Annotated in this window: 58 protein-coding genes and 1 other annotated feature (1 of these 59 running past the window's edge); of the genes, 50 read left to right on the top strand and 8 right to left on the bottom strand. The window is 40.4% G+C overall.

From position 1 onward, the window contains the following. A protein-coding gene (locus MKX73_RS00290) for an FtsW/RodA/SpoVE family cell cycle protein (RefSeq protein WP_340715808.1) crosses the window boundary here: on the top strand, nt 1-1240 show its 3' portion. Its footprint begins 53 nt before the window's first position; the window shows 1240 of its 1293 coding nt (coding positions 54-1293); its start codon lies beyond the left edge, outside the window; its stop codon occupies nt 1238-1240. Nucleotides 1241-1292: 52 nt separating this feature from the next. On the opposite strand, the gene MKX73_RS00285 is transcribed toward MKX73_RS00290, so the two are convergent. Beyond that, nucleotides 1293-1820, bottom strand: coding sequence for a transcription repressor NadR (locus MKX73_RS00285; RefSeq protein WP_445783298.1), 528 nt, complete (start codon nt 1818-1820; stop codon nt 1293-1295). 124 nt (nt 1821-1944) lie between these two features. Here MKX73_RS00285 and MKX73_RS00280 point away from each other — a divergent pair, with 124 nt between their 5' ends. The 8 genes from MKX73_RS00280 (at nt 1945) to MKX73_RS00245 (ending at nt 9102) form a co-directional block, all read left to right on the top strand. Further along, nucleotides 1945-3024 carry a LysM peptidoglycan-binding domain-containing protein gene (locus tag MKX73_RS00280; protein ID WP_340715806.1) on the top strand — a complete coding sequence of 360 codons (1080 nt, stop codon included), beginning with the start codon at nt 1945-1947 and terminating at the stop codon, nt 3022-3024. Beyond that, nucleotides 3015-3857 (top strand): phosphotransferase, encoded by an 843-nt coding sequence (locus MKX73_RS00275; protein WP_340715805.1) that lies wholly within the window; start codon nt 3015-3017, stop codon nt 3855-3857. The genes MKX73_RS00280 and MKX73_RS00275 overlap by 10 nt, the downstream gene beginning before the upstream one ends. A 154-nt stretch (nt 3858-4011) precedes the next feature. Continuing rightward, nucleotides 4012-4632, top strand: a complete 621-nt coding sequence (gene ruvA, locus MKX73_RS00270; RefSeq protein WP_340715804.1) for a Holliday junction branch migration protein RuvA — start codon at nt 4012-4014, stop codon at nt 4630-4632. Nucleotides 4633-4647: 15 nt separating this feature from the next. Then, nucleotides 4648-5652 (top strand): Holliday junction branch migration DNA helicase RuvB, encoded by a 1005-nt coding sequence (ruvB, locus tag MKX73_RS00265; protein ID WP_340715803.1) that lies wholly within the window; start codon nt 4648-4650, stop codon nt 5650-5652. 15 nt (nt 5653-5667) lie between these two features. Then, nucleotides 5668-6705: a tRNA preQ1(34) S-adenosylmethionine ribosyltransferase-isomerase QueA gene (gene queA, locus MKX73_RS00260; protein ID WP_340715802.1), complete on the top strand. Its 1038-nt coding sequence runs from the start codon at nt 5668-5670 to the stop codon at nt 6703-6705. A 117-nt stretch (nt 6706-6822) separates the two neighbouring features. After that, the gene (tgt, locus tag MKX73_RS00255) at nt 6823-7977 is read left to right on the top strand and encodes a tRNA guanosine(34) transglycosylase Tgt (RefSeq protein ID WP_340715801.1); all 1155 of its coding nucleotides are present in this window, start codon (nt 6823-6825) and stop codon (nt 7975-7977) included. A 128-nt stretch (nt 7978-8105) separates the two neighbouring features. Further along, a complete protein-coding gene (gene yajC / locus MKX73_RS00250; protein WP_340715800.1) occupies nt 8106-8366 on the top strand; it encodes a preprotein translocase subunit YajC in 261 nt (86 codons plus the stop codon). 94 nt (nt 8367-8460) lie between these two features. Continuing rightward, the gene (locus MKX73_RS00245) at nt 8461-9102 is read left to right on the top strand and encodes a DUF421 domain-containing protein (protein WP_340715799.1); all 642 of its coding nucleotides are present in this window, start codon (nt 8461-8463) and stop codon (nt 9100-9102) included. Here MKX73_RS00245 and MKX73_RS00240 read toward each other — a convergent pair. Continuing rightward, nucleotides 9082-10551 (bottom strand): putative polysaccharide biosynthesis protein, encoded by a 1470-nt coding sequence (locus MKX73_RS00240; RefSeq protein ID WP_340715798.1) that lies wholly within the window; start codon nt 10549-10551, stop codon nt 9082-9084. The genes MKX73_RS00245 and MKX73_RS00240 overlap by 21 nt on opposite strands. A 132-nt stretch (nt 10552-10683) precedes the next feature. Between MKX73_RS00240 and MKX73_RS00235 the strand changes: the two genes are divergently transcribed. The 9 genes from MKX73_RS00235 to MKX73_RS00195 all read left to right on the top strand — a co-directional run bounded on the left by MKX73_RS00235 (nt 10684) and on the right by MKX73_RS00195 (nt 21137). After that, nucleotides 10684-10992 (top strand): post-transcriptional regulator, encoded by a 309-nt coding sequence (locus tag MKX73_RS00235; protein ID WP_340715797.1) that lies wholly within the window; start codon nt 10684-10686, stop codon nt 10990-10992. Nucleotides 10993-11209: 217 nt separating this feature from the next. After that, nucleotides 11210-13483, top strand: coding sequence for a protein translocase subunit SecDF (gene secDF / locus MKX73_RS00230; protein WP_340715796.1), 2274 nt, complete (start codon nt 11210-11212; stop codon nt 13481-13483). Between the two features lie 106 nt (nt 13484-13589). Further along, nucleotides 13590-13976, top strand: coding sequence for a LapA family protein (locus MKX73_RS00225; protein WP_340715795.1), 387 nt, complete (start codon nt 13590-13592; stop codon nt 13974-13976). A gap of 219 nt (nt 13977-14195) precedes the next feature. Continuing rightward, on the top strand, nt 14196-16517 hold the full coding sequence (recJ, locus tag MKX73_RS00220; RefSeq protein ID WP_340715794.1) for a single-stranded-DNA-specific exonuclease RecJ: 2322 nt from the start codon (nt 14196-14198) through the stop codon (nt 16515-16517). Nucleotides 16518-16533: 16 nt separating this feature from the next. Then, complete coding sequence (locus MKX73_RS00215) at nt 16534-17046, top strand: adenine phosphoribosyltransferase (protein WP_008407673.1); 513 nt, start codon at nt 16534-16536, stop codon at nt 17044-17046. Nucleotides 17047-17240: 194 nt separating this feature from the next. Further along, entirely contained in the window at nt 17241-19436 is a 2196-nt protein-coding gene (locus MKX73_RS00210; protein WP_340715793.1) for a RelA/SpoT family protein, read from the top strand. A gap of 18 nt (nt 19437-19454) precedes the next feature. Next, nucleotides 19455-19901 (top strand): D-aminoacyl-tRNA deacylase, encoded by a 447-nt coding sequence (dtd, locus tag MKX73_RS00205; RefSeq protein ID WP_340715792.1) that lies wholly within the window; start codon nt 19455-19457, stop codon nt 19899-19901. A 70-nt stretch (nt 19902-19971) separates the two neighbouring features. Then, nucleotides 19972-20178, top strand: coding sequence for a YuzF family protein (locus tag MKX73_RS00200; protein WP_340718815.1), 207 nt, complete (start codon nt 19972-19974; stop codon nt 20176-20178). 65 nt (nt 20179-20243) lie between these two features. Continuing rightward, nucleotides 20244-21137: a manganese catalase family protein gene (locus MKX73_RS00195; RefSeq protein WP_340715791.1), complete on the top strand. Its 894-nt coding sequence runs from the start codon at nt 20244-20246 to the stop codon at nt 21135-21137. Nucleotides 21138-21244: 107 nt separating this feature from the next. Here MKX73_RS00195 and hisA read toward each other — a convergent pair whose 3' ends face one another. Beyond that, nucleotides 21245-22006 (bottom strand): phosphoribosylformimino-5-aminoimidazole carboxamide ribotide isomerase, encoded by a 762-nt coding sequence (gene hisA / locus MKX73_RS00190; protein WP_340715790.1) that lies wholly within the window; start codon nt 22004-22006, stop codon nt 21245-21247. A gap of 159 nt (nt 22007-22165) precedes the next feature. Here hisA and recD2 point away from each other — a divergent pair, with 159 nt between their 5' ends. Next, nucleotides 22166-24661 (top strand): SF1B family DNA helicase RecD2, encoded by a 2496-nt coding sequence (gene recD2, locus MKX73_RS00185; protein WP_340715789.1) that lies wholly within the window; start codon nt 22166-22168, stop codon nt 24659-24661. A 334-nt stretch (nt 24662-24995) separates the two neighbouring features. Beyond that, nucleotides 24996-26207: a NupC/NupG family nucleoside CNT transporter gene (locus MKX73_RS00180; protein WP_340715788.1), complete on the top strand. Its 1212-nt coding sequence runs from the start codon at nt 24996-24998 to the stop codon at nt 26205-26207. A gap of 46 nt (nt 26208-26253) precedes the next feature. On the opposite strand, the gene yeiL is transcribed toward MKX73_RS00180, so the two are convergent. Next, complete coding sequence (yeiL, locus tag MKX73_RS00175) at nt 26254-26922, bottom strand: transcriptional regulator YeiL (RefSeq protein ID WP_340715787.1); 669 nt, start codon at nt 26920-26922, stop codon at nt 26254-26256. 103 nt (nt 26923-27025) lie between these two features. Between yeiL and MKX73_RS00170 the strand changes: the two genes are divergently transcribed. The 14 genes from MKX73_RS00170 to mtnN all read left to right on the top strand — a co-directional run bounded on the left by MKX73_RS00170 (nt 27026) and on the right by mtnN (nt 40363). After that, nucleotides 27026-28174: an MFS transporter gene (locus MKX73_RS00170; protein WP_340715786.1), complete on the top strand. Its 1149-nt coding sequence runs from the start codon at nt 27026-27028 to the stop codon at nt 28172-28174. Nucleotides 28175-28228: 54 nt separating this feature from the next. After that, nucleotides 28229-28436: a binding site (T-box leader), on the top strand. Nucleotides 28437-28572: 136 nt separating this feature from the next. After that, nucleotides 28573-31245, top strand: coding sequence for an alanine--tRNA ligase (gene alaS / locus MKX73_RS00165; RefSeq protein ID WP_340715785.1), 2673 nt, complete (start codon nt 28573-28575; stop codon nt 31243-31245). Nucleotides 31246-31362: 117 nt separating this feature from the next. Beyond that, the gene (locus tag MKX73_RS00160; protein WP_014823361.1) at nt 31363-31635 is read left to right on the top strand and encodes an IreB family regulatory phosphoprotein; all 273 of its coding nucleotides are present in this window, start codon (nt 31363-31365) and stop codon (nt 31633-31635) included. Further along, nucleotides 31632-32048, top strand: coding sequence for a Holliday junction resolvase RuvX (gene ruvX, locus MKX73_RS00155; protein WP_340715784.1), 417 nt, complete (start codon nt 31632-31634; stop codon nt 32046-32048). The genes MKX73_RS00160 and ruvX overlap by 4 nt, the downstream gene beginning before the upstream one ends. A gap of 107 nt (nt 32049-32155) precedes the next feature. Continuing rightward, nucleotides 32156-32446, top strand: coding sequence for a DUF1292 domain-containing protein (locus tag MKX73_RS00150; RefSeq protein ID WP_340715783.1), 291 nt, complete (start codon nt 32156-32158; stop codon nt 32444-32446). A gap of 72 nt (nt 32447-32518) precedes the next feature. Continuing rightward, nucleotides 32519-33031, top strand: a complete 513-nt coding sequence (locus MKX73_RS00145; protein ID WP_340715782.1) for a DUF1292 domain-containing protein — start codon at nt 32519-32521, stop codon at nt 33029-33031. A gap of 186 nt (nt 33032-33217) precedes the next feature. Continuing rightward, a complete protein-coding gene (mltG, locus tag MKX73_RS00140) occupies nt 33218-34336 on the top strand; it encodes an endolytic transglycosylase MltG (protein WP_340715781.1) in 1119 nt (372 codons plus the stop codon). A gap of 216 nt (nt 34337-34552) precedes the next feature. Further along, nucleotides 34553-35185, top strand: coding sequence for an O-methyltransferase (locus tag MKX73_RS00135; protein ID WP_340715780.1), 633 nt, complete (start codon nt 34553-34555; stop codon nt 35183-35185). A gap of 5 nt (nt 35186-35190) precedes the next feature. After that, nucleotides 35191-36123, top strand: a complete 933-nt coding sequence (locus MKX73_RS00130) for a peptidase U32 family protein (RefSeq protein WP_340715779.1) — start codon at nt 35191-35193, stop codon at nt 36121-36123. A gap of 19 nt (nt 36124-36142) precedes the next feature. After that, the gene (locus MKX73_RS00125) at nt 36143-37420 is read left to right on the top strand and encodes a peptidase U32 family protein (protein ID WP_340715778.1); all 1278 of its coding nucleotides are present in this window, start codon (nt 36143-36145) and stop codon (nt 37418-37420) included. Continuing rightward, nucleotides 37421-38056: a uridine kinase gene (udk, locus tag MKX73_RS00120; RefSeq protein WP_340715777.1), complete on the top strand. Its 636-nt coding sequence runs from the start codon at nt 37421-37423 to the stop codon at nt 38054-38056. 272 nt (nt 38057-38328) lie between these two features. After that, nucleotides 38329-38814, top strand: a complete 486-nt coding sequence (gene greA, locus MKX73_RS00115) for a transcription elongation factor GreA (protein WP_340715776.1) — start codon at nt 38329-38331, stop codon at nt 38812-38814. 133 nt (nt 38815-38947) lie between these two features. Continuing rightward, nucleotides 38948-39631 (top strand): YrrS family protein, encoded by a 684-nt coding sequence (locus MKX73_RS00110; RefSeq protein WP_340715775.1) that lies wholly within the window; start codon nt 38948-38950, stop codon nt 39629-39631. 39 nt (nt 39632-39670) lie between these two features. Beyond that, complete coding sequence (gene mtnN / locus MKX73_RS00105; RefSeq protein ID WP_340715774.1) at nt 39671-40363, top strand: 5'-methylthioadenosine/S-adenosylhomocysteine nucleosidase; 693 nt, start codon at nt 39671-39673, stop codon at nt 40361-40363. A gap of 84 nt (nt 40364-40447) precedes the next feature. On the opposite strand, the gene sigK is transcribed toward mtnN, so the two are convergent. Beyond that, entirely contained in the window at nt 40448-41149 is a 702-nt protein-coding gene (gene sigK / locus MKX73_RS00100) for an RNA polymerase sporulation sigma factor SigK (protein ID WP_079527948.1), read from the bottom strand. Nucleotides 41150-41234: 85 nt separating this feature from the next. After that, nucleotides 41235-41774 carry a CDP-diacylglycerol--serine O-phosphatidyltransferase gene (gene pssA / locus MKX73_RS00095; RefSeq protein WP_079527946.1) on the bottom strand — a complete coding sequence of 180 codons (540 nt, stop codon included), beginning with the start codon at nt 41772-41774 and terminating at the stop codon, nt 41235-41237. A 205-nt stretch (nt 41775-41979) separates the two neighbouring features. On the opposite strand from pssA, the gene MKX73_RS00090 reads away from it, so the two are divergent. The 12 genes from MKX73_RS00090 to MKX73_RS00035 all read left to right on the top strand — a co-directional run bounded on the left by MKX73_RS00090 (nt 41980) and on the right by MKX73_RS00035 (nt 51609). Further along, the gene (locus MKX73_RS00090; protein WP_340715773.1) at nt 41980-42762 is read left to right on the top strand and encodes a phosphatidylserine decarboxylase; all 783 of its coding nucleotides are present in this window, start codon (nt 41980-41982) and stop codon (nt 42760-42762) included. A gap of 34 nt (nt 42763-42796) precedes the next feature. Next, the gene (locus tag MKX73_RS00085; protein WP_340715772.1) at nt 42797-43312 is read left to right on the top strand and encodes a YqeG family HAD IIIA-type phosphatase; all 516 of its coding nucleotides are present in this window, start codon (nt 42797-42799) and stop codon (nt 43310-43312) included. A gap of 57 nt (nt 43313-43369) precedes the next feature. After that, nucleotides 43370-44473, top strand: a complete 1104-nt coding sequence (yqeH, locus tag MKX73_RS00080) for a ribosome biogenesis GTPase YqeH (RefSeq protein WP_340715771.1) — start codon at nt 43370-43372, stop codon at nt 44471-44473. Nucleotides 44474-44531: 58 nt separating this feature from the next. Next, nucleotides 44532-45374 (top strand): shikimate dehydrogenase, encoded by an 843-nt coding sequence (gene aroE, locus MKX73_RS00075; RefSeq protein ID WP_340715770.1) that lies wholly within the window; start codon nt 44532-44534, stop codon nt 45372-45374. Further along, complete coding sequence (gene yhbY, locus MKX73_RS00070) at nt 45361-45666, top strand: ribosome assembly RNA-binding protein YhbY (protein WP_008407625.1); 306 nt, start codon at nt 45361-45363, stop codon at nt 45664-45666. Before aroE ends, yhbY begins: the two co-directional genes overlap by 14 nt. Before the next feature lie 11 nt (nt 45667-45677). Continuing rightward, the gene (locus tag MKX73_RS00065; protein WP_340715769.1) at nt 45678-46271 is read left to right on the top strand and encodes a nicotinate-nucleotide adenylyltransferase; all 594 of its coding nucleotides are present in this window, start codon (nt 45678-45680) and stop codon (nt 46269-46271) included. Then, nucleotides 46240-46800, top strand: coding sequence for a bis(5'-nucleosyl)-tetraphosphatase (symmetrical) YqeK (yqeK, locus tag MKX73_RS00060; RefSeq protein WP_340715768.1), 561 nt, complete (start codon nt 46240-46242; stop codon nt 46798-46800). Before MKX73_RS00065 ends, yqeK begins: the two co-directional genes overlap by 32 nt. 6 nt (nt 46801-46806) lie before the next feature. Continuing rightward, on the top strand, nt 46807-47160 hold the full coding sequence (rsfS, locus tag MKX73_RS00055; RefSeq protein WP_008407622.1) for a ribosome silencing factor: 354 nt from the start codon (nt 46807-46809) through the stop codon (nt 47158-47160). Continuing rightward, nucleotides 47153-47890 carry a class I SAM-dependent DNA methyltransferase gene (locus MKX73_RS00050; RefSeq protein ID WP_340715767.1) on the top strand — a complete coding sequence of 246 codons (738 nt, stop codon included), beginning with the start codon at nt 47153-47155 and terminating at the stop codon, nt 47888-47890. Before rsfS ends, MKX73_RS00050 begins: the two co-directional genes overlap by 8 nt. A gap of 123 nt (nt 47891-48013) precedes the next feature. Next, entirely contained in the window at nt 48014-48661 is a 648-nt protein-coding gene (locus MKX73_RS00045; RefSeq protein WP_340715766.1) for a helix-hairpin-helix domain-containing protein, read from the top strand. An 85-nt stretch (nt 48662-48746) separates the two neighbouring features. After that, nucleotides 48747-49322 (top strand): ComE operon protein 2, encoded by a 576-nt coding sequence (locus tag MKX73_RS00040; protein ID WP_340715765.1) that lies wholly within the window; start codon nt 48747-48749, stop codon nt 49320-49322. Then, nucleotides 49291-51609, top strand: a complete 2319-nt coding sequence (locus tag MKX73_RS00035) for a DNA internalization-related competence protein ComEC/Rec2 (protein WP_340715764.1) — start codon at nt 49291-49293, stop codon at nt 51607-51609. Before MKX73_RS00040 ends, MKX73_RS00035 begins: the two co-directional genes overlap by 32 nt. A gap of 52 nt (nt 51610-51661) precedes the next feature. Here the strand turns inward: MKX73_RS00035 and MKX73_RS00030 are convergent, their stop codons facing one another. Then, on the bottom strand, nt 51662-51835 hold the full coding sequence (locus MKX73_RS00030; protein WP_079527924.1) for a YqzM family protein: 174 nt from the start codon (nt 51833-51835) through the stop codon (nt 51662-51664). Nucleotides 51836-52070: 235 nt separating this feature from the next. On the opposite strand from MKX73_RS00030, the gene holA reads away from it, so the two are divergent. Then, nucleotides 52071-53081: a DNA polymerase III subunit delta gene (gene holA / locus MKX73_RS00025; protein WP_340715763.1), complete on the top strand. Its 1011-nt coding sequence runs from the start codon at nt 52071-52073 to the stop codon at nt 53079-53081. Nucleotides 53082-53152: 71 nt separating this feature from the next. Here the strand turns inward: holA and rpsT are convergent, their stop codons facing one another. Next, nucleotides 53153-53401 carry a 30S ribosomal protein S20 gene (rpsT, locus tag MKX73_RS00020; protein ID WP_251686766.1) on the bottom strand — a complete coding sequence of 83 codons (249 nt, stop codon included), beginning with the start codon at nt 53399-53401 and terminating at the stop codon, nt 53153-53155. Between the two features lie 164 nt (nt 53402-53565). Here rpsT and gpr point away from each other — a divergent pair, with 164 nt between their 5' ends. From gpr to lepA, 3 genes are all read left to right on the top strand, one after another. Continuing rightward, complete coding sequence (gene gpr, locus MKX73_RS00015) at nt 53566-54600, top strand: GPR endopeptidase (RefSeq protein WP_340715762.1); 1035 nt, start codon at nt 53566-53568, stop codon at nt 54598-54600. 84 nt (nt 54601-54684) lie between these two features. Further along, nucleotides 54685-55506 carry a stage II sporulation protein P gene (gene spoIIP / locus MKX73_RS00010; RefSeq protein ID WP_340715761.1) on the top strand — a complete coding sequence of 274 codons (822 nt, stop codon included), beginning with the start codon at nt 54685-54687 and terminating at the stop codon, nt 55504-55506. 334 nt (nt 55507-55840) lie between these two features. After that, nucleotides 55841-57670 carry a translation elongation factor 4 gene (lepA, locus tag MKX73_RS00005; protein WP_340715760.1) on the top strand — a complete coding sequence of 610 codons (1830 nt, stop codon included), beginning with the start codon at nt 55841-55843 and terminating at the stop codon, nt 57668-57670. The last annotated feature ends 1 nt before the right edge of the window (nt 57671 follow it).

Below are 57671 nucleotides of genomic sequence, written 5' to 3'. Positions count from 1 at the left end.
AGCTCAGGTTCATGTATATGACGAATTAAAGCACCATATAGATCATTCGAAAATTGCATGGATAAAAAAAGGGTATACACCGGAGGAAGCAGAACGTAAAGCAATCGAAGAAATGGGTTCACCGTCAGAAATCGGAAAATCCATGGATAAAATTCACCGGCCGAAAGTTGACTGGCTGCTGATTAGTTTAGTTGCCATTCTTTTAGGTGCAAGTTTTATCCCGATTTTATCATTCGACAGTACAATCATTTTTGGAACCGATATGACCGATTATTTTATACGAAATAAATGGCTGCACTTTCTATGTGCCGTAATATTGATCGCAGTCCTAATGTATACCGATTATCGGAAGATGGAACGATTCAGTCTCGCACTATATTTTAGTGCACTTATTCTGTTAATAATATTAAATTATTTCCCGACAGTTAGAGTGCAGGGCCAAAGTTATTTAATGGCTGGACCGATACAGATTCAGGCTTTGACCGTTTTACCGATGCTGTTCATTGCCTGGGCAGGTTTTTTTACGCAGGGGAAATTTAAAAGCTGGCAGTTAATCATCTTATTTGTTTTGCCATTATGGTTTATTTTAAGTGCGCCAAGCTTGTTAGCAGCCTTCCTGTATGCTGGGGTATTGACGGTTTTATTTTTTGTCAGTGATTATTCCGCCAAGACAAAAATTGTGACTAGTTTAGCGGTAAGCGGGTTCATAGCAAGCAGCATGTTCCTGATCATTCCTCAGTTGCACGATTACCAGCTTGTACGGCTTTACGCATTTTTGGATCCGGCCAGCTATGCGACAACAGAAGGCTATGTTTATCTGGCGGTTAAAAATGCATTGAATGAAGCAGGATGGTTTGGCGCGGAGACGATTCGTTATATTCCGGAAGGGCATACTGACTTCGCTTTAGTACTGCTTATTCAGAAATTCGGATATATTGCAGGAATTGTCGTCGTTTCGGTATTATTTGCCGTTGCCGTTCGTATACTTTGGAAAGTGAACCGATTACCCCGTACCTATGCGAAATTACTTGTAATTGGAGCGGTATCTTTTTACTGCATGCAGTTTGGATATTCTGTTGCCATGATACTTGGCTGGGTGCCGATTATCGGATTATCGCTTCCTTTTATCAGTTATGGTTTTACGTCACTATTATTAAATTCGTTTGTCATCGGGATTGCACTAAGTGTATATCGCAGGAAAAGCTTTACCGGATATGGAGTACAACGGAATTATTCATAAGTTAAAACAGCTTATTCATCGGACGACTGTCTTTTGAATAAGCTGTTTTAACTTAGTTTTCAATTAAGAAGCCGCGCTGGCGTAATTTTTCTTCAGCCAGATTCAAGCTCTCTTCAGAAGTCGAGCTAATGACGTGCAAGTGTGTACCGTCCGTTAATGCGGATAGATACAGGGCGTTCGTTTCCTGGACGCGTTTTACAAAATGCTCAACTTCCAGGCGGTTCGATACCATAATCGAAGCGGTAATTTCTCCATATACCGGATGTTCGACAATAACGCTTTCGACCGTAACGCCACAATCGACCAATATGAAAAGTTCTTCTTTTGCTTCGTTTGGATTGTGCATACAGACAATTTTTCGCTGAAGGCGTGTTTGCCGGACGTTGTGCATATAAATATACCCTTGGCTTGTTGCTACGATCGGTTCATTTCGTGCTTTCAATAAATTCATATCATTGACGATGACTTGTCTGGAAACATTTGTATGCTTTGCCAAATCTGTACCTGTCATCGGCTGATCAGCAGTTTTTAACAATGCAAGCAGTTCCAGACGCCGTTCTTCACCTAATAATTTTTTCAATATATTCACCTCAATTAGCATACCGGTTCCTTTTCATCTTATCATATTTACCGCTTGCTAAGCGTGAACATTGTGGCAATAGCACAATTTGTGCATATGCTATTACGAGAAAAGGAGGAAAGAAGTGCGCGTTCATATTGTTCAAAAGGGAGACACTTTGTGGAAAATCGCGAAACAATACGCGGTTGGCTTTGATGAGTTAAAGCGATTAAATGCCCATTTAGCAAACCCTGACTATATTGTTCCGGGAATGGAAATCTATTTACCGGATACGACAGCTAAAAAAGAAGTGCCGCAGCCTGTGAAGGAACAGCCGAAGTCTGTTAAAGAGCAGCCGATACCAACACCTGCCCCAGCCCCGGCGCCAGCGCCGAAAAAAGAGCAAATGGTTAAGCCGGCACCAGCGCCTGCTCCAGCACCAGCTCCGATGCCAATGCCACAGCCAATGCCACAGCCGCAAAAGCCAATTTGGCAAGGGGATATTATTTATTTCCAGCAACCACAGCCGATGCCAATGCCGAACTGGCAAACACATGTACATGTTCAGCCGACATTTGAAAATACGGTGACAGTACCGCAGCCAATGCCGATGCCACAGCAACCGGTTGATCAACAACCACCGCAGCAACCGCAGCAACCGATTTTTATCGAACAACCACAATATATCCAGCCAATGCCAATGCCGATGCCAATGCCGATGCCGCAGATGCCCGTGTGTCCAACGTGTCACCATATGCCAATGCCGATGCCAATGCCGATGTCAATGCCACAAATGCCTGTATGTTCGAAATGTCATCAAATGGCAATGGAATCTCCAATGCAGATGCAACCAATGCCAATGCAACCAATGCCGATGCCACAAATGCCTGTATGTTCGAAATGTAACCAAATGGCAATGGAATCACCGATGCAAATGCAACCAAATATGTGTATGGAGCCAATGCCGATGTCGGTGCCGATGCAAATGCAGATGCAGCCGATTTTCCATGAAGAGTCATCTTTAAAGAAAGATCATTGCCAGGATAGGGATCACCTAGTACACCAGTATTATGAAGAGATTGACCACATGATGCGTCAACCAAACCCTTGTCACCCACATATGATGCCGTATCCGGAAAATACAATGCAGCAAATGATGCCATATCCAGCAAATAACATGCCTCAAATGCCACCAATGCCACATCCGCCGAAATCATGTCAATAGTAATTAAAGAAAATTGCTGGAAGTGGGATACACATAAAGGGTCCTTTTTTATGAAGTACTATGAAAATGGTTATGTTGCGCAGAAAGTTAAAGCGATTCATCGAGAGCTTCAAAATATACAATTTCCATATCATATTCCACTTGTTGAAAATGAAGAGCCACATATAATAAAGCAGTTTTGGTTTGAAGGGAAAAGTGCGGAGTATAAACGTTTTGAACATCAGCAGCTTTCCCTCCATGCAATCGAAAAACTGCATGAAACAAAAGAAGTCATTCCTTGGGCGGAAACGGGCATCTTGTCCACGTATCAATTACAGGAGAAGTGGGCAAGGAGATTCGAGCGTTTTATCAATCATGAAAGAGAACTGAGACATTTATTAAAAAGCAATTATGATATTTTAGTCAACCATGCTTCCTATGCCTTAGGTTTAATGGCTCAAATTACAGTTCCGAGTGAAAAGCAAACAATTTTACATGGGGATGTTGTTCATCATAATGTGTTGTTACAAGGCGAGGACGTGAAACTAATTGATTTTGATTTAGCCTCTTTAGGAGAGGCGTCAGATGAAATTATTTTATGGCTTCATCGCGTATTGCCACATGTTCAGTATGAAATACAGCCACTTGTAGATGACCATCATTATTTGCATAAAGCGCAGGAAAAGCTTCATTATTTATTTTTCCCGAACGAAATATTAAGGGAATGTCTATTCTATTTGAAACTCAGCGACCGGCAAAAGCTTTCCTGCTATCCGTTTATTCAATCGATTGTATATGACTGGATGAAACATTATGATTCTTTTGCAAGACAAATTGATACATTGCAAAACTAATTGGCAGTTTATAATCGATGTTAGATGGAGAAGAATATGATAAACTATTAAAGGCTGTCTTTAAGGACGGTCTTTTCTTTTTTTGAAGCAACATACGTTCGGTAATTCACAGTTCTTATGCTATAATAGAGCGTGAAATGTGAGGGATATAACGATGTATGATTATTTAAAAGGACAGGTTACTAGGGTTACCCCAGAATATATTGTATTAGAGCAACAAGGGATTGGATGGATGCTTTACACGCCAAACCCCTTTGCATTCCGTACATCTGCAAGCGAACAGCAAATCTATGTGTCATTGCAAGTGCGTGAAGACGCCCAAAATTTATATGGATTCAATAGTTTGGAGCAACGTGAATTATTTAAAAAGCTGATTCAAGTATCTGGCATCGGCCCAAAAGGTGCGCTTGCTATTTTAGCGAGCGGAAATCCAACGTCAGTCATCCAGGCAATTGAAATGGAAGATGAAGCATTTTTGATCCGTTTTCCAGGCGTCGGGAAGAAAACGGCGCGTCAAATGATTCTCGATTTAAAAGGGAAGCTGGACATGCTGCTTGATCACATGGAGTTACCGAGTGCGGAAAATGAACTGCCATTATTCGGAGTGAATCCGAATGAGCATGAATTGCAGGAAGCGATGCTGGCACTTGTGGCATTAGGCTATTCAGAAAAAGAATTAGACAAAATCAGACCGCAATTAAGTGAAGACGAAAAGTTAACGACGACAGACGCCTATATTAAACAGGCATTGAAGCTGTTGTTGAAATTGAAATAAAAAGGAGTGAGAATCATGTCAGACCGTGTACTTTCTGGTGAAGCAACAGATGCCGAGCAGCAGTTTGAGCTTTCTTTAAGACCGCAACGTCTAGCGCAATACATAGGCCAGGATAAAGTGAAAGAAAATCTGAAAATCTTTATCGAGGCCGCTAAGCTACGTCAGGAAAGTCTTGACCATGTTCTCCTTTATGGACCACCCGGTTTAGGGAAGACGACGTTAGCAATCGTTATTGCCAATGAAATGGATGTAAATGTAAAGATGACGAGTGGTCCTGCGATTGAGCGGCCAGGCGACTTAGCGGCGATTTTAAGCTCCCTGGAAGCAGGAGATGTACTTTTTATCGACGAGATTCATCGCCTGCCCAGAGCGATTGAAGAGGTCCTATATTCGGCGATGGAAGATTACTGTCTTGATATCGTTGTCGGAAAAGGTCCTGAAGCCCGTTCGATACGACTGGAATTGCCTCCATTTACACTTGTCGGTGCAACTACGAGAGCAGGTGCTTTATCGGCACCGCTTCGTGACCGTTTTGGGGTATTATCCCGCCTGGAATATTATGATGAACAGTCACTCGCGGAAATTGTTGTCCGCTCCGGCGAATTATTCGGTGTTGCGCTCGATAAACATGCGGCATTTGAAATTGCCCGCAGATCCCGTGGGACACCGCGTATTGCCAATCGATTGTTAAAACGCGTCCGTGACTATGCACAAGTCCTGGCGGATGGCATTGTATCAACAAGTCTTGCTGAACAGGCATTAGAACTGCTGCAAGTCGATCCACGTGGACTTGATCATATCGATCATAAACTGATGCAGTCAATGATTGAACGATTCGGAGGAGGTCCTGTCGGATTGGATGCATTAGCGGCATCAATCGGGGAAGAGCGCATTACGATTGAAGATGTATATGAACCATATTTACTGCAAATCGGATTTATCCAACGAACACCGCGCGGCCGAATTGCGACAAATCTCTGTTACGACCATTTCGGTTATCCGCCGACACAAAATGAATAGAAGGAAGTTTTGAACGTGAAAGTAGAAGATTTTGATTTTTATTTACCAGAAGAATTAATTGCCCAAACACCATTATTGGACCGTACAGCGAGTCGTCTGATGGTAGTAAATCCGAATTCGCTGGAATTGGAGCATCACACATTCGGTCATATTTTGGATGAGCTAAATGCAGGGGATTGCCTTGTATTGAATGATACACGTGTATTGCCGGCACGCTTAATGGGTGTTAAAGCTGATACAGGTGCGAACATTGAATTATTGCTGTTAAAACAGACAAATGACGATGAGTGGGAGACGTTGGTAAAGCCGGCTAAGCGTGTAAAAACAGGTACTGTCGTTACTTTTGGCGATGGATTATTGACAGCAACTTGTACGGGTGAGCTGGATCACGGCGGCCGTACTTTTAAATTCACTTATGACGGGATTTTTTATGAAATTTTAGATCAACTTGGTGAAATGCCGTTACCGCCATATATCCGTGAAAAGTTGGATGACCAAGATCGTTATCAAACGGTTTATGCGAAAGAGCGCGGTTCTGCAGCAGCACCAACAGCGGGTCTGCATTTCACACAGCCTTTGCTTGAAGCGATTAAAGCAAAAGGTGTTGAAGTCGTATTTATTACACTGCACGTAGGACTTGGTACATTCCGCCCTGTAAGTGTGGATTCGATTGAGGACCACGATATGCATTCTGAATTTTACAGTGTGACAGAAGAGGCTGCAGCTGTAATTGAACGGGTTAAACAAGCAGGTGGCAAGGTTATATCGGTAGGGACAACTTCAACTCGTACACTGGAAACGGTCGCTTCGAAAAATGACGGTAAAATTGTCGCTTCACAAGGATGGACAAATATCTTCATTTATCCGGGATATGAATATAAAGCAATCGACGGACTCATCACAAACTTCCATTTACCGAAGTCGACATTAGTAATGCTTGTCAGCGCACTTGCTTCGAAGGAAACAATTATGAATGCATATGAACAAGCGGTTAAGGAAAAATACCGTTTCTTCAGCTTTGGCGATGCCATGTTTATCCGCCCGACTAAGTAATTTGCAATTAAACAAAAACCTATATACAATAATGATTTGTGCAACACCTACTAAACTTAGTAGGTGTTTTCATTCGAAGTACTGTATTTACTTTAGAAACGAGAGGATTTTTATATTATGACTGAAACAAAACAACCACCAATTCGTTATGAATTGATTAAAACATGTGCACAGACAGGTGCGCGACTAGGTATTGTCCATACACCGCACGGTTCATTTGAAACACCAACATTTATGCCAGTCGGTACACAGGCTACAGTAAAAGCGATGAGTCCTGAAGAACTAAAAGAAATGAATGCAGGGATTATTCTGTCGAACACATATCACCTATGGCTGCGTCCAGGGAATGATATCGTGAAAGAAGCAGGCGGACTGCATAAATTCATGAACTGGGATCGTCCAATTTTGACGGATTCAGGCGGTTTCCAAGTATTTTCATTATCAAAATTCCGTAAAATTGAAGAAGAAGGCGTTCATTTCCGTAACCATTTAAATGGAGACAAGCTGTTTTTATCACCGGAAAAGGCGATGGAAATCCAAAACGACTTAGGTTCTGATATTATGATGGCATTTGATGAATGTCCGCCATTCCCGGCCACATACGAATATATGGAAGCATCTGTTGACCGTACAACACGTTGGGCAAAACGCTGTAAAGAAGCACATCAACGACCTGACGAGCAAGGACTGTTCGGTATTATTCAAGGCGGAGAATATGAAGAGCTGCGCCGTAAATCAGCTGAAGCTTTAGTGGAGCTGGATTTCCCGGGTTATGCAATCGGAGGTTTATCAGTTGGTGAGCCTAAAGATATTATGAATAAAGTATTGGACTTCACTGCACCTATGATGCCTGCAGATAAACCACGCTATTTAATGGGTGTCGGTTCTCCGGACTCTTTAATCGATGGAGCTATGCGCGGTATTGATATGTTTGACTGTGTATTACCAACGCGTATTGCGCGTAACGGTACATTAATGACATCTGAAGGGCGTATGGTCATCAAAAATGCAAAATATGCAAAAGACTTTACGCCAATCGATGAAAATTGCGACTGCTACACATGTAAAAACTATACACGCGCTTATGTGCGTCATTTATTGCGTACGGAAGAAACATTCGGTTTACGTTTAACGTCATACCATAACCTGCGCTTCCTTATTAAATTAATGGAAGATGTACGTCAGGCTATCCGCGAAGACCGTCTGGGTGATTTCAAAGAAGAGTTCTTTGAAAAGTACGGTTACAATAAACCAAATGCTAAAAACTTCTAAAATTATGTTCGAAATCCGAAATTCACTATAATTTTTTGAGAAAAAAAAGAGTTTTTTGCGCAATAACGCGCAATTCTATACTATACTAGGTAAGTGAGAAAGAGATAGAGAAAGGGGGCAATTTGAAAATGGAAGGTTTAGTACAATTTTTACCGATTATCGTAATGTTCGTTGCGATGTGGTTCATTTTAATTCGTCCGGCACAAAAACGTCAAAAAGCGACTGCTACAATGCAAAACAGCTTAAAACGTGGTGATAAAGTAGTTACTGTAGGTGGCTTACACGGAGAAGTTGATGCAATTGAAGATACGACTGTGTATTTAATCGTTGACGGAAATACACGTTTAAAATTCGAACGCCAAGCAATTGGTCGTATAGAATCGGTTTAAACGTTCAAAAAAAGCTTGTGGAAATTATTTTCCACAAGCTTTTTTGTATCTTTCATGCAATTTAGAACAAGCTATTGTATGAGAGGTGAATCAATTGGAAGATTATACATTAATTATATTTCGAACAATTGTTTTATATATTATTTTACTCATTGTTTTCCGGCTGATGGGCAAACGTGAAGTGGGTGAACTCAGTATTGTAGATTTGGCGATATTTGTTTTGATGGGTGAAATTGCAGCAATTGCATTGGACGATTATGATCGGCAGTTTTTCAAAGCCGTTTTGCCTATTATCTTATTATTTTTGATTCAATATTTAAATTCCTGGATTATACTAAAAAATAAAAAGCTGCGTGACTTTATTGAAGGCGATCCCTCTCTTGTTATTCGTGACGGTTTTATCTGTGAAATGGAGATGAAAAAGCAGCGCTATAATCTCGATGACTTGCTCCAGCAATTACGCGAACAGGGAGTCTGTTCTGTACAGGATGTTGCCTACGCTTTTTTGGAGCAGTCAGGAAAGCTATCGATTTACCAAAAAAATCAGGGCGGATTTATTTTGCCTCTCATATTGGATGGCTATGTTGATAAAAGACATTTAAAAATTATTGGTAAAGATGAAGAATGGCTCGTTCGTGAATTATTGATTAACGGCTATCCAAATATACGGGATATTTTTTACTGCAGCTATGAAGACGGAAAGTGGTTTGTCCAATTACGAGCGCGAAAAAATTGAACGTAGATACTGGAAGTCCGTAAAACGGATTTGTCTAGTAAGGAACAGTAGAAGTAATACAATCCCGATAGTGATAGAACAGCTTATGATTAGCGGTAATCCAGCGGCAATGACAGGCTGCACAAACGATGTAAGGATAAAAATTCCGTAAGGCAGAACGAAAAATCGGAAACCGACATTGATTTTCTTTTGCTGCTTAATGGAAGCAATGTGAAGAAAAGATGTGATCAATACGCCAAAGCCTATTGCGATAATTGCTCCTTTTTCCTGAATGGCAGGTTGTGAGGCCAGGAAGAACAGCAAAAACAGTTTCCCGATTCCCCCATAGATTGAGTTCATCATGGCAGCCTGGGCTTCATCCAATGCTTGTAAAATGGAGTGGAGCGGACTTTGAATATAATAAAAATAAAAAATAGGTGCCAGTATTTTCATATAGCCACGATTTTCCTCGAGATGGAACAGTACCATTGTCAACTCATCACCGTGAATGAAAAACACAGTAGCAGCCATACAGCCAATTAATGAAGAAAGCCGTAATGAATGTGTAATGCGTTTATTCAGCAATGGGTAATTACTGCTCGCCAGTGCGCTACTTACTGCAGGAATCAGAACGATGGCCAATGCGGCAGGTATGAAAGCCGGGAACAGCAGTAATGGTATATGCACACCTGAGATGATACCGTACAATGTAGTCGCGGCACCTGCAGCCAATCCAGAAACCGTCAGTGCTTTCAGGAATATGATCGGTTCCAAAAACCAGGTGAAGGTACCAAATAATTTACTTCCTGCTGAAGGCAATGCAATGTTAAAAATCGGTTTTGTGAAGGAAGTGTCTGTTGATCCCTTTTTAAATTTTTTGCTTGAGCGTCTATAAAAAATCGCTAAAAACAGTAACGAAAAGATTTCACCTATTGCCGTTATTCCCATTGCGGCTGCTGCTGTCAATGCAGGGGATTCCGAAATGAAATAAGGCAATAATAAGATAATAAGGCCAATTCGTACAAGCTGCTCAAGGAGCTGCGCCCATGCAGTTGGTGCAATTTTCGCTAAACCTTGCAAATATGCTTTTATCAGGCTGGAAAAAATAACGATCGGAATTGTGAAAAGGCTAATATAAAGAGTGAAAATAAGGTTTTCATTATGTAAAAGCACTTTTGCGATATAAGGAATAGCAAAATAAATGAATGGGCTAAATAGAATAATCGAAATGGCTGAAATTTTGAGTGCAGTTTTCATTACGGATGTGACATGCTCTGTTTTCCGTTTTGCATGGTATTCTGCAATCAGCTTCGATATGGCAATCGGAATACCTAATTGAATAAGCGAAATGAAAAATATAAATGTCGGATAAGCCGTCATATAGAGACCGACTGCTTCCTCCCCTGCTATACGCATAAACTGCATTCTGTACATAAACCCAAGACATTTTGAAATAAATATGACAAACATTAAAAATAATGTTCCTTTTAGAAATGAGCCCAAATAACTTCTGCTTTCTCCCTTCTCATTTTAATTTCGTTCATATACAATAAAGTATGCAGTAGTAATCGCAGTTAAAACCTAAGTTCAGGAGTGATCGACATGCAAATTCCATTTTTCAGCCTATACGAAAACGTACAGCTTATATTGACGAACAAAATCGAGGAATTCCATTACTATGGATATGATTCGATAACAGAACAGGATTTATGGAAATATTGCATCGATAAGGTGTGGCGCAAAAAAGATGTGCAAAATATGCGGTTGCATGAGCTGACATCCGGCATTTTCGGGGCAACAGCTTCAGAAGTGCTAAGCTATATGCAGATAAAGGATTTTAAGCGCAACGAACTGAACTTGAAGCTTTCCAATGAAGAGCTCCAAAGTTTATTTCATCCGCTTAAAGAGTAGGGAAAGAAGAAGGACTATATAATAAATTATCTAGTAATAATTTGACAGTTTCCACTAGATTGTTTCATAATGAGATTGTTGTGCTTTTCAAACGGTCGTATTGTTATTTTTGAAAAGTAATTCAGGAAATTATTGAAATGAATACATAGTTTGTGGAAGGTAATTTTTACGTTTTACATCACACCGCGTTTAGTGTGATATTGAGGAGGATTTTTTAATGAAATTAGCAAACCGTATCATTACGTTCGTTCTTGTCGTAGCATTGCTATTTACAGGAATGGGCACAACGGTAGAGAAGGTTTTAAACGATGTAAAACTTGGATTGGACCTTCAAGGTGGATTTGAAGTACTTTATGAAGTGGAATCACTTGTTGATGGACAAGCGATTACCCAGAGTGTACTGGCGGATACAACGACAGCATTAAACAATCGTATAAATGCGTTCGGTGTTAGTGAGCCAAGCATTCAAATAGAAGGGGAAGACCGAATTCGTGTCCAGCTTGCCGGTTTGGCAGATCAGGATTCTGCTCGTGAGCTGTTATCCAGTACAGCGAATTTAACTTTCCGTGATGTAAATGACAATATTTTATTGGATGGTACAGACTTGAAGGAAGGTGGCGCAGCAGCGTCATTTGACCAACAGAACCAGCCAATCGTAACTTTAACATTGAAAGACGCGTCCAAATTTGCTGAAGTGACACAGAAAGTCATGAATATGGGCGCACCGAATAACTTATTAGTTGTTTGGCTGGATTTTGAAGAGGGTGTAGATTCATATGCCGAAGAAAAACAGAAGCCACCGGGCGAACAAAAATTCCAGTCAGCTGCTTCTGTAACACAAGTTTTGAATACAACAGATGTTATGATTTCGGGTAACTTCACAGTAGAAGAAACGAAAAACTTTGCGTCTGTATTAAATGCAGGTTCTTTACCTGTTAAGTTAACAGAAATTTATTCAACATCAGTTGGAGCACAATTTGGTAAAGACGCATTAAATGATACAGTATTTGCAGGGGTTGTCGGCGTACTGCTAATCTTCCTGTTCATGCTGATCTACTATCGTTTACCGGGATTTATCTCAATCGTTACATTATCGGTATTCACTTATTTAGTATTGATCGTCTTTAACGGAATCAATGCTGTATTAACATTACCGGGTATTGCTGCGATTGTATTAGGAATCGGGATGGCCGTTGATGCGAATATTTTAACTGCTGAACGTATTCGTGAAGAATTACGTGTTGGCCATTCTGTAAAAGATGCATTTAAACTAGGTTCTAAGCAATCTTTATCAGCAATTATCGATGCACAGCTGACAACTTTGCTTGCTGCAGTCGTATTATTCTATTACGGTACAAGTTCTGTTAAAGGTTTCGCAACGACTTTAATCATTTCGATATTACTATCATTTGTAACTGCTGTATGGGGTTCTCGAATGTTGCAGGGTTTATTAGTAAACAGCGGCTACTTCAATAATCCGGCATGGTTCGGAATTAGCAGATCCAAACAGCATTCACTTGATGAAGATATCACTTCACTTGATTTAACAACGAAATTCGATAAATTTGATTTCGTTGGAAACCGAAAAAAATTCTATGCGATCTCTACAATTATTTTAGTTGCAGGAATTGTTGTACTTGGTGTCTTCAAACTGAATCTGGGAATTGATTTTTCTCAAGGTACGCGTGTAGAGATTAAATCCGATACGGCGCTTGTACAAGAAGAAGTTGCAGATTATCTGGATGAAATCGGATTTGCGAATGAAGATGTCGTGATTTCAGGCGATGATCATACAATTGCCGTAATGCGTTATAAAGATGACTTCTCTCAACAAGAAGTACTTGATTTTTCAGCGCAGGTAAACGAAAAATATGGTCATGAACCGAGCTTGAGCACTGTATCGGCTACAGTCGGAAAAGAACTGGCAAAAAATGCGATTTATGCATTGGCATTGGCGGCGCTCGGCATTATTATTTATGTAGCAATTCGCTTCGAATGGCGTATGGGTCTAGGGGCCATTATTTCTTTACTGCATGATGTATTCTTTATCATTGTGATCTTCAGTATGTTGCGTTTAGAAGTAGATATTACGTTTATCGCTGCAGTATTAACGATTGTCGGTTATTCAATTAACGATACCATTGTAACGTTTGACCGTATTCGTGAAAATATTGACCGCCACGAAAAAATTACGACAAAAGAAGAGCTTGCGTTGATCGTCAACAAATCTCTTCGTCAAACAATGGGACGTTCAGTTAATACAGTATTGACGGTTATTGTAGTAGTAATAGCATTGATTTTCTTAGGTGCTCCTTCTATTCAAAACTTCTCAATCGCTCTATTAATCGGGTTAATTACAGGGATTTACTCTTCAATCTGTATTGCGGCACAAGTTTGGTATTCACTAAAATGCCGTGAAATGGACAAAAAAGGTACTTCCGTTGTGAAAAAAGAGAAAAAACAATGGGGTTCAGACGAGCCACAAGTATAGAAATATTAAACCGCGTAATTGCATTTTTGCAAATTACGCGGTTTTTGTTTACCCACATCGAAAAAAAGGAATAAATTTTTAAATGAAATTATGAGAGGAGACTAATATGAAAATTCAATGGACATTGGTAGTTGGACTCATTTTTGCTATAATTATTGCCATCTTTGCTACAGTAAATGTGGATAGCGTACAAGTCAATTATGTTTTTGGTGAAGCGCGCTGGCCATTGATATTAATTATACTGGGATCGGTATTAACCGGGTTTATCATCAGCTTTTGTTTTTCGGCATTCCGTATGTACGGAGTTAAACGGCAAACGAAAGCCGTTCGAAAAGAACTAGAAGCATCACAGGTACTGATCAATGAAAAGGATGCCGAGATTGTACGTTTGAAAAATGAGCTCCGTGAAAGGGGTGCTTCCGCGTTTGTAACAGAAGAGGTTCCGGATTATGAGAACATGCCGCAAAAGAAGACAAAAAGAGATGCGGATTGATTAATAGTAGCTATTTGAAACTGGAAAAACACTTTCAAATAGCTTTTTTTAATTGAATAGCCTATTCAGTAAAGAAACCATTGATGACTGTGTAATATATCTATTCTGATCAACAGTCTTCCTGAAATTACATATCAATTTTTCTATTAATATCAGAAGAAACTTTGGGAAACGTAATAGATTTCCGTTATAATGAACTGCGTGAGGAAGTGAATATATATGATACAGTCACAAAAATTATGGACAATAACACAGCAAGATGAGCACCTTGTAAAACAATTTAGTGAACAGCTGAATATTTCAACGATCGCAGCAAAAATCTTAATTGCCCGTGGCTGCACATCGATAGAACAAGCAAAGCCATTACTGAAAATTGATGAAACCCAATATCACGATCCGTTTCTGATGGCTGGGATGGAAGACGCGGTTATACGTATTGAACAAGCATTGGATAACGGTGAAAAGATTCTCGTATATGGAGATTACGACGCCGATGGAATTACTAGTACAACAGTGCTGCTCAATGCGTTACTTGATTTGGGGGCTGATGTCAGCTTTGTCATTCCGGACCGGTTTATTCACGGATATGGACCGAATGAAGAACTTTTTAAAAAAGCTTATGAAGATGGCGTAAATTTAATAATTACGGTCGATAATGGAATAAGCGGAATTGAACAAGTAAATGTGGCAAGAGAGCTTGGTCTGGATGTTATTATTACCGATCACCATGAGGCTGGTGATGTTTTGCCGGATGCCAACGTTATCATCCATCCACGTGTCCCCGAAGGTCATTACCCGTTTGGGGAGCTGGCGGGTGTAGGTGTTGCTTTCAAATTGGCGCATGCATTATATGGCGAGCTGCCGGACCATCTATTTGAATATGTGGCGGTCGGTACAATTGCCGATTTAGTACCGCTCGTTGGTGAAAACCGTTATTTGGTTCAGCGCGGTTTGCAGGCATTAAAACAGTCTTCAAATCCTTGGGTTAAAGCTATTTGTGATGCTTCCGGGTCAAACCAGAGAGAGATAAATGAAGAAACGGTCGGTTTTTATTTCGGCCCGCGTCTTAATGCAATCGGGCGTTTAGGCAGTGCCGAGCCGGGCGTGCATTTTTTAATGAGTGAAGACTCGCTACAGGCAAATACATTGGCAACCGAATTGAATGATAAAAATACGGAACGGAAAAAAATTGTAGAAGACATTACAAAAGAAGCAATCGCAATGATTGAAAATGATGGGGGCTTAAAAGATTCCCTTGTTTTGGTCGTTGCGGGTGAAGACTGGAATCCGGGTGTTGTCGGGATTGTTGCATCGCGATTAGTCGAAAAGTATTACCGCCCGACAATCGTTCTTTCACTAAACCATGAAAAAGCGATCGCAAAAGGTTCCGCTAGAAGTATTGAAGGATTCCATCTGTATAATGAGTTGGCGAAAAACCGTGATATTTTACCGCATTTCGGTGGACACCCGATGGCAGCAGGTATGACATTGCCGATCGAACATGTGGATTCGCTACGTACACGTTTAAACGAACAGGCCCGACTTTGCTTAACCGAAGAGCAGCTTGTACAGAAGATGCAGATTGATGTACCGATTGAGCTAAGTGAAATTACCGTTGAAGCGATTGAAGAACTGCGGAAATTGGCTCCATTCGGCACAGAATTTCCGAAGCCGGTTTTTGGAATTCAGGATGTGAAAGTAAAATCGATGCGCAAAATCGGTTCAGGCGAAAATCATCTGAAGATGGAAGTGGAAGATTCGTACCGTACTTTGGATGCGATCGGGTTCAACAAAGGATCCTTACACGATGAAATTTCATATGGAGTTGCCTTATCATTAGTTGGGGATTTGCAGGTCAATGAATGGCAGGGCAATAAAAAACCGCAGTTCATGATTCAGGATGTTCGAGTTAATGAATGGCAGCTGTATGACTACCGCGGGAAAAGCAAGACCGCAAACTGGCTTGCAAAAATCAACGTGGAAAAAACGGATTTCATTGCTTTTTCCGAACAGACAAAACAACATTTCGAACAGGAAATTCCGAAAGAAATAATATATTTCACTGTAGGGACCGAAGCCGAAAAATTACACAAAAATATCGTATTGCTTGATTTGCCGGAAAATGTATCCACATTGGAAAACTTACTGCAGGTTGTACAAATCGAACGAATCTATGCACATTTATATACCGATCAACCTGCATATTTTAATGGAATGCCGACAAGGGAACACTTTAAATGGTATTACGGATTTCTGAAAAAACGTCCGGCATTTAACTTGAAACAACATATTCGACAATTATCCGAACATATTGGACTAAATATAGAAGTAATTAAATTTATGACAAAAGTGTTTTTTGAGCTAGGATTTGTTACAATAGAGAATGGTTTGACGACAGTAAACGAAAATGCACCAAAAAAAGCATTATCCGAAGCACCGTCATATAAATTGCGTTCACAACAGATTGAACTTGAGCAGAAGCTGTTATATGCAACATACAGTGAACTTAAGCAATGGTTTAATGAACGATTGAGTTCTTGAGGAGGACATAGGAAGAATGGATTTAAAACAGTACGTAACAACAGTTGAAAATTGGCCGAAAGAGGGCATCAGCTTTAAAGATATTACAACAATCATGGATAATGGTCCGGCATATAAATACGCGACTGATGAAATTGTAAAATATGCAAAAGAAGTTGGCGCAGAAATCATTGTAGGTCCTGAAGCACGCGGATTTATTATTGGTTGCCCGGTTGCCTATGCATTGGAAATCGGTTTTGCACCAGTTCGTAAACCAGGAAAGCTTCCTCGTGAAGTAATTTCTGCAGATTATGGTTTAGAATACGGTACAGACACGTTAACAATGCACAAAGATGCAGTAAAACCAGGCCAAAAAGTTTTAATCTGTGATGATTTGCTTGCAACAGGCGGTACAGTAGAAGCAACTGTTCGCTTAATTGAGCAATTAGGCGGCGAAGTAGTGGGTGCAGCATTCATTATCGAGCTTACAGAATTGAATGGCCGCAACAAAATCAACAATATTCCGATTAAAACTTTAATTCAATATTAATCCAAAGAACTATCCTGCATAAACTTTGCGGGATAGTTTTTTTCATAGATTATCGATTAGAAGCTGTTCAATAATTCTACAAATTTCGACTTTCTGCAAAACTAAATGCCTGCGTGCCTTTACATTTAGTAGGCATCTTTTATACAATTGAACTTATACTTAAAGCGAAAATAGAAAGAACAGGTGGACTCATAATGGCGAAAGAACAAATATTGGCGCCCGAAGATGTTTTCGAGCTCGTCAAATCTTATATGAACGAAGAACATGTTACCTTTGTTGTTAAAGCATATGAGGTAGCGAAAGAAGCACATAAAGAACAGTTCCGCAGCTCCGGAGAACCATATATTATTCACCCGGTACAGGTAGCGGGTATTTTGGCTGAACTGCAAATGGATCCAGAAACGGTAGCCGCAGGATTTTTGCATGATGTCGTGGAAGATACGGAAGTGACACGCGAAGATCTAGTAAATGAATTTAGTGAAGAAGTAGCCAAGCTTGTTGATGGGGTAACGAAGCTCGGGAAAATTAAATATATGTCTAAGGAAGAGCAGCAAGCCGAAAACCACCGGAAAATGTTCGTCGCAATGGCTCAGGATATCCGGGTGATTTTAATTAAGCTGGCAGACCGTCTGCACAATATGAGGACATTAAAGCATTTGCCGGCTGAAAAACAGCGTCGTATTTCTCAGGAAACACTGGAAATTTTCGCTCCGTTAGCGCACCGATTAGGGATTTCAAAGGTGAAATGGGAGCTGGAGGATACGGCATTACGCTATTTAAATCCGCAGCAGTACTACCGGATCGTCAGCTTGATGAAGAAAAAGCGTGATGAACGTGAAGCTTATTTGGATAACGTAATGGACGAAATCAATTCCCAGCTGAAAGAAGTGGAAATAGAAGCGGATATTTTTGGCCGTCCGAAACATTTATACAGCATTTACCGTAAAATGGTACTTCAAAAAAAGCAGTTTAATGAAATTTATGATTTACTGGCAGTGCGTATTTTAGTCGATAGTATTAAAGATTGCTACGCAGTAATCGGAATTATCCATACATTATGGAAGCCGATGCCCGGACGTTTTAAAGATTATATTGCGATGCCGAAGCAAAACCTGTACCAGTCCCTACATACAACGGTTATTGGACCATATGGGGATCCGCTTGAGGTGCAGATCCGTACGAAGGAAATGCACAAAATAGCAGAGTTCGGTATCGCCGCTCACTGGGCATATAAAGAGGGCAAAACCGTAGAACAAAATGCCGAAACAATTGACCAGAAGCTCACTTGGTTCCGTGAAATTCTAGAGTTCCAAAATGAATCATCGAATGCTGCGGAGTTTATGGAATCGTTGAAATTCGATTTATTCTCGGACATGGTATATGTATTCTCGCCTAAAGGTGACGTTATCGAACTTCCATCCGGTTCTGTACCGATTGACTTTGCTTACCGCGTACACTCGGAAGTCGGGAATAAAACGATCGGTGCAAAAGTGAACGGGAAAATGGTACCGCTTGATACACCATTAAAAACAGGGGATATTGTTGAAGTATTAACATCAAAACAATCTTTTGGCCCGAGCCGTGACTGGATTAAGATCGCACAAAGCTCGCAGGCGAAAAACAAAATCAAGCAATTTTTCAAAAAGCATGTGCGTGAAGAAAGTGTTATTAAAGGAAAAGAACTCGTCGAAAAAGAAATTAAGGCGCAAGAGTTTGATATGAAGGAAGTCTTGACAACAGAAAATATTAAACGAGTGATTGAAAAATACAACTATACACATGAAGATGATCTATATGCGGCTGTCGGCGTAGGCGGAATCACGGCACAGCAAATCGTCAATCGACTTGCGGAAAAAATGCGGAAAGAGCGTGAACAGGAAGAAGCGCTCGAAAAAATCGTTAAAAGTATGAACAATCCGACACCGAAAAAGCGTACGGAATCAGGCGTTATTGTAAAAGGAATCGATAATTTACTAATTCGTTTATCGCGTTGCTGTACACCGGTACCGGGTGATGATATTGTTGGCTTTATTACAAAAGGCCGCGGTGTTTCAGTACACCGGGCAGATTGTCCGAACATCCAGGAAGACGGAAACCTGGAGCGTCTTATTGAAGTGGAGTGGGAAAATGACGGCACACAGATCCGTAAAGACTACCCTGTGGATATCGAGATTTCAGCATACGACCGTCCAGGCATTTTAAATGATGTCATGCATGCTGTCAGTGAAGCGAAAACAAATATTTTGGCCGTTACTGGTCGTGCAGATCGTGAAAAAATTGCCACGATTCATTTAACGATTGCCATTTCGAATATTTCAGGACTACATCGTGTTGTCGAAAAAATTAAACAGCTTCCGGATATTTACTCCGTTCAGCGTGTAATTAATTAATAGATAGTAGGGGAAAAAATGCGCGTAATATTACAACGTTCAAAACAGGCGTCTGTTACAGTCGATGGACAAGTAACAGGTGCTATTCAAAAAGGCTATGTGCTGCTTGTCGGCATTACACATAGTGACACAGAGGAAGATATCAGATATGCAGCGAAAAAGATTACCGACTTGCGTATTTGGGAAGATGAGGACGGTAAGATGAATCGCTCCATTGCCGAAGCTGGCGGTGATATTTTATCTATTTCACAATTTACACTATATGCGGATACACGCAAGGGGAAGCGCCCTAGTTTTGTGGAAGCTGCAAGACCCGAACATGCAAAACCATTATGGGAAGCATTCAATGAACAATTAAAGGCGAATGGACTGCATGTGGAAACAGGTGTTTTCGGTGCGATGATGGATGTGGCACTTATTAATGATGGTCCTGTAACGATCACGATTGAATCTAAAGGCAAATAATCGATGAACGAATCACTCCTTTTACGCATATTGTACAGTATGCATACAAAGGAGTGATTTTTTGGTTCAAATGAACACCTATCCAAACGCGTACTGGCTAGAAGCGATCCAACACTATTTAGGGCAGATGGTGGCTGTCCAGCAAGATGGGAATCGTGTTCAGCAAGGGGTATTGGCCGCAATCTGTCCGGACTATATTGTACTTGATGTGTGCCAGACACCGTTTTATATTCGTATCGATAAAATAGTTTGGATTATGCCATTTTTAAAAAAATGAAATGAATGTGGTCTACGCACCCTCTGATCGTCATAAGCTTACTATGACAATTAGGGGGTGCTTTATTGTTTCAACGCGTCAATCGTTTACTTATTGATTTACCACAGGTTGAATATGGAGACGCAAATGCTGCAAGTGCGGTACAGGAATTATTAGGCGGAAAATTTGGTGAAATGTCGACTTTGAATAACTATATGTATCAGTCGTTCAATTTCCGCGGAAAAAAGAAATTAAAACCATTTTATGATTTAGTGGCGAGTATTACAGCAGAAGAGTTTGGACATGTGGAACTTGTCGCGACGACAATCAATTTGCTCAGCAAAGATACGACGTTTTCCGGTAACCCGAATCTTGCGCCGATGATGAATGCGAAAAATATGCGCAATACGCAGAGCTTTATCGCTTCTGCGCAGACAGCTTTACCTGTAGATTCGATGGGAAAACCGTGGAATGGGGAATATGTATTTTCCAGCGGGAATTTAGTGCTCGACCTGCTGCATAATTTCTTCTTGGAATGCGGAGCGCGGACACATAAAATGCGTGTATATGAAATGACAGATCATCCGACAGCTCGTGAAATGATCGGTTATTTACTAGTGCGCGGCGGGACACATGTTGTGGCCTATGCAAAAGCACTGGAAATGGCGACCGGCGTTGATGTAACACGGATGCTTCCGATTCCTAGCCTTGACAATCATGTATTTGACCACGCGAGAAAGTATGAGGAGCGTGGTTATGGAAATGTACTATTCACGTGGAATTACGTAGGGGATTATCAGGATATAAATAAAATCTGGAAAGGGCCGCATCCGACAACGAATGCTCCGCTCATCGTAGAAGAGGGCACGCCAAAAGGTGCTAAGATGCCGGATCTGGATGATTTGCCGGAAGAGTTTGCACCGGGAATCGGTCCGGAAGAGTTCCAGATGATCGCAAAACGTCTCATGTTCAATATGTAAGAGCATCGCAAAAACCCATTTTTCTATGAGCGAAAAATGGGTTTTTGCTATTGTTTTATAATAGAAATTAATGAAAGGTCTACATGAGTCAGTAATAAAAGTGCAGCCTATTTATTACCTTCGCAATAATTCACTACTGTTTGGAAGTCCAGGTCACCGCCGAAGATAGAAAGGGCGCTGCCGATAGTGACATGTAATTTCCCATCTGAAAGCAATTCGAATTTTTTCAAATCATCAATTGAACGAACGCCTCCAGCATACGTTGTCGGAATCGTTGTCCACTCCGCCAGATCACGTACTAAATCTTCCTGCATACCGCTGCGTTTACCTTCCACATCAACCGCGTGAATGAGAAGTTCATCACAATATTCTTCAATTTCCTTAATTGACTGTGCATTTACTTCGAAGTCACTGAATTTTGTCCATTTGTCTGTTACAACATACCATTTCCCATCACGTTTTCGACAGCTCAAATCAAGGACCAGTTTTTCTTTGCCGATTGTTTTAACCAATTGCTGCAGACGCTGCATATCAATCTGCCCGTCATGAAAAATATAGGACGTCACAATGACATGAGAAGCGCCTGCATCGATATATTTCTGTGCATTGTCTGCTGTAATGCCGCCACCTATTTGTAGACCGTTCGGATAAGCCTCTAATGCGGAAATCGCCGCTTCTTCATTTCCTGGACCGAGCATGATAACATGTCCGCCCGTCAGTCTGTTCTGCAGAAATAATGAAGCGTAGTACGAGGCATCCTGGTCAGAAGTGAAATTTTCAACCACTTCTTTATTGTCATAGCCAAGCGTGCTCCCGACAATCTGCTTCACTTTTCCGTCGTGTAAATCGATACAAGGTCTAAAATTCATATTCGTCACTACTTTCTCTTACATTCTATATGTATCATAACATTTCACCGTGCTAAATTAATAGAAAAATCAGACGCAAAGTCTGTTGCAATATTGTAGGACAGGTTATTTCGGGTATGATAAAATAGGCATACTATTATTAGAAAGCGTGGCATGAAAATGGCGGAAAATCTAAATTTGTTTGACGTAAATAAGCTCTTTATTTTAGGTCGACCAATTGTAACAATTTTTCATAATTCAACGAATATGTACTCCATTGTTCGTGTCAAAATTCAAGAAACGAATATTCAGTATGAAGAAAAAGAAATCATCGTAGTTGGTTATTTTCCTCAATTAGTAAATGATGAACTATATCGCTTTACAGGGCAGTTAAAAAGTCATCCGAAATACGGGATGCAGTTTCAAATTGACACATTTGAAAAAGAAGTTCCGACAACGGAGCAGGGAATCGTCCATTATTTATCAAGTGACCTGTTTACAGGAGTCGGGAGAAAAACAGCAGAGACTATCGTAGAAAAGCTAGGAATGGATGCTCTTACAAAAATATTGGAGGATCCGTCAGCACTTGATGCTGTTCCCCGTCTTTCTGCTGAAAAGAAATTACATATCCGCCAGACGATCGAGGAAAATTTGGGGCTGGAACGGGTGATGGTACGGCTGAACGACTGGGGCTTCGGACCACAGCTCGGGATGAAAATTTATCAGGCGTATCGTGAAGAAACAATTCAGCTGCTGACAGAAAACCCTTACCGGTTGATTGAGGAAGTGGAAGGGGTCGGATTCATACGTGCGGATGAACTTGGTGCGAAGCTGGGGATAACAGGAAATCATCCGGACCGGATTAAAGCAGCTATTTTTCACGTACTGACAAATGCCGCATTATCCGAAGGACATGTCTATCTGGATGCTGAAATGGTGCTTCCAATGGTGAAAGATATACTTGAACAAAGTCAGCGCATTGAAATTCCATATGAAGCGATTTCCAAAGCAGCAATCGAAATGCGAGAGGGTTCGAAAATATGCGGTGAAGAAACACGTATGTACTTGCCGTCACTTTATTTTAGTGAAGTGGGCATTGCCAGTAAAATCAACGAATTGAAAGAAAAAAACAAAATGGCCGAAAGTTTTTCAAAAGATGAAATCCGAAAAGCGATTGGCGATATTGAAGAACAGTACGATGTGACATATGCACCAACGCAGGCACAGGCGATAGAAACGGCAATTAATTCCGCGGTGATGATTTTAACAGGCGGACCGGGGACAGGAAAAACGACGGTTGTCCGAGGTTTGGTCGAAGTATATGCTGAGCTTCACGGATTATCATTGAATCCAAAAACATATGCGGAAAAAGAAGAACCGTTTCCGATTGTCCTGGCAGCACCTACAGGACGTGCAGCAAAAAGGCTTGCAGAATCGACTGGCTTGCCTGCAATGACAATCCACCGTCTATTAGGATTTAACGGGCAGGAAAAGGATGAAGAAACAGAGCGTGAAGTTGTAGGGCGACTCATCATTATCGATGAGATGTCAATGGTGGATACATGGCTGGCCCATCAGCTTTTAAAAGCGCTGCATGAAGATGTGCAGGTCGTCTTTGTAGGAGACCAGGACCAGTTACCACCTGTTGGACCAGGACAAGTATTAAAGGATTTACTAGCATCCAAGCAAATACCGACCGTCGAATTAACGGATATATACCGTCAGGCGGAAGGATCTACAATTATCGAAATGGCCCACCAGATAAAAAAAGGCAAAGTCCCGGATACACTGACTGCAAAAACAGCGGACCGCTCGTTTATTCAGGCAGGAGCCGGACAAGTAACGAGCGTTGTCACACAAGTTGTAAAAGGTGCGCTTGCAAAAGGACAGGCCATTCGAGATATTCAAGTATTGGCACCAATGTACAAAGGTCCTGCAGGTATTGATAATTTAAATAAAGAAATTCAGCAGCTTGTCAATCCGAATGATGGAATGAGAAAAGAACTTGTTTTCGGTGATACGATATACCGGATCGGGGACAAAGTGCTGCAGCTGGTGAATCAACCGGATAATAATGTCTTCAACGGGGATATGGGGGAAGTGATATCCATCATCCGTGCAAAGGAAACAGTGGAAAAGCAGGATTTGCTTATCGTCAGCTATGATGGAATCGAAGTAACGTATCAGCGTGCTGATTTGAACCAGATAACATTGGCCTATTGCTGTTCAATTCATAAATCTCAGGGCTCGGAATTTCAAACGGTCATTATGCCGATTGTCCGCGGCTATTCAAAAATGCTTCGCAGAAATTTACTGTATACGGGGATCACACGTGCCAAAAACTTTTTGATTTTATGCGGTGAGCCGGATGTATTGGCGAACGGTTTAGCGAAAACAGATGATTTAACCCGGTTAACAACATTAAAGGCGCGATTAAATCCTGAATTTATCACTGCTGAAAAGGCAGAAGAGTTACCGGAAAAAGAAGAGGTAAAAGCGTCCGTTAAGGAAGTGAAGCAAAATCCTTCTACAGAGCAGCTTGGTCTCCTGAATGTTTCGGCCTCACATAAAATCGGAGAATCGTTGCCAAATCATTTAACTGCAGAAACAGCACCATATATTCATCCATTAATTGGCATGGGAAATGTTTCGCCGTACGACTTCAATGAAGAATAGAACTAGTCATTTTCGTTCATGTTTGAATGGGAATGGCTAGTTTTTTTAATGCTCATGGAAATGTACTATTTTGGACAAATTTATTAAATGATGTGTTTACGTTCAAGAGTAGAGGGAAAATGTTTTAAATACAATAAAATTTTGAGACAAAACGGGGCATACTAAAAAAATGACAACTTTTTGCGGAAAAATCAGAAATTTTTAAAGAAACTATTAATTAATATTATTTATGCGGATATGTTAGTATGAAAAAAACTTATATGACGTCCGAAGTTAGATGTCAAAAATTACAAAATGAAAAGGTTTTCAAAACTAAAAAAGAAGGTGCACATACATGGATTTCGTATGGGGAATCATAGGTATTTTGGGAATCGTACTGATTGCCATCGGGTTATCGAATAACCGTAAAGCAATTCAATGGAGAATTATTATTTCAGGATTAGTTGTCCAGTTGATTTTTGCATTTATCGTATTAAAGTGGTCTTTCGGCCGTGAGAAGCTTATGCAACTTTCTGAAGGTGTTCAGAAGCTGATTGGTTATGCCAATGAAGGGATTAACTTCGTATTTGGCGGTTTAGCAAATCCGGATAGTGTTGGATTTGTATTCGCGATGAGCGTATTGACAATTATTATTTTCTTCTCATCTTTAATCTCTGTCCTATACTATTTAGGAATTATGCAATTTGTCATTAAGATTATCGGTGGTTTCTTATCAAAGGTATTAGGTACGACAAAAGCAGAATCAGTAAATGCTGCTGCCAATATTTTCGTTGGACAAACAGAGGCACCGCTTGTAATTCGTCCATTTTTAAATAAAATGACGAAATCGCAAATGTTCGCGGTTATGACAGGTGGACTTGCATCGGTTTCAGGTTCGGTATTAATCGGTTATTCATTATTAGGTGTTCCGCTTGAATATTTATTGGCGGCAAGTTTCATGGCTGCTCCAGCTGGGCTAGTAATGGCGAAATTAATGATTCCTGAAACAGAAGAAGTAAATGAAGACGACTTTAAATTAGAGCGAAATTCTGAAGCGACAAATGTTATTGATGCGGCTGCTGTAGGTGCATCTGACGGATTGAAATTAGCTGTAAACGTTGGGGCAATGCTACTAAGTTTCATCGCGTTAATTGCCTTGTTAAACGGTATTTTAGGCGGCATTACAGGATTATTCGGTTTTGAAAATGTTACGCTTGAAGGTTTATTAGGCTATGTCTTTGCGCCTTTGGCATTTTTAATCGGTGTTCCTTGGGATGAAGCAGTGCGTGCAGGTTCATTTATCGGTCAGAAATTAATCTTAAATGAATTTGTTGCCTACTCTAACTTCGGACCGGTTATCGGCGAGCTTTCTGAAAAAACCGGCATTATTATTTCGTTTGCACTTTGTGGTTTTGCAAACTTAAGCTCAATGGGTATTTTAATCGGTGGTTTAGGTGGAATGGCACCGGATAAACGTCCAATGATTGCAAAGCTTGCGATTAAAGCGGTTGCTGCAGGTACATTGGCATCATTATTATCAGCTGCAATTGCTGGTATGTTTATTTAATATATTTCAGAGACTGTGCTAAAAAATATTTTAGCGCAGTCTTTTTTTAATACGTAATTTCTGCTGCGAGTTTTTCCAGTTCAGGCCGATTTGCCAGAACATACCCGCGGTTTTGCTTCGTGATATAGCCGGCTTCGCTGAATTGTGCAAGCACAAAGAGCAGGTGGCGATAGGATACACCTAAGTAATCACAGACTTCTGTATGTTTTTCTTTATAGAATTGCTGATCTGATGATAGTAGAATAAATGAGGCTAACCGGTTTTCCAGCGGATAGGCCTGGTTTTGTGTATATTTTGCTGTTGCTGTGGTTGCTTTGTGACTTAAAAAAAGACAGAGCATTTTCAGAAACACAGGATCTGCCAATAATTTTTCCTTCACTTCCTGAATCGAAATGGCAAAACATACGGACTTTGATAAAGTCTGAATGCCTTTTGAATAGCGTTCGGCATTTAACAATTCCATTTCGCCCATGAATGTTGGGGCTGTAATAAAATCGATGAGCGAGATTTTCCCGTTTTTATGGGTAATATATAATTTAGCTTTCCCTTCAACCATGTAATACAAATAGTCAGGGAAAGAATGCTCATGGAAAATAAATTCGCCTTTATCAAATTCATACACGTGGATAAATGGAACAATATCAAATGAAAAATATTGGGAAATCGGGTATCGTTCGATATATGATAGACTTTCATCTAATGGTAACTTTCTCAAATTATAGAGCAACTCCTTCCAATAAAATATGAGATTTCTCACATTATTGTAGTATTTCTCATGCTAATATTCAACTTAATAAAAACGAAAAAGGATGAAGACTATGAATAATCAGCGTTGGCTCGCAAAAAACTTCTTTATGTTCTTTATTACATGGGGTATTTTCCTGCCGTATTGGACAGGTTGGCTTATTAACGATAAAGGGCTTACGGTTTCGGAAGCGAGTATTATTATGGGCTTTGGGCTCGTTGCACGGGCTGTATCGACGATGTTTATCTTCCCGTTTGTATCGAAAGTAATGAGCAACAAAAATGTGCTGATCTTTTTTACGGCAAGTTCATTAATTGTGACGCTGCTATACATACCGATTAATTCATTCAGCGGCTTATTTTTCATGACATTGCTGTTCAGTGCTTTTTACCCGGCATTATTACCGGCTGTTGAGAGCAGTGCTTCCACATTAATGCAACATGGATCCATTCATTATGGGAAAGCGCGTTCGTTAGGATCTTTTGGGTTTGTCGTCGCTGTACTTATCATCAGTATGATCAGCGGGATGTACGGGGAGCAAATGATTTTGTGGATGATGATTTTAGGTTTAGCAGCATTGCTCATCATTCAATTCATGCCTGCACCTCAAGTTTTAAGTTTAGTGCCTGTAAGAGAGAACGGAAAAACGCTTTCAATGAAAGGACTATTTGAAGTAAAAAGCTTTATCATCGTATTATTTGTCGTCATTTTACTTCAGGGGGCACACGCATCGTACTATAATTATGGATATATTTATCTGCAGGATCTGAATGTCAATCCGTTTTATATCGGCATGATTTTAAATGTCGCGGTAATATTTGAAGTTCTTTATTTTTTTAAGGCTGATACAATTCTTACAAAATGGAAGCCTTCTTCGTTATTGCTTATTGCGGCAATTGGCTCGAGCATTCGTTGGATACTCGTCTACGCATTTCCGAATATGCCGATGTTTATCATATCTCAGGCACTTCACGCCCTGTCATTTGCGATGGCGCATTATGCCTTTATCCGCTATATTTCAAAAGCTTTACCACAGGAACAGATTCCCAATGCACAGGGGATATATTCGGCCCTTGCAATGAGTTTAAGTGCAGCGATTCTAACATTATTAGGTGGTGCACTTTATGAAATCGAGCCAGGTTTGGCGTTCTTGGGAATGACCATATGTACAGTGCCTGCAATTCTTTTAATTTTACTGACGAAAAAACGTTTTAATTATTAAGGAATGCCGATTGACAGCACGATGTCTATTTTTTATAATGAAGAGCATAATAAAATGAAAACGATGATGGAACAAGTACGTATGGACTTCGTGATCAGAAAGAGATTTCCCGGCTGAAAAAATCTCCCCGAATAAATACTGAAAGCTACTCCAGAGTGCAGCTAATCACTGCCGTCTGCTTACGTTACAAGCACTTGAGATATAATGCACAGCGCATTATAAATTAGGGTGGTACCACGAAATAATAGTCTTCGTCCCTTTACCGGGATGAAGGCTTTTTTTGTTTTCTTCAGCGAATCATTAAGATTTCCGGTGAACGAAGCACTTATTTACGTGAAGGTGTAATCAATTCGTACCAAAATTCATCGACTTCAGTAAAAATTAGGAGGAAAAAAATCATGACAACAAAAATTATGACAGGTTCTGAAATTCGTCGTCTTTATTTGAATTTCTTTAAAGAAAAAGGGCATCATATTGAACCATCAGCACCATTAGTTCCAATTAATGACCCTTCACTTTTATGGATCAACTCAGGAGTGGCGACATTAAAACCGTATTTTGACGGACGTATCATTCCAGATAACCCGCGCATTACGAATGCACAAAAATCGATTCGTACAAACGATATCGAAAACGTAGGGAAAACAGCGCGTCACCATACATTCTTTGAAATGTTAGGGAACTTCTCTATCGGGGATTACTTTAAAAAAGAATCGATTCATTACGCTTGGGAGTTTTTAACGGACCCAAAATGGATGGGCTTCGATCCTGAAAAGTTATCGGTAACAATCCACCCTGAAGATCAGGAAGCATATGACGTATGGCACAACGAAATCGGGATTCCGAAAGAGCGCCTAATCCGACTTGAAGGCAACTTCTGGGATATCGGAGAAGGTCCATCTGGTCCAAACTCTGAAATCTTCTATGACCGCGGTGAAGAATATGGTGTTGGGGCACCGGCAGAAGAAATGTACACAGGCGGGGAAAACGAGCGTTACCTTGAAATTTGGAATCTTGTATTTTCTCAATTCAACCATAACCCGGACGGCACATATACTCCGCTTCCAAAGCAAAACATCGATACAGGTATGGGTCTTGAACGTATCGTTTCAGTAGTACAAAACGTACCGACAAACTTTGATACAGACTTATTCATGCCGATCATCGAAAAAACAGAAACGTTTGCAAACCGGACATACAAACGTCCGCATGAAGTGGATTTAAAAGAAATTTTCGGATCGACGGAAGATGTGAATACACCATTTAAAGTAATTGCAGACCATATCCGTACAGTAGCGTTTGCTATCGGGGACGGCGCATTGCCATCGAATGAAGGCCGCGGCTATGTATTGCGCCGTCTATTACGTCGTGCTGTCCGCTATGCGAAAAAAATCGGTATCGAAAAGCCGTTTATGTTTGAATTAGTGCCGACAGTCGGAGAGATTATGCATGATTTCTACCCGCAAGTAAAAGAGAAGGAAGCATTTATTCAACGTGTTATTAAAAACGAAGAAGTACGCTTCCATGAAACACTGGATGGAGGATTAGCAATTTTCAACGAAGTTGCAGAAAGCCAAAAAGCAAAAGGCGAAACAGTTATCCCTGGTGCAGACGCATTCCGTCTATATGATACATTCGGTTTCCCGATTGAGTTAACGGAAGAGTATGCAGAAGAAGTTGGCATGACAGTTGACCATGAAGGTTTTGAAGCTTCTATGGAGCAACAGCGTGAGCGCGCACGTAATGCCCGTGCTGATGTGGATTCAATGCAAGTGCAAAATGAAGTGCTTTCAAATTTAACACAGCAGTCAACATTTATTTATGATGCATTTGAAGCTTCTGCAAAAGTTGCGGCAATCGTTGTCAACGGACAAGAAACTTCTACTGCTTCTGAAGGTGAAGAGGCGTTAGTGATTTTAACGGAAACACCGTTTTATGCTGAAATGGGTGGACAAATTGCCGATACTGGTATCATTGAAGCGGACGGATTCACGGCCATCGTAAAAGATGTTCAAAAAGCGCCGAATGGTCAGCCATTGCACACAGTTGTAGTGGAATCAGGTGAAATGAATGTCGGCGATATGGCTACTGCAAAAGTAGATGAAGCAAAACGTAAATTGATCCTTAAAAACCATACAGCAACACATTTAATGCACCGTGCATTAAAAGACGTATTAGGTGATCATGTAGCACAAGCGGGTTCTTATGTAGGTCCTGACCGTTTACGCTTCGACTTCTCTCACATTGGCGCTGCAACGAAAGAAGAGCTTGCACAAGTGGAGCGTGCAGTGAACGAAAAGATTTGGGAAGATATCGAAGTCGTTATTCAGGAAATGGATATCGATTCTGCAAAAGCGATGGGTGCAATGGCGCTGTTCGGTGAAAAATATGGTGATGTTGTCCGAGTTGTAGCCGTTTCAGACTACTCTATCGAACTTTGCGGTGGACTGCATGTAAGCCGTTCATCTGAAATCGGCATCTTTAAAATCGTATCCGAAAGCGGTATCGGTGCTGGTACTCGCCGTATCGAAGCTGTTACAGGAAAAGCTGCATATGAAGCGATTAAAGAAGAAGAAGCGATTTTAAATGAAGCAGCTGTTCTTTTAAAATCAAATGCTAAAGATGTGGCAACTCGTGTGGCGACACTTCAAGCAGATTATAAAGAACTGCAACGCGAAAATGATTCCCTGTCACAAAAAATTGCCAATGCACAAGCTGGCGCAGTATTGGATGCCGCACAAAAAATTGGTGAAGTGACAGTACTTGCAACTCGTGTAGAAGCAAAAGACAATAATCAGCTACGCCAAATGATGGATGATTTAAAAGAAAAAATGGAATCAGCCGTTATTGTTCTTGGTGCTGTCGATGGCGAGAAAGTAATGCTGTGCGCGGGTGTAACGAAAGATATCGTAGGTGGAAACTATCACGCAGGGAACATTGTGAAGCAAGTAGCTGAAGCATGCGGCGGTAAAGGCGGCGGTCGTCCGGATATGGCAATGGCCGGTGCAAAAGATGCTGCAAAACTGGAAGAAGCGTTAAATGCTGTTTACGAACATGTAAAATCTTTCTAAATATCTAAATTTTACTACTGGCATATTTGAAGTGCTTGCAGGAATAAGTTATAATGATATAAATGGAGATGGGAGAGTGTGCTTCATCTCCTCATTGCTGAAAGCGAGGTGCTGGTCTTGAGTTCTTTCGATAAAACAATGAAATTCAGTTTTCCAGAAGAATCCATGGAACAAGAAGTAAAGCAAGTGATGCTGAAGGTGTATACGGCTTTAGAGGAAAAAGGGTATAATCCAACAAATCAAATTGTAGGGTATTTATTATCTGGCGACCCGGCATACATCCCTCGCCACCAGGACGCACGTAATTTAATCCGCAAGCTTGAGCGTGACGAGATTTTAGAGGAACTCGTTAGATTTTATATTAGAAAGAATACTGAGGCGGATAAATGAGGATTATGGGTTTAGACGTCGGCTCGAAAACAGTCGGCGTTGCAATTAGCGATGCGCTAGGATGGACAGCGCAAGGTATCGAGACGATAAAAATCGATGAAGCGGCAGGCGAATTTGGTATTGAACGTATTAAAGTGCTTGTAAAGGAACACAATGTAACTGAATTTGTTGTAGGCTACCCGAAAAACATGAATAATACAATTGGTCCTCGAGGTGAAGCTTCCGAAAGCTATAAAAAGTTGCTGGAAGATACATTCGGTTTTCCTGTTAAGCTTTGGGACGAGCGTATGACAACGATGGCTGCTGAGCGTATGCTGATCGAAGCAGACGTAAGCCGTAAAAAAAGAAAGCTAGTTATTGATAAAATGGCTGCTGTCATGATTTTACAAGGTTATTTAGATAGTAAAAACTAAAGTTGCTCTACATAAGGCTTTTTTGTACTTATCCGAAAAGGCTTTATGTATAATGAATTGAGCAGCAACAGGCACCAATGCCTAAATATTATGAAGAGGTGACGATCATGTCAGAACAACAAAATAACATTACAGTAGTCGATGAAAACGGCAACGAACAACTTTGCGAAATTTTACACACTTTCGATTCAGAAGAGTTCGGTAAATCATATGTATTATATTCTTTAGTAGGCGCAGAAGAAGATGAAGATGGAGCAGTTGAAATCTTTGCATCTGCATTCGTTCCTGCTGAAAACGGTGAAGATGGCGAATTAACGCCAATTGAAACAGAAGCAGAATGGGATTTTATCGAAGAAGTATTAAATCAAATCGAAGACGAATTAGGCGAAGAAGAATAATTCATTTGACACGATAAAACAGAGCAGGTGATGAGCCTGCTCTGTTTTATTCATTAAGTGGGAGGAAAAAATATGGAAGAAAATATTTTTATTTTGCAAAAAGAAGACGGCGGAGAGCAGCAATGCCGCGTTGTATTTACATTTGATTCGGAAGAACATTCTTATGTTTTATTCTCATTAATCGGTGATGAAGAAGCTGGTATTTCGGCACTTCGCTATATTCTTGATGAGAATGGTGAAATGAGCGGATTCTCGGATATTGAAACTGATGAAGAATGGGCAATGGTTGAAGAAGTTATGAATACTGTGCTGTCGGAATTCGGCGCGGATCAGACAAATTACTTCACAATTACGAATGAAGATGACGAAGAAGTTATGTGCCAAATATTGCACCGATTCGAAAACAACGGAAAAAATTATTTGTTCTATGCAATTATGGAAGACGATGAGCCTCAATTGGAGGAAGTATATGCTTCTGCCTATATCTCGGGCGACAATGGTGAAGTAGCGGACCTGCTTCCTATCGAAACCGATGCAGAGTGGGAAATGGTCGAACAAGTATTAAACTCATTAGCACAAAACTAATTTCAAGAACCTTACTGACAATGAATACGTCAGTAAGGTTTTTTATTGGGCAAAATTAGACAAAAACGAACATTTTCTATTATAAAACGTCGCAAATAGTGGGAATTTACATACCTTTCGTGGCTCGATATTGTGTCGAAAGGTTTTTTTATGTATCATTATGGAAGAGAAAAAGGGGGGGCTCCCGTGCTAGACGAAAATAAGAAACAAGAAATGTTCAATAAAATGAAAGAGCGCAAAGGAGAAGTCAAAACGGTGCGTAAAATAGTAGGAATTATCGCGTTGGTAGCTTTTCTGATTATTGCCATTGTCGGTTTCGCAGGATACAACTATGTGACTTCGGCATTGAAACCGATGGACCCGGATTCGAACGAAAAAGTTGAAGTCGAAATTCCGATGGGTTCAGGTATTACATTAATATCAACCATTTTAGAAGATAAGGGCATTGTAAAGAATGCGCAGATTTTTAAATATTATACTAAGTTTAAAAATGAATCGGAATTCCAAGCCGGCAGCTATTCTTTAACAAAATCCATGACCCTCGACGAAATTATTGAAAGCTTAAAGACAGGTCGTGTGTATCGCGAGCCTGTATTTACAATGACAGTACCGGAAGGGTTAACGCTCGAACAAGTAGCGGATGTTGTACAGAAAAATACTTCTCACAAAGCAGAAGACTTCATGAAAATAGTGACGGATGCCGCTTATGTGGAGCAATTGATCACTGAATATCCTGATTTGCTGTCAGAAGATATTTTAAAGGAAAACATTCGTCATCCGTTAGAAGGCTATTTATATCCGGCAACATATCCGTTCTTTGAGGAAAATCCATCGATTGAGGAAATTATCGGTACAATGCTTACTGCGATGAATACGATTGTTTCCGAATATACCCCTCTTTTAGAAGAACGCGAAACATCGGTTCATGAATTGCTGACGTTTGCATCATTACTTGAAGAAGAGGCAACGGCACAAACTGATCGTGAAACAATTGCGAGTGTATTCTATAACCGTATGGAAATTGAAATGCCTTTACAGACAGATCCAACCGTACTGTATGCATTAGGTTCGCATAAAGACCGCGTGCTGTATGAAGATTTGGAAGTGGACAACCCGTATAATACGTATCAAAACGTCGGATTGCCTCCAGGACCGATTGCGGGAGCCGGAAAAATATCAATTGAAGCGGCGTTGAACCCTTCAAAAACAGATTATTTATACTTCCTGGCAGATAAAGAGGGCATAAATCATTTTGCTAAAACGTATGATGAACATTTAGCGAACATCGAAAAATATCTACGTTAAGAAAGTTAAGTTGTAGAAAAGGAATCGAATGGCTTGAAATTTCCGTTTTAAGATGGAATTCAGTAAATTATTCGCATTCCTTTTCTTTTCATGCTATTATAAATTGTGATTTTTTGTCCTTATATAACAATTTTGTAGGCGCAAACATCTTCGTTTCGTCTTTTTTCTTGTGAATGAAAGATGTGCGCAAACAACCAGGTAAAGGGAGAATGACGAATGGAATTATCAGACGCTTATATTGCTTCCTTCATTCCTGAACGTGATGAATTACTAATGGAAATGGAACGCTTCGCAGAACAGAATCATGTTCCGATCATGCAGCTTGCCGGGATTGAATCGCTGAATCAAATTTTGCGCATTCAAAATCCGAAATCGATTTTGGAAATCGGAACGGCAATAGGTTATTCTGCTATCCGAATGGCTCAAGCACTTCCGGATTGTCATATCGTGACGATAGAACGCGATGTGTCGCGAGTTCAGTATGCCAAGGAATTCATTGCAAGGTCAGAGGTGGCAAACCGCATACAAGTAATTGAGGGAGATGCGTTAGAGGTAGACACGGAAACACTTCCTTCTACTTTTGATGCTGTTTTTATTGATGCGGCAAAAGGGCAATACATGAAGTTTTTCGAAAAATACGCAACACTCGTTCCATCGGGTGGCGTTTTATACATCGATAATATGTATATGCACGGATTATCAGATTTAGATATAAAAGAAGTACCTAGAAGAAAAAGAACGATGATCCGCAACTTAAAAACATTTTCAGACTGGATCATGGCACATCCTGATTATTCGAGTGCCTTTTTCCCTGTCGGTGATGGTTTGTTAATTTGTTTGAAGAGGTGATTAGTGTGAAAAAACCAGAATTATTAGTAACACCACAATCCATTGAGCATATTACAGCGCTACTTGAGGCAGGTGCAGATGCTTTTGTGATCGGTGAACAAAAATTTGGCTTACGTTTGGCTGGAGACTTTACAGTGGCACAGGTGGAAGAAGCGACAAAGCTGATTCACGCTGCAGGTAAAAAGGTTTATGTAGCGGTCAATGCATTGTTTCACAACGATCGCTTAGATGCATTGGATGACTATTTAGTACAAATGCAGCGTATCGGGGTAGATGCATTATTATTCGGGGATCCGGCAGTAATTATCGCAGTGCGTGAAAACAATGTAACAATACCACTGCACTGGAACCCGGAAACGACTGCAACGAACTTCTTCCAAGTGAACTATTGGGGTGAACGCGGAAGTAAGCGTGCTGTACTGGCACGTGAGCTTTCAGTCGATGAAGTGATTGAAATAAAAGAAAATACAAAGCATGAAATCGAAGTACAAGTACATGGTATGACTTGTATGTTTCAATCTAAACGCTCACTTTTAGGAAACTACTTCCTGTACCGTGACGAAGCGATGGAAATCGAAAATCGCAAAGAAAACAAAAATATGTTCCTCCACGATAAAGAGCGTAAAAATAAATATCCGATCTATGAGGATATGAATGGCACACATATTTTCTCGCCTAATGATATGTGCATTATCGAAGAGTTAAACGAGTTGTTTGAAGCGGGTATCGATTCATTGAAAATTGATGGTGTCCTTCAAACATTTGATTATACGGTAACGGTTACAAAACTTTACCGTCAAGCAATCGATATGTATTTCGATCAAGGCGAAGATGCGTACGATGACATTAAGTCCGAGCTATTCGAGCAAATCGAAGCGATTCAGCCAGCGTTACGTCCACTGGATACTGGCTTCATCTACAAGGAAACAGTTTACTAGGAAGGAGAACGAACGCAGTATGCTACAATTAATTCAAAATGAAAAAATCCGTGAAGAAGTTAACGGAAAAACAGTAATTACGAAAAAACCAGAACTTTTAGCACCGGCAGGAAGCCTGGAAAAATTAAAAGTAGCGGTACACTATGGAGCTGACGCTGTATTTATTGGTGGTCAGGAATTTGGTTTACGTTCAAACGCAGGAAACTTCACAATTGAAGAAATGAAGGAAGGCGTTGAATTTGCGAGCAAGTATGGTGCCGTTGTTTATGTAACAACAAATATTTTTGCGCATAATGAAAATATGGATGGTTTGGAAGAATACTTGCAGGCAATCGAGGGAGCAGGCGTAAAAGGGATTATCGTTGCAGACCCGTTAATTATTGAAACGTGTAAAAAGTGTGCGCCTTCACTGGAAATCCATCTTTCTACACAACAGTCTTTATCCAACTGGAAAGCGGTAAAGTACTGGAAAGAAGAAGGTTTGGAACGTGTTGTATTGGCACGTGAAGTCGGCGGGGAAGAAATGCGTAAAATGAAAGAAGAGGTAGACATTGAAATTGAAGCATTCGTGCACGGTGCAATGTGTATCGCTTATTCCGGACGCTGTACACTTTCAAACCATATGACAGCACGTGACTCGAACCGTGGCGGCTGCTGTCAGTCTTGCCGTTGGGATTATGATTTATATGAAAACAAAGACGGTGAAGAAACAGCATTGTTTAACGAAGGTGAAGCACCGTTTGCAATGAGCCCGAAAGACTTGAAATTAATCGAATCCATTCCTCACATGATTGAGTTAGGAATTGATTCGTTAAAAGTGGAAGGCCGCATGAAGTCGATTCACTATATTGCAACGGTTATTTCCGTTTATCGTAAAGTAATTGATGCCTACTGTGCAGATCCGGATAACTTTACATTCGAAAAAGAGTGGCTGGAAGAACTTGCGCGCTGTGCAAACCGTGCAACGGCTTCGTCATTCTTTGAAGGTGAGCCAAGCTATAAACAACAGATGTTTGGTTTTCACTCGCATAAAATGAAGTGGGATTTTGCCGGGTTTGTCATGGATTATGATGCCGAATCACAAATGGTTACATTGGAACAACGCAACTATTTCAAGACAGGCGATACGGTAGAATTTTTCGGCCCTAATATGGATACATTCAAAATGACGGTTGGCCAGCTTTGGGATGAAAAAGGCAATGAACTAGATGTTGCCCGCCACCCACTACAAATCGTTAAATTTAAAGTTGATCGCTCATTATCACGTTTTGATATGATGCGAAAGGAGAATAATTAAATGTCAAACCGTCCAGTTGTAATCGGAATTGCCGGAGGTTCATGCTCAGGTAAAACGAGTGTGACACGTTCTATATACGATGTATTTCGTGAACATTCAGTAGTAGTAATCGAACAGGATTATTATTACAAAGACCAAAGCCATATGACGTTTGAACAGCGTCTGGAAACAAATTATGATCATCCGCTTGCATTTGACAATGATTTGCTGATCGAGCACATTCACCGTTTACTTGCATATGAATCAGTGGAAAAGCCAGTCTATGATTATGTACAGCATACACGTTCAGATGTAGTCATTCATGTAGAACCTAAAGATGTAATTATCGTTGAAGGAATTTTAGTGCTGGAGGACGAGCGTCTTCGTGATTTGATGGATATTAAATTATTCGTGGATACAGATTCCGACTTACGTATTATCCGACGCATTCAACGAGATATTAAAGAGCGCGGCCGTACAGCTGATTCTGTAATCGATCAGTATTTAACAGCAGTGCGTCCAATGCACAATATGTTTATCGAACCGACTAAGCGATATGCAGATGTAATTATCCCTGAAGGCGGGGAAAATAACGTTGCAATTGACTTAATGGTAACGAAAATAAAAACAATTCTTGAAACTGAATCAAACTTGTAATATGATGATGTAGTATTTACATTAATTTCATTTACATTTTAAATTGATAGAACAACATAAATAATTAATCATAAAATTCGGCTGCCCGTATTACGGTGTAAACTTCTTCTAAAAGAAGGGATTTACACATACCGTAAACTAGTAGTCGGGTTTTCTGTTATTTATGAACAAAATACGTGAAAATAACTTTTGAATTTATACGTATTTTTAGAAATAGAAATAGAAAACGCCAAAAGTAAACGTTTTCAAGTTAATACTAAGGAGTGGGAATAATGTCAAACGAAAAACAATATCCAATGACACTTGATGGAAAACAAAAATTAGAAGATGAATTAAACACATTAAAAACAGTAAAGCGTCCTGAAGTAGTAGAGCGTATTAAAGTAGCTCGCAGCTTCGGTGACCTTTCTGAGAACTCTGAGTATGATTCAGCAAAAGAAGAGCAAGGATTTGTGGAAGGTCGTATTTCATTGATCGAGCAAATGCTGCGTAATGCTGTCATTATTACAGAGGACGAGACATCAAATACGATTTCTTTAGGGAAAACAGTTACATTTGATGAACTGATCAATGGTAAACGTGCAAACTTTGAAGAATCTTATACAATTGTTGGTTCAGCTGAAGCTGATCCGATGGAAGGCAAAATTTCAAATGACTCTCCGATTGCTAGAGCTTTAATGGGCAAGCATGTGGATGATGTTGTAAAACTGACTACACCAGGCGGAGAAATGGAAGTTATTATTTTAGAAGTAAAATAATTTATGAAGCAGTTAGCATCAATTGCTAGCTGCTTTTCTTATGTAGATAAATTTGGCAGAGTTTCCAATGTTCAATTTCCGTGCAACCTTCGCTGTTCTAATGCTAAAATAGGTGTGCATAGGAGGAATTGAAATGGAACGAAAAAGACGATTTCAAACACGACAACAGTATGCTGAACAACAATCAAAACAGACGAAATTTCAAAAAGCGGATAAAAGATTAAATTACTTGATCGCTATTGTCGCTGTATTAATTGTGGCAACATTAATTTTTATTATTACACAAGAGCCAGAACCTGAAAACAAAGCAGAGCAGGATTCGCCGGCAGAAGTAGCAACTGATGTCCCGGAAGATGATGCTGGACAAGAAACGGAAGATAATGAAACAGAAACTAATGTGCCGGAAGAAGTAGAAGAGGAAGATACCGTTACAGATGAAACTGAAACCGAACAGCCAACATCTGAATCAGGCGACACGGTAAGTCCTTCTGATGATCCGTCCGTAAAAGAAGTCATTACAAATCCGAATTGGCCGGCCTATCCGACGGCACAAACAGGTGAACATGTGTCGACATATGAAAAAGGGCATATTGATTACGAAGAAAAACTAAAAGCGATTTTTAGTGTCCTTGATTTACAGCAGGAAAACAGTATTGTCCTACGTGTGAATAATAACGGAAGTACGGAAAGTGCAATTGCCGTTGTCACATCGATGGACAAAGAGCAAAAATACCGAGTAAGCATAGAATGGGTTGACAATGAAGGCTGGAAACCGGTTCAAGTAGAAGTTTTAACAACTTTGGAAGGTTCGCAATAAAAAAGAATAGTCAGCTAGATTAATTGGAGGAATGAATAAATGACAATAGCAGTAATCGGTGCAATGGAGCAGGAAGTAGAATTATTACGAGACGCACTGCAAAATACGCAAACAGAAACAATAGCAAATGGTGAATATACAACGGGTACATATGAAGGCAAAGAAGTCGTACTGTTAAAAAGCGGGATCGGTAAAGTGAATGCGGCAATGTCTACGACGATTCTATTGGAAAAGTTTAATCCGAAAGTTGTTATCAATACAGGATCTGCAGGCGGTTTTGATGCAGCGTTAAAAGTTGGGGATATCGTCATTTCCGATGAAGTACGTCATCATGATGTGGATGTTACTGCTTTTGGCTATGAAATCGGTCAAATGGCGGGAATGCCGGCAGCTTATAAATCGGATGAACAATTAATGGAAGTTGCAAAACAGGCAGTTAAAGAAGTGGGAGAGCATAATTACAGTGTAGGTCTAATTTGTTCAGGCGATGTATTTATGAGCAACCCTGCGCGTGTTGAGGCAGTACGGAAAGATTTTCCATCAATGAAAGCCGTGGAAATGGAAGCGGCGGCTGTAGCGCAAGTTTGCCACCAATTTGAAACTCCATTTGTTGTCATACGTGCATTATCAGATATTGCAGGACAAGAATCAAGCATGTCTTTTGATGAATTTTTACCAGTTGCAGCAAAACACTCAACAGAAATCGTATTAAACGCCATTACAAAACTATAATTGGCATCAGCATAGAAATGCCCAATCACATTAAAGGATTGGGCATTTTTTTGTTGTATTTCGGAAGTTTGCCTTTCATAGGGCTTATTCTTTCTCTCCATGCTTAAACTGCTGGTAAAGCTTAATAAGTGCCCGTTTTTCAATACGTGAAACATAGCTGCGTGAAATATTGAGCCTTTTGGCAATTTCTTTTTGGGTATGCGGGTCGAAGTTTTGAAGTCCATAGCGGTAGGAAATAATTTCGAGCTCACGCGGATCTAATGTATCCAAATAGCGATACAGCTGGGCAAAATCCTCCTGTCGTTCAATTTTTTCAATTGTTGAAGGTTCGTCAAGCTGCAGCAAATCACGGATTTGAAGAGACTGCCCATCTTTATCGACACCAATCGGCTCAAATAACGAGACATCTTTTTGCACTTTTTTTTGTGCACGAAGATGCATCAGAATTTCATTTTCGATACATCGGGCGGCATATGTGGCGAGACGGGTCTTTTTTTCTGGTGTAAAACTGCTTACGGCTTTCATAAGACCAATCGTGCCGATTGAAATATAATCATCAAGCAAATCGTGTGAAGGATGGAATTTTTTTACGACATGTGCAACTAGCCGCATATTTCGCTCAATTAATTCGACACGAGCGCTCTCATCCCCCTTAATAAAACGATTGATGACTTCTTCTTCTTCCTCGCGTGATAACGGTTTATAAAACGTCTGCCCTTTTAAATAACCTAATAATGCGGGAAGCTCAAGCCAAAGTTGAACCAATGCTGTCACAAAACCGCTCAAGCAATTAACATCCTTTCATCTTTTCGACAGTATATGATGAATTTTGCGCAGAAATGAAAAAAGTGTAAGAGCGATATTTCTGCTCTTACACTTTTTTTAATGTAAACGTACTTACCATCAATAGTGCCAACACCGGGAAAAGAATTAAATAAAACGTTTCGGATAACATATTTGTAAAGAAATAAGAAATAGTCAGTAATGTACCTGCCGCTGTAATCGGCAAACCTACGAAATAACCTGTTGAATCCATCACATTGAATCGAGCTAAACGCAGCGCACCGGCTGCAATAAATAATACTGGCATCATCATACCTGTAAACCCTGCGTTCATTAATGCCATTTCATACATTAACAGGGCAGGAGCTACACCGAAGGAAATAATATCCGCCATGGAATCGAGCTGTTTTCCCAATTCGGACTCCTGATTAAATTTACGGGCAACTTTTCCATCATACCGATCTAAAAAAGCAGCGATAAAAATTAATAATACACTGTAGCTATGATACTCATTTAGCGTAGCCATAATTGCAGCCCCACCAAACGACATATTTGTAATTGTAATAATATTAGCAGCATTTGCTTTTATTTTTTTAAACGTTGAATCAACTTTTTGAAGTAGAAACATTGGAAAACACTCCCTTGCACATCGGCTAAATTCTATTATACTTGTTCTATTAAAAAAAGGTAATAGTTAATTCATATTAAGACCTTTCTTTGTTAGGCCAGTCATTATATAATTTACTTTTATCCCGCATTTGCGGATAGTAGTTATTTTGCTTCCAAAGCATAGCGGCAAGCTTCAATACTTAATCAAAACCGGAGGACCTAGAATGAAGGAAAAATTATACCGGAATATGATAGAACTATCAAATGGTAAAATCTCTTCGAAAATTTTACAACAGATTGCACAATCACGTTTAAGTAAAAATTTTATTCGTAGCTATAGTCAAATATACGGAATTAACATACAAGAAGTTTCAAAATCTCCAAAAGAATTTACTAGCCTGCATGATTTTTTTGTTCGTCAGTTGAAAGAAGAAGTGCGTCCGGTAGATGTGCGCACAAATATATTTGCAAGTCCGGTTGATGCAAAAATAGAAGCATTCGGCAATATTGTGGATCAGGAAATGTTTACTGTGAAAAATAAGCCATATTCTTTAATTGATCTAATGGGAAATGAAACACAGGCAAAGAGGTATAATAACGGCAAATATATTGTTTTTTATTTGAGCCCTGCAGATTATCACCGCATCCATAGTCCGATTGATGGTGTTGTTAAGCGACAATACATACTTGGACAAAAGTCTTATCCAGTAAACCAGATGGGCTTGCAATACGGAAAAAAACCGATCAGTCATAATTATCGTATGATTAGTGAAATTAACTATGAAAAACAACATTATACAGCATTCATTAAAGTAGGAGCGACTTTTGTGAATTCAATTGAACTTACAAACACGTCAACACAGTGGAAAAAAGGGGAAGAAATCGGCTATTTTGCTTTCGGCTCAACCGTTGTGATGTTATTCGAACAAAATACAATTGAATTTACCGAGAATGTTACAAATGGGGCGAAGATAAAAATGGGAGAAGCCTTTGCTACTATGGTATAATGAATAAATAAATTTTGAGTTAGGGGTTACGGCTTTGTACAACTTTTTATTACCAGATGAATTTATTCGCAGTGTATATGAAATTACACCGGAAAAATTAAAGGATTTAGGCATTAAAGGGATCATAACAGATTTAGATAATACGCTTGTAGAATGGGACCGCGCTGATGCGACGGAAGAGCTTGTACAATGGTTTGAAATGATGCGTGAAGCAGGCATAAAAATTATCATCGCCTCAAACAATCATGAAGCACGGGTGCGCCAGTTTGCGGAACCGCATGGCATACCGTTTATTTTCCGTGCAAAAAAACCATTAGGTGCAGCATATTATGCGGCCCTTGTTCAGCTGCGTCTGCGCCGCCATGAAGTTGCGATGCTGGGAGATCAGCTGCTAACAGATGTGATTGGTGCAAAACGTCAAAAACTTTATACGTTTTTAGTACGTCCTGTTGCTGACTCTGATGGACTCGTTACAAAATTTAACCGCTTCGTCGAACGTCGTGTATATAACGATCTAAAGCGAAAAGGAAAGTATCCTTGGGAAGACTAAAAAGCGACCCGAGTTTTTTTGCATGAAGGTGCAATAGTAGTTAGGAGGAAATAGTGAATGAATGAAATGCCACAATGTATTGGCTGTGGAACAGTGATTCAAACTGAAGATAAAAATGGATTAGGGTATGCACCTGCATCCTCGCTGGAAAAGGAAATGATTATTTGTCAACGTTGTTTCCGTTTAAAAAACTATAATGAAATCCAACCTGTTAGCTTAACGGATGATGATTTTTTACGGATTTTAAACGGTCTTGGACAACAGCAAGGTCTGATCGTGAAAATCGTGGATATTTTCGATTTCAATGGCAGCTGGTTACCAGGTTTACACCGATTCGTTGGAAATAATCCGGTTCTTTTAGTAGCAAATAAAGCAGACCTTTTACCAAAATCGGTAAAAGAAAAGAAAGTGATCAACTGGTTAAAGCGTGAAGCGAAAGCACTTGGACTAAAGCCGGTGGATGTAAAGCTTGTTTCGGCACATAAAGGAATGGGCATGCAGGAAGTCGTTGAAGCGATTGAAGAATACCGTAACGGCAAAGATGTATATGTTGTAGGTTGTACAAATGTCGGCAAATCGACGTTTATTAACCGTATTATTAAGCAAGCTACAGGTGAGGGAGAAATTATTACAACTTCTCATTTCCCGGGAACTACGCTTGATATGATCGGCATTCCGCTTGATGACGGATCATCTTTATATGATACACCTGGTATTATCAATCACCACCAAATGGCACACCATATCGATTCAAGTGAATTAAAATATATTATGCCGAAAAAAGAAATTAAACCAAAAGTGTATCAGCAAAATCCCGGACAAACACTATTTATCGGTGCTCTTGCCCGTTTTGATTTTATTCAGGGCGAACGTTCGGCATTTACTGTACATGTTGCAAATGATTTGCCGATCCACCGTACGAAGCTGGAGCGTGCGGACCAATTGTATGAAGAGCATAAAGGTGAATTACTGGCACCTCCAACGTCTAAACATATTAATCAATTACCGCCATTAGTTCGTCACGAGTTTTCGATCAAAGAGCCGAAAACGGATGTAGTTATTTCAGGACTTGGCTGGGTTACCGTACAGCATGCCAATGTTGTCGTAGCAGCCTACGCACCAAAAGGCGTAGAAGTATTCATTCGCCCATCACTGATTTAAGGGAACGCAGTCGATATTTTGCAATGAATGAACAGTAGTAGGAAAGAGGGAATTGTCGATGAAAAAGTGGTTTGCGGTTATTGGGGATCCGATTGCACATTCAAAATCTCCAGAAATGCATAATGCATGGTATGAAGAAGCGAATGTGGATGCAACGTATATCCCGGTACACGTGAAGCCCGAACATCTGCAACAAGCTGTTGAATCATTCAAACTGTTGGGGACAAGCGGCTGGAATGTAACAATTCCGCACAAACAAGCGATCATTCCTTTTCTGGATGAACTTGACGAGCTTGCCGAAAAGATGGGTGCGGTCAATACGGTCGTGCGTACTGCAGAAGGTAAATTAAAGGGCTATAATACGGACGGTCCGGGATTTGTGAAATCACTTGAGCATGTAATCGGTACTACGAAACGTAATGCACCGGTTTTACTGATCGGAGCAGGCGGTGCAGCACGCGGGATTGCATATGCCCTTCAAATGACAGGTTATACGAATATAACAATTGCCAACCGGACAGTTGAAAAAGCACAGCAAATTATTGATGAATTACATGCCGGTCAGGCTGTTTCAATGCAAGAAGCAGAACAAAGCCTGGGGAATTACGAAATTTTTATTCAAACAACACCAGCAGGAATGACTACGGGCGACTTTGCATTACCATTTTCGCTTGAAAAGTTCCCGGCAGGCGCAATTGCTGCAGATATTGTGTATAATCCATTAATGACGCCTTTTTTGCAAGCGGCTGAGCAAAAAGGTGCGACAATTGTCAATGGGTTAGGCATGTTTGTGCATCAAGGTGCGATTGCTTACGAACACTGGCTAGGTCATTATCCAAATACAAATGCAATGATTGCCCGTTTAACGGCGCAATTAGGAGGAAATTATGTTAACAGGTAAACAAAAACGTTTTTTACGTGCTGAGGCACATCACTTAGATCCGATTTTCCAAGTGGGGAAAGGTGGCGTAAATGATGCAATGATTGCACAATTACGCGATGTATTGGAAGCACGCGAACTTATTAAAGTACGCATTTTAGACAACTGTGAAGAAGACAAAAATGTCGTGGCGGAAGAACTGGCTGCCGGTACACGTGCCGAGCTTGTTCAACTGATCGGGTTGACAGTTGTTTTATATAAAGAATCACGCAACAACAAAAAAATCGTATTGCCAAAAGTAGCTACGAAATAAGGTGAAATATAATGAAGAAAGTCGGTCTTTTTGGCGGAACTTTTAATCCACCGCATATTGGACATTTAATGATGGCCAATGAAGTATACGCAGCGCTTGGTTTGACGGAAGTACGCTTTATGCCGAATGCAAAACCGCCCCATAAGGATTTGGCCCGCTCAGCAACAAATGCGCAGCGTCTGCGGATGGTTGAGCTGGCGATTGAGGGCATTCCGTATTTTCATGTGGAAACATATGAACTTGAGCGCGGAGGGGTATCCTATACATTCGATACAATGAAAGCATTGTGCGAACGTGAACCACAAACTCAGTTTTATTTTATTATCGGCGGGGACATGATCGATTCTTTGCATACATGGCACCGTATCGATGAGTTAATGGAACTTGTCACATTTGTTGGAGTGAAGCGTCCGGGCAGTGAAGCAAAGTCTTCCTACGACGTGTGCATGGTGGAAGCTCCGCAAATTGACCTTTCTTCAACATATATTCGAAACCGATTACAGCAAACAGAGGCACCTTTACAGTTTATACTGCCTGCTGCAGTTGAACAGTATATTCGAAAGGAAGGTTTGTATGGATCGTCAAACGATGCTGGCAGCGATTAAAGATCGAATGCCTGAAAAACGGTATATTCATACGATTGGTGTAATGGAAACAGCAATCCGTTTAGCACATCAGTACGGTGAAAATCCAGAAAAAGCAGAGACTGCGGCTATTTTCCATGATATCGCTAAATATGCGGATGTTGACTGGATGAAGCAAGTCGTAATGGAACAGCGGCTGGATGAACGTCTGCTTGACTGGAATGCAGAAATCCTGCATGGTCCGGTCGGTGCCTGGATTGTCGAGACGGAATTTCAAATTAATGATGAAGCCATTTTAAATGCAATTCGTTACCATACTACCGGACGTGCGAATATGACGAATTTTGAGAAAATTATTTATGTAGCAGATATGATTGAACCGAATCGTAAGTTCCAGGGTGTTGAGGAACTAAGAACATTGGCAGACATCAGTTTACAGGATGCATTCCGGGCATGTGTGACCCATACGCTCAGTTTTTTAGTTTCGTCACAGCAGGCAATTTACCCTGTTTCAATTGAATGCTACAACAGCTTAATAAGAGAGGAATAAACATACATGAATGAAACGTTATTAAATATTACGTACAAAGCAATCGATGACAAGCGAGGAGAAGATATCGTTGCATTAAATATGCAGGGGATTTCACTGTTAGCTGATTATTTCATCATTGCAGAAGGTAGCTCAGAGCGCCAAGTACAGGCAATTGCACGTGAAATTAAAGAAAAAGCAGAAGAAGCGGGCTACACAGTACGTAAGCTTGAGGGCTTTGATACTGCACGCTGGATTTTAGTCGATATGGGTGATGTCGTTGCACATATTTTCCATAAAGATGAGCGTGCCTATTACAACCTTGAACGTCTATGGGGAGATGCACCACAATTAGACGCGCCACAAATGGACAATGAATAGTTATGAGCGTTTTGCGGAAGTTTATGATGAATTGATGACAGATATCCCGTATACGGAATATGTAGAATGGATTCAGACATATGCACCTGCACAGAACTATAAAAATCTGCTCGATATTGGCTGTGGTACAGGAACGCTTGCATTAATGCTGCATAAAGCGGGTTACGCTGTATCAGGGATTGATTTATCGGAAGAAATGCTTGCCATTGCAAGTGCGCGTATGGAAGATGAAAAAGTATCAATGCCTCTATATGCTATGTCAATGGACGAACTCGACGGTTTCAGCGAGCTGGATGTGGCGATTATTCCAATTGACTCGATCAATTATGTTAAAGGTCGGCAAAATGTCGTGGAAACATTGAAACGGATATTTGACAGTCTTCGTGAAGGCGGACAGCTATTTTTTGATGTACACTCGTTATTTAAAATGGACGATATTTTTCTGGATGGTCCATTTACTTATGATGACGGCGAAATTTCATATGTTTGGCATACTGAGCCGGGTGAAGAACCTCATTCGGTGTATCATCAAATGACATTTTTTGTACTAACAGAAAACGGGCTGTATGAACGTTTTGATGAAGAACATTATCAGCGCACATTTGAATATGGTCAATATGTGAAATGGCTGAAGGAAATCGGTTTTTCTCATGTTGAAGTGACGGCAGACTGGAAGACAATCCAACCGACTGATGAAAGTGAGCGAATTTTTATTCGGGCGGTTAAATAAAATTGCTGAAAAAGTAAGTTTCGGCAGTTTAGATGGAAATACCTTTTCATAAAGAAGCGGAATTTGTATAGTGGATGTAAGCTCCATATATAAAACCTTCTTTATGAAAGGGTGTTTTTTATTTTGCAGCCATTTCTGGAGAAGTATAAAAAGCAGCTCGCGATTCTGGGCGGAGTCGTTGCTGCGGTATTAATCTACTTATTATTCCTCGATGATTCGCCACACAGTGCTTCGATTGAAACAATTGACCAAATGACAATTCCTGCTCTTGATGAACCTTCCATAAATCCTGAAACAGAGATCGAAACTGAACATAGGCCAGTAATGGTTGATGTGAAAGGTGCGGTAAAATATCCGGGGGTGTATACATTATCCGAAGAACAACGAATTGTCGATGCCGTTGAAGCAGCAGGCGGATACACAGACGATGCCAATCCGGTGCTCGTTAACCATGCTCAAAGGCTTCAGGATGAAATGGTCATCTATATACCTAAAACGGGCGATGAGCCTGCAGAAGTAATGGAACAGATAATACAGGCAGGTCAGGCAACCGGCTCCGGCAGTGAAAGTACGTCCGGGAAAATTAATATAAATAAAGCGATGGAAGCAGAGTTAACCCAGCTTCCAGGAATTGGCCCATCCAAAGCGGGTGCGATTATTCAGCATCGGAATGAACATGGGGCTTTTCAAGTCATTGATGATTTAAAAAAAGTAACGGGAATCGGGGATAAGACATTTGAGCAGTTAAAGGACTTAATCGACGTAAAATAAATTGAAATTTCTGACCGAACTTACATTGCGAATGTCAGGAACTACGTATAAACTGGTATGTGACAAAACATTTGGGGGTTATCATATGGAGCGAATTACTTGGGATCAATTTTTTATGGCGCAAAGTCATTTACTCGCATTAAGAAGCACGTGCAGCCGTCTAGCGGTAGGAGCGACAATTGTACGGGAAAAGCGCATTATTGCAGGCGGATATAATGGATCGATTTCAGGTGACGAACACTGTATCGAAGAAGGGTGCTACGTTGTGGACAACCATTGTGTCCGGACAGTACATGCCGAAACGAATGCATTACTGCAATGTGCAAAATATGGTACGCCATCAAATGGAGCAGATCTGTATGTCACACATTTCCCATGCCTCCCATGTACGAAGACAATCATTCAGGCCGGCATCAAAAATGTGTATTATGCAAAAGATTATAAAAATAATATGTACGCAATGGAACTGTTCAAAAAAGCGGATGTACATGTTGAACATATCCCGTTTGATGAAGCAAAAATAGACTTTCTGCAAGATGAAAAGTTCGCATTGACTGCTGAGATGCTCGAAAAGCTTCGTGAGTTAGGTGCAAGCCGCGATCAGTTGCTCCCATTAGAGGAGAAGATGCATGCTTTATTTGGTAAACTTGTTCAAGCATAACTGGATATTTTACGCCTTGTCGGTTTGTATCAGTGCACTTGCTGCATTGGAATCGGGAAGGCTTCTTTTCTTGCTGGCGTTATTGATGTTAATTAGTCTATATAAGCGACTGGCAAACATTCATCTGTTGTTTATTTTAATAGTTGGCATTGGAAGTTACGGCTATTTTTCCTATGAAGTCAATAAGCTTTCAATCCCGGTTGAACTACCCGCATTATTGACATGGACTGACGAGTACAATATAAATGGTGTGACACTAAGGGGGTTCATGCTTGATGAATCCGGCAACAAAGTATATGTCACCTATGAATTGCAAACAGAAAAAGAAAAACAACGTTTCGAGGCACAGCAGCTTGCTGGTACAAGTTTTATTGTAACCGGGGAGCAAGTATCCCCATCATTCCCCCCACACCGCTATGGCTTTTCTATGGCCCGCTATTTGCAAAGTAAACATGCAAGAGGGATCATTGAAGTCCAACAGCTCCAATATTTTCGGCAAAATAAAAACTTCATGCAGTCTATCTATGAACAGCGCTTCCGCTTAAAAAAACATATTGAAGAAACTTTCCCGCCGTCTCTTGCAGCAGAGGCACAAGCTCTATTGATCGGTTTCCAGGAAAATGTCGATGAACAATTAAACCGCGCTTATCAAAAGCTTGGGATTACCCATTTATTCGCGATTTCGGGTTTGCATGTCGCACTTGTCTCATACCTCTTTTTTCAGATATTGCTTCGCTTGAGAATACGTAGGGAAGTCGCTACGGTATTATTGCTTATTTTATTGCCGTTATATGCAATTTTAGCAGGAGGGGCCCCCTCTATTTGGCGCGCGGTCAGTGTCGTGGAATTCATTTTGCTTGCGCAGTATGTGCGCTGGAAAATACCGATGGATGATGCATTGTCGCTCAGCTTTGTCGGGTTTGTATTTTTAGAGCCTGGTGCGGTTTTTCAAGTCGGCTTTCAGCTGTCTTATTTGGCCGCTTACAGCTTAGTATATTCGAGCCGCATTTTGGCACGCTACTCAAATTTTTGGGTACAATCTTTTTATATTACATTTGTTTGCCAAATTCTCGTATATCCTTTGTTACTGTTCCACTTTTACGAAATCAGCCTTTCCTCTTTTATCGCGAATATTTTCTTCGTCCCTCTTTTTTCCTTTATTATTTTACCAGTCAATCTGTTGTTACTTGTACTGACTTTTTTGCCATTCCCGTTTGACTCCATTTTCTTTCTTATTTATGAGCCGCTGCGTACAGCGCTGACAAATTTCATTCTCTTCGTTCAGCAGCCGATTGTCCAAATGTGGAACCCTGGGAAACCTACGAAGATGTGGCTTGTCATTTTATACGGTTCGGTTTTTTTCGCTTTTTATTTGCTTGACCGGAAAGCCCCGTTAAAGAAAGTCATCTTTGCTTTAATGGCGCCTGCCATTATATTTCATATACAGCCAGTTTTTCACAATGATCTGAAAATTGCCTTTGTCAATGTCGGTCAAGGGGACTGTATTGTCATTGAATTGCCGCGCAGAGAATCAGTCATTGTCATTGATGCAGGAGGCTTGTTGCGGTTTGAACAGGAAAAATGGAAAGAGCGGAAAAGTCCCTATGAAGTTGGCCGTCAAGTTGTCGTTCCCTATTTGAAAGGGCGAGGAATCCAAACGATTGATACATTTATGCTGTCGCATGCGGATGCCGATCATGTAGAGGGGGCTGAAGAGATATTGCGGGAAGTGATTGTAAAAGAGGTTCATGTGACACCAGGTTCGATCACCGAGGCGGTTATGGACGATTTTCTGCATGAGCTGGAGAACACAAATACGAAACTGATCGAGAAAATGGCTGGTCATAAGTGGCAAATCGGGGAAACAGCATTTGAATATTTATGGCCATTGGAAATTGAATATGAAGGAAATAATGATTCACTCGTTCTATTCGTAAAGCATGGGGCATTTCGGGCATTGTTTACAGGGGATTTGGAGCAGGAAGGCGAGCGGGAGCTGATTCGTCTTTATAACGAGAAATTACGTAATATCGATCTATTGAAGGCGGGGCATCACGGCAGTAAAACATCAAGCACCGAGGAATTCATAACTATAATAAACCCTAAATTTGCCGTATTTATGGCAGGTGAAAATAACCGCTATAATCATCCGCATATTGATGTTGTCAAACTGTTTGAGGAGAAAAATATCCCGTATGCGACAACAGGATTAGATGGTACGGTAGAAATTTCTGTCTCAGAAAGTCAAATGTACATCGAAAAATCGAATTTACTTTATATGAAATAAAAAAGGGGATGGTTTCTTATTTTTAACAAGAAACCATCCCGCTTTTAAGGAATTACAGACGTGTAGCTGCTTCTACGATTGTTGCGATAATAAACAATACGATGAAGAATCCGCCACCGATGGCGAAACCGTAACCGGCATCCGGGAAGTCATTGCTTTTCATCGCGCGGCCACGACCTTCGAATGGGTTTTCAGCTACATAGTTTGGATCTTGATGTCCTGCCATAAGTATCCCTCCTAATCTTCAATAATTATAGAATATTCTAACTGAAAATGCTATATGAAATGCTAATTATTCCTTTTATTGGTTTATTGGATCGGAAGGAGTTTCAAAAAATCCTAAGATAGAAGATCGACAATATGAATTGTTCTTCAAGGCATATGAAGATGCGAAACTGGACATCCTCAATAACGTAAAAAATGGTATACTTAGAACTACGAAAGTAAAGGAGGTTCCCAATATGATTACAAAAGTTTGGCAAGATTTTAAAAAGGGGAATTTCGCACCGGTTTACTTGCTTGTAGGAGAAGAATCCTATTTTGTAGATGAAACAATTAAGCAATTGAAGGCGGCTCTTCAAAAAAATGAAGAAGCGGAAGTCATGACCTTTGACTTAAGTGAACAGCCGATCGATTATGTTATTGATGAAGCAGATACGATTCCGTTCTTCTCGGAACGTAAATTAATAATAGCTAAAAATGCATCATTTTTAAGAGCGACTGAAAAAGGCAAGGAAAAGATTGACCATGATTTAAAGCGTCTTGAAAGCTGGCTGCAGCATCCTACTGATACAGCCATCACCATATTTATCGCGCCGTACGAAAAGTTGGATGAGCGTAAAAAAGTCACGAAACTTATGAAAGAAAAATGTACAGTAATCGCAGCAGAAACACCCCAAAACAACGATTTAAATGTATGGGTAAAAAACGAAGCAGAGCACCATGGAAAAGCGATTACCGATGAAGCAGTCGGTAAACTGCTTGAAATGGTCGGTCCGAATATGCTCCAGCTTCAGATGGAAATAGAAAAGATGGCCTTGTATCTAGGTGAGGATCATGAAATTACACGTGAACTTGTTGAGGATTTAGTGGCGAAAACGCTTGAGCATGATGCGTTTAAAATGCTGAATGCCTATTTGGACCACAATCAGGAAGAGGCTCTCAAAATCTATCATGATCTTTTACGTCAAAAAGAAGAACCGATCAAACTCGTAGGTCTATTGGCAAATAATATCCGGACGATGAACAATATTTTTTATTTGCAAAAAAAGGGCTATCATCAGCAACAGATTGCGAAACAGCTTAAAATTCATCCTTACAGGGTTCAGGTCATTTCAGGTCAAAGAAACCGCCCATCCGACCAGCGTTTGCTCCAGGCGCTTTATAGTCTGGCGGAAGTGGATCTCCAGCTGAAAACTACAGGCGGCAACCGTGAGCGCCATCTTGAACTTTTTTTAATGAAGAAACTATAGAAATCTATATTTTTGGAAACAATGAAAAAAGCCAACTGTGCAGATGCACAGTTGGCTTTATTAAGTTACAATTAAGCTTTTTTCGCTAAACGAGACTTTTTACGAGAAGCCGCGTTTTTGTGAATAAGACCTTTAGAAGCAGCTTTATCTAATGCTTTAGAAGCAGCAACTACTAGTTCTTGTGCGTTTTCAGCACCTGTTGCGATCGCTTGCTCAGCTTTTTTAACTGTAGTACGCATAGCAGATTTTGCTTGTACGTTAGCAGCGTTAGCTTTTTCGTTAACTTTTACACGTTTGATAGCAGATTTAATGTTTGGCATTTCTTTCACCTCCTAGATTTAGGTACGAGATGAGTATTTTCTCACTTATTTCATGTGTCAATACAACAAAAATCATTCTACCAAAGGATTGAAGGAATTGCAATACATAAATGCAAAGAATATTTACTTGACAGTTTGTGCAAACTGAATTGTGGAGGTGCAATATGAAAAAAATTGACTGGAATCGAACAGATTTAATTGATGAAACAGAAGAAGTCGTCCAACATCAGACAAAACAGCAAAAGGAAACATTGGAACGTGAACGTGGCATACACATGGAAGAATCTCAACAAAATCGTGTCAAAATCACAAAAGTTGAAGTGAATGCTACAGGGGAAGAAAAAATAAGCAAAAAGCAGGGGACATATATAACGTTGTCGATCCCAACTCTAACATCCGAAGACCGCCATGGTTTTGAACAAATGCAGGAATCTTTAATCCATTACCTGCATGATCTGCACAAAGATATAAAAATTACGGAGGATTCGAAAATTTTAGTGATCGGCTTAGGGAACAAGACGATTACACCTGATGCGATCGGCCCGTACACGATTGATGCCATGCATAAAAAACAGTCGGAACTGGATTCGCCCAAGTTTATATTGTATGCCCCAGGTGTTACCGGTCAAACTGGATTTGAAACAAGTGATTATATCCATGCATTGGCAGAAAGTATTAAACCGGCACTCGTCATTATTATCGATGCACTTGCGACAAGCGGGAGTGCGCGTTTATGCCGTACAATCCAGCTTACTGATACAGGTATCCATCCAGGGGGAGGTGTCGGCAACCATCGCAAGGAAGTGTCCAAGGAAGTGCTCGGCGTTCCGGTTACGGCAATCGGCGTTCCGACCGTTGTGGAAGCACCGATTTTAATCGCGGATGCAATCGATGTTGCATTCAGATCCATTGCGGCTAAAATACAGGAAAGAGGAAAACCTTCCGGCAAGCTTTCCGTAACAAGCTGGACTCCTGTAAATGAGGAAGTCGACTTAACGACCGTTGAACCGATTTTCGGTCAGTGGGCAACATGGCCGACGGAAGACCGCAGACAATTATTTGAAGAAGTATTCAGTACACATCCCGAGCGTTTGATGGTTACACCGAAAGAAGTCGATTTCTGGTTAAGTCAATATGCATTTTTACTAGGTGAAAGCTTGTTTAAATGGCTTGATGAAAAACAAAAAGCCGGAAATTAACCGGCAATTTATTTTCTGAACAATAAAAACTAGTTATACGTTCTAAGATTTACTCTTTTCCCATATTGTATTGGAGAAAGGGTGATGTGTTTGCGGAAACTAAAACGCTTCTCATTATTGTTCTTATTTTTATTTTCACTGCCTATCATTATTGGGCAATTCCCTTTTCCAAATAATGAAATGACTACACAAAAAAGTAAAAGTGAACGCCCGCACGTTGTTTATGCAGCGGCAGAGCCAGTTGTCACAGTACCGGAAGAACCAAAAGCCGATCCATTCGATGTACTGCTGATGTTCACACATTCACACGAGTCCTATAAGCCGATCGTCAAGAAAACAAAAGGGATGCAGGCAGTTTATGACGAAGAAATGAATATTTTTTCACTTCAGGAAATGATGCAGCACTATCTTGAGTTAAATGGTTTAACACCGCATATTGTTGACTTTGATGTGATGACTGAAATGAAACAGGTTGATGCAACATTTCACCAGGCATACAAAGTGGCGCGACCTGTATTGGCCGAATATTTGGAAGGAAGCGAATATGATCTTGTAATCGATTTCCATCGGGATTCAGCCCCTAAAAAAGTTACGACACTTACAGCGAATAATGAACAATATGCAAAGGTTGCTTTAGTAGTCGGCGCGGAACATCCTGCATATGAAGCGAATTTAGCTTATGCCACAATGCTAAGTGAGCAAATGAACCGTATTGTGCCAGGCGTTTCACGCGGTATTATTAAAAAGTCGGGTACTGGTGTTGACGGTGTTTACAATCAGGATCTTGCGACTAATGTATTGTTAATTGAACTTGGCGGTATCGACAACACGGAAGAAGAGCTTCAGCGAACAATGGCGATTATAGCGCAGGCAATCCGGGTTGCTTTTGTTGAATCAGCAGTGTAAGTATTATTTGATATTCAAATAGCAGGCGGGTAGTGTAAGAGATATTGAGCTATTTCAGCATAGCTGCCCGCTCGAATATGATAAACCGTATTTTGCAGATGTTTGATGCGAAATACGGTTTTCCTATTGCAGGTGAAGGTTCGCTGTTGTCGTTTCACTACAATTCATAGTATAATTTAAAATAAGTTATGCCTCTATTGTTCCATTACTTCAAATTATGGAGAATAGAGGCTGTATTTTAGTAGAAAAGTAAATGGATGAATAATCTACATATGTAGTGACACCAAACCCTAATGGGCTCAGGTGTTTTTTCTAATTAGGAGAGGAATTATACATGAACCGAGAACAACGTTTAAAACGACAAGAAAATATCCGAAATTTCTCGATTATTGCACATATCGACCACGGGAAATCAACACTTGCAGACCGTCTTTTGGAATCAACACAAACTGTTACACAGCGTGAAATGAAGTCTCAGCTGCTGGATTCGATGGATCTGGAGCGTGAGCGCGGAATTACAATTAAATTAAATGCTGTCCAATTGAAATATAATGCTAAAAATGGCGAGATCTATACTTTCCATCTGATCGACACACCGGGACACGTCGATTTCACATATGAAGTATCACGTTCATTAGCGGCATGTGAAGGTGCCATTTTAGTAGTTGATGCTGCACAGGGAATTGAAGCGCAAACACTGGCTAACGTATATTTGGCACTGGACAATGACCTGGAAATTTTACCGGTTATCAATAAGATCGATTTGCCTGCTGCAGACCCTGAGCGTGTTCGCGCTGAAGTGGAAGACGTAATTGGGCTGGACGCTTCTGAAGCAGTACTTGCCTCTGCAAAAGCAGGAATTGGGATCGAGGATATCCTGGAACAGATCGTTGAAAAAGTACCTGCTCCACAAGGCGATCCGGATGCTCCATTACAAGCACTAATTTTCGACTCTGTTTATGACGCGTATAAAGGTGTTATCATCTCAATCCGTATTGTAAATGGTACTGTAAAAGCCGGAGATAAAATTAAAATGATGGCAACGGGTGCAGAATTTGAAGTAATCGAAGTAGGGGTTCATACACCGAAATCGATACCTCAAGCAGAATTGACTGTAGGAGATGTTGGTTACCTAACAGCATCAATCAAAAATGTTCAGGACACACGTGTAGGTGATACTGTAACATATGCTGGCAGCCGTGCTGCTACAGAGCCGCTACCAGGTTACCGTAAACTAAATCCGATGGTGTATTGCGGTCTATATCCGATTGACACAGCAAAATACAACGATTTACGTGAAGCACTTGAAAAACTGGAATTAAACGACTCTGCATTACAATATGAGGCAGAAACTTCTCAGGCATTAGGTTTCGGTTTCCGATGCGGTTTCTTAGGGCTATTGCACATGGAAATTATCCAGGAACGTATTGAGCGCGAATTCAATATTGATCTAATCACGACTGCACCTTCTGTAATTTATGAAGTGACAAAAACGGATGGTTCGGTTTTAAAAGTCGATAACCCGTCAATGATGCCGGATCCGCAAAAAATCGACCGCATTGAAGAGCCGTACGTAAAAGCAACAATTATGGTACCAAACGATTATGTAGGTGCTGTTATGGAGCTTTGTCAGAAAAAACGCGGTAACTTCTCGGGGATGGATTATATCGATGACACACGTGTTAAAATCGTTTATGAAATGCCTTTAGCGGAAATTGTTTACGACTTCTTTGATTTCCTGAAATCGAATACGAAAGGCTATGCGTCGTTCGATTACGAATTAATCGGGTACCAGCCTTCTAAGTTAAGCAAAATGGATATTTTATTGAACGGTGAACAAGTCGATGCGTTAAGTTTCATCGTACACAAAGACTTTGCATATGAACGCGGAAAAGTAATTGTAGAAAAATTAAAAGAGCTTATTCCACGTCAACAATTCGAAGTGCCGGTGCAAGCAGCGATCGGTCAAAAAATTATTGCCCGCTCGACAATTAAATCAATGGGTAAAAACGTACTTGCAAAATGTTACGGCGGTGACATTTCACGTAAACGTAAATTACTTGAAAAACAAAAAGCTGGTAAAAAACGTATGAAACAAGTAGGTTCAGTAGAGGTTCCACAAGAAGCATTTATGGCTGTACTGAAAATGGATGATAGTAAATAGT

It is taken from the genome of Solibacillus sp. FSL W7-1436, from assembly GCF_038007305.1.
In the GTDB taxonomy this organism is placed as follows: Bacteria; Bacillota; Bacilli; order Bacillales_A; family Planococcaceae; genus Solibacillus.
The sequence above is the reverse complement of the archived record's forward strand: the minus strand, read 5'-3'. Positions and strand labels throughout refer to the sequence as shown.

Coding starts and splice junctions, on each gene's coding strand:
- MKX73_RS00275 (WP_340715805.1), top strand. CDS start 3,015: ATGTCAATAGTAATTAAAGAAAATTGCTGGAAGTGGGATACACATAAA.
- ruvA (WP_340715804.1), top strand. CDS start 4,012: ATGTATGATTATTTAAAAGGACAGGTTACTAGGGTTACCCCAGAATAT.
- ruvB (WP_340715803.1), top strand. CDS start 4,648: ATGTCAGACCGTGTACTTTCTGGTGAAGCAACAGATGCCGAGCAGCAG.
- tgt (WP_340715801.1), top strand. CDS start 6,823: ATGACTGAAACAAAACAACCACCAATTCGTTATGAATTGATTAAAACA.
- yajC (WP_340715800.1), top strand. CDS start 8,106: ATGGAAGGTTTAGTACAATTTTTACCGATTATCGTAATGTTCGTTGCG.
- MKX73_RS00240 (WP_340715798.1), bottom strand. CDS start 10,551: ATGTTTGTCATATTTATTTCAAAATGTCTTGGGTTTATGTACAGAATG.
- MKX73_RS00235 (WP_340715797.1), top strand. CDS start 10,684: ATGCAAATTCCATTTTTCAGCCTATACGAAAACGTACAGCTTATATTG.
- secDF (WP_340715796.1), top strand. CDS start 11,210: ATGAAATTAGCAAACCGTATCATTACGTTCGTTCTTGTCGTAGCATTG.
- MKX73_RS00225 (WP_340715795.1), top strand. CDS start 13,590: ATGAAAATTCAATGGACATTGGTAGTTGGACTCATTTTTGCTATAATT.
- recJ (WP_340715794.1), top strand. CDS start 14,196: ATGATACAGTCACAAAAATTATGGACAATAACACAGCAAGATGAGCAC.
- MKX73_RS00215 (WP_008407673.1), top strand. CDS start 16,534: ATGGATTTAAAACAGTACGTAACAACAGTTGAAAATTGGCCGAAAGAG.
- MKX73_RS00210 (WP_340715793.1), top strand. CDS start 17,241: ATGGCGAAAGAACAAATATTGGCGCCCGAAGATGTTTTCGAGCTCGTC.
- dtd (WP_340715792.1), top strand. CDS start 19,455: ATGCGCGTAATATTACAACGTTCAAAACAGGCGTCTGTTACAGTCGAT.
- MKX73_RS00200 (WP_340718815.1), top strand. CDS start 19,972: ATGAACACCTATCCAAACGCGTACTGGCTAGAAGCGATCCAACACTAT.
- hisA (WP_340715790.1), bottom strand. CDS start 22,006: ATGAATTTTAGACCTTGTATCGATTTACACGACGGAAAAGTGAAGCAG.
- recD2 (WP_340715789.1), top strand. CDS start 22,166: ATGGCGGAAAATCTAAATTTGTTTGACGTAAATAAGCTCTTTATTTTA.
- MKX73_RS00180 (WP_340715788.1), top strand. CDS start 24,996: ATGGATTTCGTATGGGGAATCATAGGTATTTTGGGAATCGTACTGATT.
- MKX73_RS00170 (WP_340715786.1), top strand. CDS start 27,026: ATGAATAATCAGCGTTGGCTCGCAAAAAACTTCTTTATGTTCTTTATT.
- alaS (WP_340715785.1), top strand. CDS start 28,573: ATGACAACAAAAATTATGACAGGTTCTGAAATTCGTCGTCTTTATTTG.
- ruvX (WP_340715784.1), top strand. CDS start 31,632: ATGAGGATTATGGGTTTAGACGTCGGCTCGAAAACAGTCGGCGTTGCA.
- MKX73_RS00150 (WP_340715783.1), top strand. CDS start 32,156: ATGTCAGAACAACAAAATAACATTACAGTAGTCGATGAAAACGGCAAC.
- MKX73_RS00145 (WP_340715782.1), top strand. CDS start 32,519: ATGGAAGAAAATATTTTTATTTTGCAAAAAGAAGACGGCGGAGAGCAG.
- MKX73_RS00135 (WP_340715780.1), top strand. CDS start 34,553: ATGGAATTATCAGACGCTTATATTGCTTCCTTCATTCCTGAACGTGAT.
- MKX73_RS00125 (WP_340715778.1), top strand. CDS start 36,143: ATGCTACAATTAATTCAAAATGAAAAAATCCGTGAAGAAGTTAACGGA.
- udk (WP_340715777.1), top strand. CDS start 37,421: ATGTCAAACCGTCCAGTTGTAATCGGAATTGCCGGAGGTTCATGCTCA.
- greA (WP_340715776.1), top strand. CDS start 38,329: ATGTCAAACGAAAAACAATATCCAATGACACTTGATGGAAAACAAAAA.
- MKX73_RS00110 (WP_340715775.1), top strand. CDS start 38,948: ATGGAACGAAAAAGACGATTTCAAACACGACAACAGTATGCTGAACAA.
- mtnN (WP_340715774.1), top strand. CDS start 39,671: ATGACAATAGCAGTAATCGGTGCAATGGAGCAGGAAGTAGAATTATTA.
- pssA (WP_079527946.1), bottom strand. CDS start 41,774: ATGTTTCTACTTCAAAAAGTTGATTCAACGTTTAAAAAAATAAAAGCA.
- MKX73_RS00090 (WP_340715773.1), top strand. CDS start 41,980: ATGAAGGAAAAATTATACCGGAATATGATAGAACTATCAAATGGTAAA.
- yqeH (WP_340715771.1), top strand. CDS start 43,370: ATGAATGAAATGCCACAATGTATTGGCTGTGGAACAGTGATTCAAACT.
- aroE (WP_340715770.1), top strand. CDS start 44,532: ATGAAAAAGTGGTTTGCGGTTATTGGGGATCCGATTGCACATTCAAAA.
- yhbY (WP_008407625.1), top strand. CDS start 45,361: ATGTTAACAGGTAAACAAAAACGTTTTTTACGTGCTGAGGCACATCAC.
- MKX73_RS00065 (WP_340715769.1), top strand. CDS start 45,678: ATGAAGAAAGTCGGTCTTTTTGGCGGAACTTTTAATCCACCGCATATT.
- yqeK (WP_340715768.1), top strand. CDS start 46,240: ATGGATCGTCAAACGATGCTGGCAGCGATTAAAGATCGAATGCCTGAA.
- rsfS (WP_008407622.1), top strand. CDS start 46,807: ATGAATGAAACGTTATTAAATATTACGTACAAAGCAATCGATGACAAG.
- MKX73_RS00050 (WP_340715767.1), top strand. CDS start 47,153: ATGAATAGTTATGAGCGTTTTGCGGAAGTTTATGATGAATTGATGACA.
- MKX73_RS00040 (WP_340715765.1), top strand. CDS start 48,747: ATGGAGCGAATTACTTGGGATCAATTTTTTATGGCGCAAAGTCATTTA.
- MKX73_RS00035 (WP_340715764.1), top strand. CDS start 49,291: ATGCTTTATTTGGTAAACTTGTTCAAGCATAACTGGATATTTTACGCC.
- MKX73_RS00030 (WP_079527924.1), bottom strand. CDS start 51,835: ATGGCAGGACATCAAGATCCAAACTATGTAGCTGAAAACCCATTCGAA.
- holA (WP_340715763.1), top strand. CDS start 52,071: ATGATTACAAAAGTTTGGCAAGATTTTAAAAAGGGGAATTTCGCACCG.
- rpsT (WP_251686766.1), bottom strand. CDS start 53,401: ATGCCAAACATTAAATCTGCTATCAAACGTGTAAAAGTTAACGAAAAA.
- gpr (WP_340715762.1), top strand. CDS start 53,566: ATGAAAAAAATTGACTGGAATCGAACAGATTTAATTGATGAAACAGAA.
- spoIIP (WP_340715761.1), top strand. CDS start 54,685: ATGTGTTTGCGGAAACTAAAACGCTTCTCATTATTGTTCTTATTTTTA.
- lepA (WP_340715760.1), top strand. CDS start 55,841: ATGAACCGAGAACAACGTTTAAAACGACAAGAAAATATCCGAAATTTC.